Origin of the sequence: Microcystis sp. 0824 (assembly GCF_003112475.1) — a bacterium.
GTDB classification, from domain to species: Bacteria; Cyanobacteriota; Cyanobacteriia; order Cyanobacteriales; family Microcystaceae; genus Microcystis; species Microcystis aeruginosa_C.
This window is the reverse complement of record NZ_BDSM01000053.1, coordinates 130268-187938: the sequence shown is the minus strand read 5'-3', so window position 1 is coordinate 187938 and position 57671 is coordinate 130268. Positions and strand designations below refer to the sequence as shown.

Annotated in this window: 61 protein-coding genes and 2 pseudogenes (1 of these 63 cut by a window edge); 21 read left to right on the top strand and 42 right to left on the bottom strand. The window is 42.2% G+C overall.

Translation table 11 applies throughout. The features are described from left to right. From N0824_RS18315 to N0824_RS18305, 3 genes are all read right to left on the bottom strand, one after another. Positions 1–559 carry the 5' end (the start) of a hypothetical protein gene (locus N0824_RS18315; RefSeq protein WP_108937787.1) on the bottom strand. The gene continues 1358 nt to the left of window position 1, outside the view, so 559 of the gene's 1917 nt are visible here — the first part of the coding sequence; its start codon is at positions 557–559; its stop codon lies off the left edge, out of view. Next, positions 528–881 (bottom strand): hypothetical protein, encoded by a 354-nt coding sequence (locus N0824_RS18310; RefSeq protein ID WP_108937786.1) that lies wholly within the window; start codon positions 879–881, stop codon positions 528–530. Before N0824_RS18310 ends, N0824_RS18315 begins: the two co-directional genes overlap by 32 nt. Before the next feature lie 111 nt (positions 882–992). Beyond that, positions 993–1544, bottom strand: a complete 552-nt coding sequence (locus N0824_RS18305) for a thioredoxin family protein (protein WP_108937785.1) — start codon at positions 1542–1544, stop codon at positions 993–995. A gap of 41 nt (positions 1545–1585) precedes the next feature. On the opposite strand from N0824_RS18305, the gene N0824_RS18300 reads away from it, so the two are divergent. Beyond that, positions 1586–1990: an NIL domain-containing protein gene (locus N0824_RS18300; RefSeq protein ID WP_108937784.1), complete on the top strand. Its 405-nt coding sequence runs from the start codon at positions 1586–1588 to the stop codon at positions 1988–1990. 235 nt (positions 1991–2225) lie between these two features. Continuing rightward, positions 2226–3635: an isochorismate synthase MenF gene (locus N0824_RS18295; RefSeq protein ID WP_108937783.1), complete on the top strand. Its 1410-nt coding sequence runs from the start codon at positions 2226–2228 to the stop codon at positions 3633–3635. An 11-nt stretch (positions 3636–3646) separates the two neighbouring features. Here N0824_RS18295 and N0824_RS18290 read toward each other — a convergent pair whose 3' ends face one another. The 15 genes from N0824_RS18290 to N0824_RS21645 form a co-directional block, all read right to left on the bottom strand. Continuing rightward, the gene (locus tag N0824_RS18290) at positions 3647–5023 is read right to left on the bottom strand and encodes an aldehyde dehydrogenase (RefSeq protein ID WP_108937782.1); all 1377 of its coding nucleotides are present in this window, start codon (positions 5021–5023) and stop codon (positions 3647–3649) included. Between the two features lie 30 nt (positions 5024–5053). Next, positions 5054–6532, bottom strand: a complete 1479-nt coding sequence (locus N0824_RS18285) for a hypothetical protein (protein WP_108937781.1) — start codon at positions 6530–6532, stop codon at positions 5054–5056. Between the two features lie 70 nt (positions 6533–6602). After that, positions 6603–7394, bottom strand: coding sequence for a TIGR03943 family protein (locus N0824_RS18280; protein WP_108937780.1), 792 nt, complete (start codon positions 7392–7394; stop codon positions 6603–6605). 24 nt (positions 7395–7418) lie between these two features. Further along, positions 7419–8429 (bottom strand): permease, encoded by a 1011-nt coding sequence (locus N0824_RS18275; RefSeq protein WP_002793150.1) that lies wholly within the window; start codon positions 8427–8429, stop codon positions 7419–7421. A gap of 285 nt (positions 8430–8714) precedes the next feature. Next, on the bottom strand, positions 8715–9524 hold the full coding sequence (gene larE, locus N0824_RS18270) for an ATP-dependent sacrificial sulfur transferase LarE (RefSeq protein WP_108937779.1): 810 nt from the start codon (positions 9522–9524) through the stop codon (positions 8715–8717). A 215-nt stretch (positions 9525–9739) separates the two neighbouring features. Beyond that, positions 9740–10000 (bottom strand): type II toxin-antitoxin system RelE/ParE family toxin, encoded by a 261-nt coding sequence (locus N0824_RS18265; RefSeq protein ID WP_108937778.1) that lies wholly within the window; start codon positions 9998–10000, stop codon positions 9740–9742. Further along, on the bottom strand, positions 10001–10216 hold the full coding sequence (locus N0824_RS18260; protein ID WP_045359291.1) for a hypothetical protein: 216 nt from the start codon (positions 10214–10216) through the stop codon (positions 10001–10003). It abuts the gene before it with no gap. A gap of 96 nt (positions 10217–10312) precedes the next feature. Continuing rightward, positions 10313–11008, bottom strand: a complete 696-nt coding sequence (locus N0824_RS18255; protein WP_108937777.1) for a PEP-CTERM sorting domain-containing protein — start codon at positions 11006–11008, stop codon at positions 10313–10315. A gap of 310 nt (positions 11009–11318) precedes the next feature. Then, on the bottom strand, positions 11319–11747 hold the full coding sequence (locus tag N0824_RS18250) for an HNH endonuclease (RefSeq protein WP_108937776.1): 429 nt from the start codon (positions 11745–11747) through the stop codon (positions 11319–11321). Continuing rightward, positions 11744–12130: a hypothetical protein gene (locus tag N0824_RS18245; protein ID WP_108937775.1), complete on the bottom strand. Its 387-nt coding sequence runs from the start codon at positions 12128–12130 to the stop codon at positions 11744–11746. Before N0824_RS18245 ends, N0824_RS18250 begins: the two co-directional genes overlap by 4 nt. A gap of 148 nt (positions 12131–12278) precedes the next feature. Then, positions 12279–12620: a XisI protein gene (locus N0824_RS18240; protein ID WP_108937774.1), complete on the bottom strand. Its 342-nt coding sequence runs from the start codon at positions 12618–12620 to the stop codon at positions 12279–12281. Further along, positions 12608–13024, bottom strand: a complete 417-nt coding sequence (locus N0824_RS18235) for a XisH family protein (RefSeq protein WP_108937773.1) — start codon at positions 13022–13024, stop codon at positions 12608–12610. Before N0824_RS18235 ends, N0824_RS18240 begins: the two co-directional genes overlap by 13 nt. Before the next feature lie 229 nt (positions 13025–13253). Next, complete coding sequence (locus tag N0824_RS18225) at positions 13254–14459, bottom strand: argininosuccinate synthase (RefSeq protein WP_108937772.1); 1206 nt, start codon at positions 14457–14459, stop codon at positions 13254–13256. Between the two features lie 270 nt (positions 14460–14729). Beyond that, positions 14730–16721 carry a DICT sensory domain-containing protein gene (locus tag N0824_RS18220; RefSeq protein ID WP_108937771.1) on the bottom strand — a complete coding sequence of 664 codons (1992 nt, stop codon included), beginning with the start codon at positions 16719–16721 and terminating at the stop codon, positions 14730–14732. A gap of 165 nt (positions 16722–16886) precedes the next feature. Continuing rightward, a complete protein-coding gene (locus tag N0824_RS21645; protein WP_002736350.1) occupies positions 16887–17021 on the bottom strand; it encodes a hypothetical protein in 135 nt (44 codons plus the stop codon). Between the two features lie 82 nt (positions 17022–17103). On the opposite strand from N0824_RS21645, the gene N0824_RS18215 reads away from it, so the two are divergent. Then, positions 17104–18042: an SGNH/GDSL hydrolase family protein gene (locus N0824_RS18215; protein ID WP_108937770.1), complete on the top strand. Its 939-nt coding sequence runs from the start codon at positions 17104–17106 to the stop codon at positions 18040–18042. A 114-nt stretch (positions 18043–18156) separates the two neighbouring features. On the opposite strand, the gene N0824_RS18210 is transcribed toward N0824_RS18215, so the two are convergent. Further along, positions 18157–19284, bottom strand: a complete 1128-nt coding sequence (locus N0824_RS18210) for a 5-(carboxyamino)imidazole ribonucleotide synthase (RefSeq protein WP_108937769.1) — start codon at positions 19282–19284, stop codon at positions 18157–18159. Further along, positions 19281–19790 carry a pentapeptide repeat-containing protein gene (locus N0824_RS18205; protein WP_108937768.1) on the bottom strand — a complete coding sequence of 170 codons (510 nt, stop codon included), beginning with the start codon at positions 19788–19790 and terminating at the stop codon, positions 19281–19283. Before N0824_RS18205 ends, N0824_RS18210 begins: the two co-directional genes overlap by 4 nt. A 270-nt stretch (positions 19791–20060) precedes the next feature. Here N0824_RS18205 and N0824_RS18200 point away from each other — a divergent pair, with 270 nt between their 5' ends. After that, positions 20061–20924, top strand: coding sequence for a branched-chain amino acid ABC transporter permease (locus tag N0824_RS18200; protein ID WP_108937767.1), 864 nt, complete (start codon positions 20061–20063; stop codon positions 20922–20924). 173 nt (positions 20925–21097) lie between these two features. On the opposite strand, the gene N0824_RS18195 is transcribed toward N0824_RS18200, so the two are convergent. The 4 genes from N0824_RS18195 to N0824_RS18180 form a co-directional block, all read right to left on the bottom strand. Beyond that, on the bottom strand, positions 21098–21481 hold the full coding sequence (locus N0824_RS18195; RefSeq protein WP_002735883.1) for a DUF4346 domain-containing protein: 384 nt from the start codon (positions 21479–21481) through the stop codon (positions 21098–21100). Positions 21482–21893: 412 nt separating this feature from the next. Further along, on the bottom strand, positions 21894–23288 hold the full coding sequence (locus N0824_RS18190; protein WP_108937766.1) for a DUF2252 domain-containing protein: 1395 nt from the start codon (positions 23286–23288) through the stop codon (positions 21894–21896). A gap of 544 nt (positions 23289–23832) precedes the next feature. Further along, a complete protein-coding gene (locus N0824_RS18185; protein ID WP_233256479.1) occupies positions 23833–24021 on the bottom strand; it encodes a sulfate transporter in 189 nt (62 codons plus the stop codon). A 259-nt stretch (positions 24022–24280) separates the two neighbouring features. Continuing rightward, a complete protein-coding gene (locus N0824_RS18180; RefSeq protein WP_108937765.1) occupies positions 24281–26245 on the bottom strand; it encodes a flavin-dependent dehydrogenase in 1965 nt (654 codons plus the stop codon). Positions 26246–26366: 121 nt separating this feature from the next. Here N0824_RS18180 and N0824_RS18175 point away from each other — a divergent pair, with 121 nt between their 5' ends. The 3 genes from N0824_RS18175 (at position 26367) to N0824_RS18165 (ending at position 28307) form a co-directional block, all read left to right on the top strand. Further along, positions 26367–26609: a hypothetical protein gene (locus N0824_RS18175; protein WP_002763591.1), complete on the top strand. Its 243-nt coding sequence runs from the start codon at positions 26367–26369 to the stop codon at positions 26607–26609. A gap of 7 nt (positions 26610–26616) precedes the next feature. After that, positions 26617–27432, top strand: a complete 816-nt coding sequence (locus tag N0824_RS18170) for a DUF2993 domain-containing protein (protein WP_108937764.1) — start codon at positions 26617–26619, stop codon at positions 27430–27432. Positions 27433–27626: 194 nt separating this feature from the next. Continuing rightward, a complete protein-coding gene (locus N0824_RS18165) occupies positions 27627–28307 on the top strand; it encodes a GerMN domain-containing protein (RefSeq protein ID WP_108937763.1) in 681 nt (226 codons plus the stop codon). Between the two features lie 44 nt (positions 28308–28351). Here N0824_RS18165 and N0824_RS18160 read toward each other — a convergent pair whose 3' ends face one another. After that, complete coding sequence (locus tag N0824_RS18160) at positions 28352–29413, bottom strand: mechanosensitive ion channel family protein (RefSeq protein WP_108937762.1); 1062 nt, start codon at positions 29411–29413, stop codon at positions 28352–28354. 184 nt (positions 29414–29597) lie between these two features. Here N0824_RS18160 and N0824_RS18155 point away from each other — a divergent pair, with 184 nt between their 5' ends. From N0824_RS18155 to N0824_RS18125, 5 genes are all read left to right on the top strand, one after another. Continuing rightward, positions 29598–29933, top strand: a complete 336-nt coding sequence (locus N0824_RS18155; protein WP_233256478.1) for a cytochrome c — start codon at positions 29598–29600, stop codon at positions 29931–29933. A gap of 335 nt (positions 29934–30268) precedes the next feature. Beyond that, positions 30269–32419, top strand: a complete 2151-nt coding sequence (locus tag N0824_RS18145) for an O-linked N-acetylglucosamine transferase, SPINDLY family protein (RefSeq protein ID WP_108937759.1) — start codon at positions 30269–30271, stop codon at positions 32417–32419. Between the two features lie 17 nt (positions 32420–32436). Beyond that, positions 32437–34611: an O-linked N-acetylglucosamine transferase, SPINDLY family protein gene (locus tag N0824_RS18140; protein WP_108937758.1), complete on the top strand. Its 2175-nt coding sequence runs from the start codon at positions 32437–32439 to the stop codon at positions 34609–34611. A gap of 625 nt (positions 34612–35236) precedes the next feature. Then, positions 35237–36628 (top strand): NAD-dependent malic enzyme, encoded by a 1392-nt coding sequence (locus tag N0824_RS18130; RefSeq protein ID WP_108937757.1) that lies wholly within the window; start codon positions 35237–35239, stop codon positions 36626–36628. A 31-nt stretch (positions 36629–36659) separates the two neighbouring features. Next, entirely contained in the window at positions 36660–37394 is a 735-nt protein-coding gene (locus tag N0824_RS18125; RefSeq protein WP_108937756.1) for a D-alanyl-D-alanine carboxypeptidase family protein, read from the top strand. Positions 37395–37824: 430 nt separating this feature from the next. On the opposite strand, the gene N0824_RS18120 is transcribed toward N0824_RS18125, so the two are convergent. The 4 genes from N0824_RS18120 to N0824_RS18105 form a co-directional block, all read right to left on the bottom strand. Then, a complete protein-coding gene (locus N0824_RS18120; protein WP_108937755.1) occupies positions 37825–38253 on the bottom strand; it encodes a putative toxin-antitoxin system toxin component, PIN family in 429 nt (142 codons plus the stop codon). Further along, on the bottom strand, positions 38253–38492 hold the full coding sequence (locus N0824_RS18115; RefSeq protein WP_002750644.1) for a hypothetical protein: 240 nt from the start codon (positions 38490–38492) through the stop codon (positions 38253–38255). The genes N0824_RS18120 and N0824_RS18115 overlap by 1 nt, the downstream gene beginning before the upstream one ends. A 78-nt stretch (positions 38493–38570) precedes the next feature. Continuing rightward, complete coding sequence (locus N0824_RS18110; protein ID WP_108937754.1) at positions 38571–38993, bottom strand: putative toxin-antitoxin system toxin component, PIN family; 423 nt, start codon at positions 38991–38993, stop codon at positions 38571–38573. Then, positions 38983–39207: a hypothetical protein gene (locus N0824_RS18105; RefSeq protein ID WP_108937753.1), complete on the bottom strand. Its 225-nt coding sequence runs from the start codon at positions 39205–39207 to the stop codon at positions 38983–38985. Before N0824_RS18105 ends, N0824_RS18110 begins: the two co-directional genes overlap by 11 nt. 330 nt (positions 39208–39537) lie before the next feature. Here N0824_RS18105 and N0824_RS21090 point away from each other — a divergent pair, with 330 nt between their 5' ends. After that, on the top strand, positions 39538–39657 hold the full coding sequence (locus N0824_RS21090) for a type II toxin-antitoxin system Phd/YefM family antitoxin (RefSeq protein ID WP_002777099.1): 120 nt from the start codon (positions 39538–39540) through the stop codon (positions 39655–39657). Between the two features lie 625 nt (positions 39658–40282). Here the strand turns inward: N0824_RS21090 and N0824_RS21640 are convergent. From N0824_RS21640 to N0824_RS21085, 3 genes and pseudogenes are all read right to left on the bottom strand, one after another. Then, positions 40283–41122 (bottom strand): annotated as a pseudogene (locus N0824_RS21640) (hypothetical protein); the annotation flags it as partial. A 94-nt stretch (positions 41123–41216) separates the two neighbouring features. Next, entirely contained in the window at positions 41217–45791 is a 4575-nt protein-coding gene (gene gltB / locus N0824_RS18090) for a glutamate synthase large subunit (RefSeq protein ID WP_108937751.1), read from the bottom strand. A 222-nt stretch (positions 45792–46013) separates the two neighbouring features. Then, on the bottom strand, positions 46014–46178 hold the full coding sequence (locus tag N0824_RS21085) for a hypothetical protein (protein WP_002738137.1): 165 nt from the start codon (positions 46176–46178) through the stop codon (positions 46014–46016). A gap of 114 nt (positions 46179–46292) precedes the next feature. Between N0824_RS21085 and N0824_RS18085 the strand changes: the two genes are divergently transcribed. The 6 genes and pseudogenes from N0824_RS18085 (at position 46293) to N0824_RS18065 (ending at position 49039) form a co-directional block, all read left to right on the top strand. Beyond that, a complete protein-coding gene (locus N0824_RS18085) occupies positions 46293–46514 on the top strand; it encodes a hypothetical protein (protein ID WP_066030088.1) in 222 nt (73 codons plus the stop codon). 4 nt (positions 46515–46518) lie between these two features. Next, a pseudogene (locus tag N0824_RS21080) lies at positions 46519–46641 on the top strand (DNA-binding protein); the annotation flags it as partial. 203 nt (positions 46642–46844) lie between these two features. Continuing rightward, positions 46845–47144, top strand: a complete 300-nt coding sequence (locus N0824_RS18080; protein ID WP_108937750.1) for a type II toxin-antitoxin system HigB family toxin — start codon at positions 46845–46847, stop codon at positions 47142–47144. Continuing rightward, positions 47128–47547, top strand: coding sequence for a type II toxin-antitoxin system HigA family antitoxin (locus N0824_RS18075; protein ID WP_004163265.1), 420 nt, complete (start codon positions 47128–47130; stop codon positions 47545–47547). The genes N0824_RS18080 and N0824_RS18075 overlap by 17 nt, the downstream gene beginning before the upstream one ends. Before the next feature lie 161 nt (positions 47548–47708). Next, positions 47709–48599 (top strand): beta-carotene hydroxylase, encoded by an 891-nt coding sequence (gene crtR, locus N0824_RS18070; protein WP_108937749.1) that lies wholly within the window; start codon positions 47709–47711, stop codon positions 48597–48599. Positions 48600–48721: 122 nt separating this feature from the next. Then, a complete protein-coding gene (locus N0824_RS18065; protein WP_002782546.1) occupies positions 48722–49039 on the top strand; it encodes a hypothetical protein in 318 nt (105 codons plus the stop codon). On the opposite strand, the gene N0824_RS18060 is transcribed toward N0824_RS18065, so the two are convergent. From N0824_RS18060 to murQ, 9 genes are all read right to left on the bottom strand, one after another. Continuing rightward, the gene (locus N0824_RS18060) at positions 49040–49594 is read right to left on the bottom strand and encodes a hypothetical protein (RefSeq protein WP_108937748.1); all 555 of its coding nucleotides are present in this window, start codon (positions 49592–49594) and stop codon (positions 49040–49042) included. It lies immediately after the preceding gene. Positions 49595–49732: 138 nt separating this feature from the next. Further along, on the bottom strand, positions 49733–50533 hold the full coding sequence (gene xth, locus N0824_RS18055) for an exodeoxyribonuclease III (RefSeq protein WP_108937747.1): 801 nt from the start codon (positions 50531–50533) through the stop codon (positions 49733–49735). 22 nt (positions 50534–50555) lie between these two features. Then, positions 50556–51140, bottom strand: coding sequence for a chromophore lyase CpcT/CpeT (locus N0824_RS18050; RefSeq protein WP_108937746.1), 585 nt, complete (start codon positions 51138–51140; stop codon positions 50556–50558). A gap of 99 nt (positions 51141–51239) precedes the next feature. Then, positions 51240–51698 carry a 50S ribosomal protein L9 gene (gene rplI, locus N0824_RS18045; RefSeq protein WP_012264300.1) on the bottom strand — a complete coding sequence of 153 codons (459 nt, stop codon included), beginning with the start codon at positions 51696–51698 and terminating at the stop codon, positions 51240–51242. Between the two features lie 69 nt (positions 51699–51767). Next, a complete protein-coding gene (locus N0824_RS18040) occupies positions 51768–52127 on the bottom strand; it encodes a hypothetical protein (RefSeq protein ID WP_108937745.1) in 360 nt (119 codons plus the stop codon). A 94-nt stretch (positions 52128–52221) separates the two neighbouring features. After that, complete coding sequence (locus N0824_RS18035) at positions 52222–52800, bottom strand: triacylglycerol lipase (RefSeq protein WP_108937744.1); 579 nt, start codon at positions 52798–52800, stop codon at positions 52222–52224. A 109-nt stretch (positions 52801–52909) separates the two neighbouring features. Next, positions 52910–53275, bottom strand: a complete 366-nt coding sequence (locus N0824_RS18030) for a DUF4164 domain-containing protein (protein ID WP_108937743.1) — start codon at positions 53273–53275, stop codon at positions 52910–52912. Between the two features lie 180 nt (positions 53276–53455). After that, on the bottom strand, positions 53456–54946 hold the full coding sequence (locus N0824_RS18025; RefSeq protein ID WP_108937742.1) for a site-2 protease family protein: 1491 nt from the start codon (positions 54944–54946) through the stop codon (positions 53456–53458). 27 nt (positions 54947–54973) lie between these two features. Next, positions 54974–55894 (bottom strand): N-acetylmuramic acid 6-phosphate etherase, encoded by a 921-nt coding sequence (gene murQ / locus N0824_RS18020; protein WP_108937741.1) that lies wholly within the window; start codon positions 55892–55894, stop codon positions 54974–54976. Between the two features lie 194 nt (positions 55895–56088). On the opposite strand from murQ, the gene rplU reads away from it, so the two are divergent. After that, positions 56089–56478 carry a 50S ribosomal protein L21 gene (gene rplU / locus N0824_RS18015; RefSeq protein ID WP_046662996.1) on the top strand — a complete coding sequence of 130 codons (390 nt, stop codon included), beginning with the start codon at positions 56089–56091 and terminating at the stop codon, positions 56476–56478. A 34-nt stretch (positions 56479–56512) separates the two neighbouring features. Then, a complete protein-coding gene (gene rpmA / locus N0824_RS18010) occupies positions 56513–56782 on the top strand; it encodes a 50S ribosomal protein L27 (RefSeq protein ID WP_046662995.1) in 270 nt (89 codons plus the stop codon). Positions 56783–56879: 97 nt separating this feature from the next. Here rpmA and N0824_RS18005 read toward each other — a convergent pair. Beyond that, on the bottom strand, positions 56880–57671 hold a 792-nt coding region (locus N0824_RS18005; protein WP_146184300.1), incomplete at its 5' end, for an RNA-guided endonuclease TnpB family protein.

The window sequence follows — 57671 nt, the reverse complement described above, 5'->3', positions numbered from 1 at the left end:
AATCATTACCGGTTCCTTGGCCATTACCATGGATAGGATGGGGGCGTTGTAAAGGGTCGGTTTCTGTCCAAATTTTCGCCGCATTATACATTCTCTGACGATAAACAGGATCGAGATATTTTCCGAGCAGAAAATATTTTCTAATTTGTCCTTTCAGGGTAAAAGAAAAATAATAATCTATATAATCAGTGTGGGCCTGTTCTTGTGTTTGTGGATCATCCTGCTGCAGGAAATCTAGGGCTTTTTGCCGGTTTCCTGCCAAGAAATCAAACATGGCCATAGGATAGGCTCTTTTCTCGTTTTCTCCCCACAAATTGCCATAACTTTCTGCCTTAGCAAAATGGTTAATAACCTGCTTTGCCCTTTGTTGAAATTCTGCCTCTAATTCCAGTGTCCAATCGTTAAGATATTGGGGTTGAACTTCGGCAACAGGGAAGGAAGCGATCGAGTTTTGAGAAACCGAATAGAGGGAGTTAAAGCCAATAGTAAATAGGGCAATTATTCCCGCTAAAACTAGATATTTAATTCTAGATCCAATCGTCATCTTCTGCAAATTCATCGATGTTTCCTTGATTTTCTGGGGACTGAGGTTGATTCTCTTTATCTAATTGTAAAGGAACTGGTTCAGGAGGGATAATTTCTGGTAATAATTCTTCGGGTTTTTGACCATCTACCTCCACCACAATTATTTCTGTGACGGGAAACCAAAGTATCCGCCCTTGATCATCACAAACCATCACCGATCGTGATTTATCTGGAGTCTCAGTTGCGAAGAAATCTCCTAACATTTTGGTGGGTAAAATATTCTTACTTTCACCCCCACTAACTCCTAGGAATATATATTCGTTACCCGTGGTCAAATGTTGGACAATAATCGCCATAGTTAAAAGGTTTTAGTCAATGAAATGTACTGATGGATAGTTGACTCTTGAATGATAGCTTTCCGCCCTAAGCTTTCCACTGATAACTGATAACTGATTACTGATAACTGATTACTGCTTAACTTGACTGCCGTGACTGCGGGGATCGGTTTGACTAGCACCCACAAGGATATTAAAATCAGAAGTCTCTCCCGTAGTGGTGGCATAGGGTAGGGTGGAATTAGTTAAAAGTGCTTCTAAATTAGCAGTTAAAATTGATTTTGGTTGTTCTCCGATCGCTTGGGCAACCGGTTGTCCTTGGTTATTTAAAAAGACAAAATGGGGAATACCATCCACACGATAACGGAGAATTTCTGGCAACCATTTATTATTATCAACGTTGAGCATGACAAAATTAATGGCATTACCGTATTGTTTTTTAATTTCGGCAATTTCAGGGGCCATCGCCTGACAACTGGTACACCAATTAGCATAAAATTCTGTCAGGGTGGGTTTACCATTGCCGAGGGCAAGATCGAAAGGTGTCGCTTTTTCCGCTTGCGCTTCCAAAGATACAGAACTAGCGGTGGTTTGAAACCCCAAGAAAATCGCTACACTAAGGATAACTGCCGTTACTGCCAGCAGCAGATTTCTGATTTTATTGGTGGGTGTGGTGGCTGTCATGGATAGTCTCTCAAAAATTATTCCTATCCTATCCTATCCTCATGAAAAAACGCGTTACTCTCACTTTTCCCAAAAAAGCCGTCCATATGCCCGTTACCTATCGACTGGCGAAGGATTTTAACGTCGCCGCTAATATTATCCGCGCCCAAGTTGCCCCCAATCAAGTGGGAACATTAGTATTAGAATTATCGGGAGATATCGATGAGTTAGAAGCGGCGATCGAATGGTTACAATTACAAAATATTGGCGTTTCCCAAGTTAGTCGCGAAATCGTCATTGATGAAGAAAAATGCGTCGATTGTGGCTTATGTACGGGAGTTTGTCCCACGGAAGCTTTAACCCTTGATCTGGAAAGTTTTCGTCTTAAGTTTTTGCGTTCCCGTTGTGTGGTTTGTGAACAATGTATCCCCACTTGTCCCGTGGTGGCAATTTCCACAAACTTGTAAAGTAGCAGTTATTAAATTAATTTTTTTGCCCATTTAAATAATAGCCATCTCTGGAGATTTTAAGCCTTCCTTGATCTCCAACCCAGTTAATCGTCACAAATATCTCGCTCCTTTTCTGCCTAAAGACCCTTTCTCCGATATCATAGTTAAAAAGAGAGCCTTGACTCTGGCCACATCTGTGGGGATTACATACCATTAATCATGGTTTTTTTGCAAAAAATACAAAAAACTTGACATGACTTCTGCCGTTCCTCGCCTTTCCTATCCTGATAGTCCAATTGCTGATCTTCGCAGCCTCTATAACTTTATCCTCAACCCGCAACTGTTAGCCGCAGAAAAGGGAAATCCGTCGATCATCAGTTTTTGTCAAAAAATTTCCCCCTTTGATCCCCTAGAAATTCTCTCTCGGATTGCTTCTAGCTATCCCACCCATTGTTATTGGGAAAATCCCGAACGAGAAACGGCTTTTCTCGGCTACGATATCGCCTTTGCTGCCACTTTCCACGGCAAACAACGTTTTTTAAAAGCTCAAAAATTTATTGAAAACTGTCAACAAAGAATTATCAAAATTGATAACTATAGCGAGATTACTCCCCGCATCTTTTGTAGTTTCACTTTTTTCGACTCGGCAACAGCTACCCCCTTTCCCTCAGCTAACCTAACCCTGCCTAAGTTTCAAATTATCAAAAAACAGTCGGAATATTTTTTCCTTACCAATCTCTTAATCACCGGCGAAGAAGAAATAGAAAATTCCCTCGAAGAAACTATTAATAACCTCAAAATCATTCAAAATAACTCCAGCAATTGCCGACAAAATCACCATCAGGATCCCTGTAGTTATTATATTCATCCTACCTATAATTTTCAAGCGGCTGTTGCCGATGCACTCCAATCTATCCAGGCTCAAAATTTTAGCAAAATTGTCCTCGCTCACGCTCTTGACGTGATTTCTCCCCGTCCTTTTCATCTGGTAAACTGTCTCGATAATTTGCGTCAGCGTCATCCCGATTGCTACACTTTTTCCCTCGGCAATGGACGGGGAGATCATTTTATCGGCGCTAGTCCCGAACGCTTGTTAACTGTCCATCAGGGGCAATTAATCACCGATGCTTTAGCGGGATCCGCCCCCCGGGGAGAAAATGCGCTCGAAGATGCTCTTTTAGCCAATAAACTCCTCGCTAGTGAAAAAGAACAACGGGAACATCGGGCTGTTAGTGACTTTATTAACCAAAAATTGCGACAAATTGGCTTAAATCCGCAAAATTCCCCCTCTAGATTGTTAAAACTCTCCAATATTCAACATCTCTGGACTCCTATCCATGCCAAACTCAAACCCTCCATCCATCCCCTCGAAATTGTTGCCCAACTACACCCCACTCCTGCTGTTGCTGGGGTTCCCACCGAGATCGCTTTAGCACAAATTCGTCATTATGAAACCTTTGATCGCTCTCTTTATGCCGCTCCTTTGGGTTGGATTGATTGTCAAAATAATAGTGAGTTTATTGTTGGTATTCGTTCGGCATTAATTAAAGGCGATCGAGCGCGATTATACGCCGGTGCGGGTATTGTTGCTGGTTCCGATCCAGAAAAAGAACTAGCAGAAATTCAGCTGAAATTTCAAGCTCTCTTAAAAGCTTTAACTTAAACTGTAGCTTTTTACCGAACCAATAACTTAAATAAGCCTAATTTACCCTTAAAAGGCGGATATTTTAAAGCGGGATTGAACCAAAGAGGTGTTTTCATAATCGCTTTTTGGTGACTAAAATTCTCAAAGGAAAAACGACCATGATAGCTACCAATACCGCTATTTCCCCGACCACCAAAGGGTAAACTAGGATTAGTAAAATGAAAACTATTGTTGTTAATACAACCTCCCCCAAACTGGACTGATTCTACCCATTTCTTTTCGGTTTTTGCCTTGGTAGTAAACAGATAAAAAGCTAGAGGGTTAGGGTTTTTAGCAATAATTGCTAAAGCTTCCTCAAAAGTGCTAAAGGCAATGATCGGTAAAATTGGTCCGAATATTTCCCCTTGCATAATAGGAGCATCGAGGGAAACATTAGTTAATAAAGTTGGTTGAATATATAAATTTTCTCGATCGGTTTTGCCTCCAAAAACAATCTCACCATCTTGGAGAAAGTCAATCAGGCGGTCAAATTGTTTCTGATTAATTATTTTACCATAATCAGCACTTAATCTGGCATCTTCACCGAAAAAATTAACAATAGTATTAGCTAATTCTCTAATCAAATTCTCCTGCTGGGATTGATGTACCAAAACATAATCAGCCGCGATACACATTTGACCACAATTAGAGAATTTTGTCACGGCAATGCGACGGGTTGCCACGGAAATATTAGCATCAGCTTCGATAACACAGGGACTTTTTCCCCCCAATTCTAGAGTAACGGGAATTAACTTTGCTGCCGCGAGTTGATAAATAATTTTTCCTACCCTGGTACTGCCAGTAAAAAATATATGATCAAAGGTAAAACTGTCTAACATATTCGGAATTACTTCCGCACCATCTCCGGGTACAATTAACACATATTCTTCTGGGAATATTTCTTCAATTATTTTAATTACTAATTTTTCCGTCGCTGAGGCAAATTCACTCGGTTTTAATACCGCACAGTTACCAGCAGCAATGGCCCCGACTAAAGGCGCTAATAACAATTGGAGGGGATAATTCCAAGCAGCAATAATTAAAACCACTCCTAAAGGTTCCCGAATAATTTGACTGGAGGAAGGGAAATTTAAAAGATTAGTTTTAACAGGTTTGGGTTGCATCCATGAGCGCAAATTTTTTAAAGCGGTATTAATTTCCACCAAAAGGAAACCATTTTCAGTAATCCAACAATCTTCGGGACTTTTCTTTAAATCGCTATATAAAGCTTCATAGATCTCCGCTTCATATTTAATGATTGCCTGTTTTAACTTCTCTAACTGCTGACGACGGAATTGATAGGAACGAGTGGCACCACTAACAAAATACTGACGCAATTTGGCTAATTTTTCTGAGTTTGACAGCATCGAAATAATTCCTAACTTAATGATGAAATTCTATGGCATCCACTGGGGACGAATTCCAGCTAGAGGTAATTCAATTAAATCAGATTTACTTGCTTTCACTCCATCTTGTAGGGGAGGAATTAACATCCACAAACGACCACCGATAATTGTTTCTCCTGAATCGGTAGTTAGGGGATTAGTCGGATTAGTATCATAACTGGTGCGAAGTTGATCAAAAATAATTGCTAAACTATCGGGAGATAAACTAATGTGAATATCACGATAATCGGCTAATTCCAGTAGGGGAGTCACTTGACCTGTCTTCACATCTATTTTAGCAAAATAGGGTTTTTCTTTGTACTCTTGACTGTTAGTAACTAACTCGGTTAACAAACAATACAAATCACTACCAGTGGCATTAAATTGACAATCTATAATCGAACCTTGTAGATTGAGTAAGCGTTTTTGTAATCCTTGATTATTGACATAAAAAAGCGATCGAATATAACGCATTTTAGCATTATCAGTATTAAAATTCACCATTGCCGCAGCCGTACCATCAGCAGAAAAATTTAAAATTCGCCCAAATTTTGGTAAAAAATCTAGGGGTTTTGTTTCGGTTTTTAAAGGCAAAAGGGCGATTCCTTCCCCCTGGGTGACAGCCAAAGTTTTACTATCAGGTGCGATCAAAAATTCGCCACCTTGAATGTTTAATTGTTGGGGTTTTTCCCCCGATTTAACTGCCCATAAATCGAAGTTAATCGGATTGCGGCGCTCAATTCTCTGCACGACAATAGTTTCCCCATCTTTAGCTAAATCAAAATGATTATTTTGATAATCTTTATTGTCTAGCACTAACTCAATTTTTGCAGGGGATTGACTGCTATCAACTTGATAAAGCTGCAACTCGCGAATTCCCTGTATACCCTGATTTTTCGCCACGGCCGAAAAGAGGATTTTTTTACCATCAGGGTAAAATTCAAAAGCCATAACGGTCAAATTTGCGGGGGTTAAGAGGGTTTTCTTCTCCTCGGTCAAGTTATAAAAAATTAATCTTCCCTGTTCTTCCCCATTAGTGCCAATATAGGCAAAAGCACGATCGCGACTTTTAAATTCTCTTTCAAAGATTCCTAGGGTTTGTCCTAATCGATTACCGCTGGGAAATTGTTCCCGCGCACCTTCAATTTGCAGATGATATTTTTCTCCGTAGGGAATGGGAGAAGTGAGGGTATAAGCTAATCGTCTTCCGGCCCAACTAAACTTCCCCGGGAGCGGAGGATCGATAACTAGATTTTTTTCTACACTAGCATGATCCATGGGGCGATCAAAAGTGATAATAAATGCTTGATCTTCCGCTCCAATTTCTCGATTTTCCCAGCTAAATTCCTTGACCCTTGGACCAGTTTGTAAAAGACATTGATTACCACAGCTATTACCTAACCAAATTAAGCCACCAATTACTAAGGTTAGCGATACAATTAATGTTATCGCTAATTTATCAATCGGTTGTAGTTGTAAGGTCTTGATCATTATAGTAGATGGTTAATAACAACGACTGCTCACTGATAACTGATAACTGATAACTGATAACTGATAACTGTTAATATCCGTAGGGATCCCCAGGAGTGGGTATAGATTTCACGGATTTGGCCTTAATTACTAATTGTCTTCTGGTGGTTGATTTTCCCACCTCTACGGGTAAAGATTCCGTGGCCATTTCTCCAGTGATTTCTAACCAAGTATCATTGGGATATTGACCGCGACTTCCTGATAGTTTCACTGGCAAACCCACGGGATAAGCATCTACGGCACAACAGGTAAGAATAAAGCGACTAATTAATAGATAATTATCGGGTAATTGGGGCAATTGTACCACAAAACCTGTGACTTTTACCGGTTGTCCTGTGTAAGCATCAGGTTCGGGGTAAGCATTCAAAGTTCTTACCCATTCAATTAAACTTTTTTCCTCCGGTTTAACGGTAGTGCCAAAGGATTGAGTTTGCACGCGAGTTAGGGGTAAAGATTCACTAATTCCCCTCTGTAATGCGATTTGACTACTGAGGGGCTGCGGGGCGATAAATAGGCCTAAAAGGGCAGTTATTACTAATAAACCTGAGCCAAAATGTTGGGGAAGAATGGTAATATGCGATCGATTATCATTACTATCTAAATTAATCTTTTTTTGCCACTCTTTTAATAATGTCCAAAGCTTGACTAATCCTAGGGCAAATAAAGCAATACTGGTGATGAGAACCAGAATAAAATAATTAGGATGGATCAGTAAATTTAACTGTCCAGTTATCCAGTATTTAAATAGTAACGAACCCCAACCGATGAGGGCAATAATATCGATAAATTGGGGAGCGATTATTTTTAGACGTGATGAATTCATGGGAAAAACTATCTAGGGACTGACCTAAAATAAATAACTGTGAGCCAAGGTGAGTAAAAAAGTCATTTGCGCTGCCAAAGCAAAGAGATAAATTAACATTCTCGGTTTAAAAATAGACAACATTAAACCAATCCCTTTCAGGTCAATCATTGGACCGAACACTAGAAACGCCAGCAGGGAACTACTGGTAAAACTAGAGGCAAAGGAGAGAGCAAAAAAAGAATCAACCGTGGAACAAATCGAAACAATTACCGCTAACAGCATCATGGCCAAGATCGAAGTAATCGGATCCTGACCCAAATTAAGAACAAATTCCCGGGGAACAAATACCTGTAAACCAGCCGCTATAGCACTTCCTAAGATTAACACTCCTCCTAATTCGCGTAATTCCATCACCACGTTTTCCAGAAAAGTTAACCAGCGCCTTTTCATCGGGATTGCTTGCACTGCCGGTAGGACAGCAGTAGCGGCAAAACTTTCATCTAAGCGCAAAGTTTGCCCAGAATTACCGATCAGAAAAGAACCGGATTGTAGTAGTAGTGGGATAGATTCTTTTTCCGGTGTTTGCGGTTGCCAATTGAGACTTTTTGCCAAAGAGGTTTGTAGGAGCGGTCGGGGATCTTTTTGGATACTAAAGATAATCCCGATAACCGTAGCGATGAACAAAGAAAAGATAACTCGATAGAAAACAATTTCCGGTTGATCGCGAAAAGCTACCCAAGTGGACCAGATAACAATCGGGTTAATTGTCGGCGCTGCTAAGAGAAAACTAACCGCTACTGCATTCGGCATTCCTTGCACAAGTAAACGTCGCGCCACCGGCACATTGCCACACTCGCAGACGGGGAACAAAAACCCAATACATCCCCCCACAAATGCTCCTAAAACAGCATTGCGAGGCATCAAGGCAACTAGGCGACGTTCATCGACAAATATTAAAAGAATACTAGAGAGAATCACCCCTAGCAGTAAGAAAGGCATCGCTTCCACCAACAGGCTCAGGAATAGGGTAAAGGCATTTTGTAGTTGACTCATCTATCCTCGCCTTGGCAATTAGAGGTTTAGGGGTAAAGACTTAGGAACCCTGGAAAAAGGTTCATCAGTCCGCTCCCCGGCTTTTTAACATTTTTTTAATATATACGATCGAGTGACTTCTGGGACAGGTTTTAGGTTTTGGGGTTTTGGGGTGTTAGGGTTTTAGTTGAAATTCCCCCACTTCCCCACTTCATAATTCATAATTGATAATTCCCACACCCCACTTCCCCACTTCATAATTCATAATTCATAATTCATAATTCCCACTCTACCATCACCTCACTCCTAGAGGACTCGATTAAGCTTGCCGCTTTGATAACCTTCTAGATCGAGGGTGACATAGATAAAGCCTAGTTTTTGCAGATCAGCGACTAATTCGCTTAAATTTGTCCGATTAATAAAGTCGGGGATTTCTGCTGCTGGTAATTCAATCCGTGCCGTATCGCCGCTCGATCGCACCCGTAATTGACGATAACCTAATTTTCGCAGATAAATCTCCGCCCGTCCGACTCTTTGCAATTTCTCCAGGCTAATTTCCTCCCCGTAGGGAAAACGGGAACTTAAACAGGGTTGCGCCGGTTTATCCCACCAAGGTAAATTTAAGTAACGAGATAGTTGACGAACTTCGCTTTTTGTGATAACAATTTCCGCCAAAGGTGAACGAGCGCCGCGCTCCCTAGCGGCTTGGATCCCGGGACGATAATCCCTTAAATCATCAGCATTAACGCCATCGATGACGTAGGAATAACCACGAGCGAGAGCGAGGGGTTTAAGGGTGTCGTGTAGCTCACTTTTGCAGAAATAACAGCGATTAACGGGATTACTGGTGTAATTGGGGTTATTCATTTCCTCGGTTTCCACCAATTCGTGCCGAATACCGATATAATCGGCCTGAGCGATCGCTTCTTGCAATTCTTCCGGCAGTAGGGAAGGGGAAACCGCCGTAATTGCCAATGCTTGACCCCCTAGCAGATCATAGGCCACTTTGGCCACTAGGGTGCTATCCACGCCCCCAGAATAGGCAATCAGAGCTTTTTCGCTGGTTTTTAAGAGGTTTTGTAATTGTCCGAGTTTATCGAGTAATTGACTGTCCATGGCGGCGATTTTGGCAACTGGTTTAGGGAGACCGTTTTTTATTATATGCCGTGCCGTAATTAATCAGGGCTACCGCTCGATTTATACTGCCATAATTTTGTCAATAATTGGGCTGTCTTTGGCAATTTTTACTAGAAAATAATCTCGCTATCCTAAGGATAGGCGGTTAAAATGCGTCTTAGCTTATTGCTGATCCCAATTATTTTAGTAAGTATTTAGTCATAAACTTCACTTCTATGACCTACTCTAACAATAATAATTATCCTACTCTCTCGATCAAATTCATAAATAACCCGATAATCTCCTACTCTTAATTTGTAAAACCCTGACCATTCTCTCGTAAGAGGTAGGGGAGTTATCTGTTCAAAGTTGATAGCTAACCATTTAATTTTATTAAGAATCCTCAGTCTGATAAAATCTGTGATCAAATCTAAATCACTTATCGACTCTGGTTCAAAAGTAACAGAATAGCTCATTTAAGGTTCTATCCCATATCTTTTATCCACCTCAGCTGCGGGAATAGTCGCTCTTCCTTGTAGTCTTTTTTGTCGGATTTCTAATAACTTTTCTTTAAAAGATTCCTTAACTTGTTTTCCCTCATCTGGATCACCAAAGTATTCATCTAGAGTATCATCTACTGTATTACGGATTAAACTTTGTAACTCTTGGGGAGTCATGTCTTTTATCTGCATATTTGCCCCTATTCAGAAAAGATAATTGACCTATCACTCCCGATTATATCAAGATATCGGGGCCCCCCCTCTGTAGTTGCCCCTGCCAAGGATAATTTATCCCCGACGACGAAGAGAAGCAGCACCCAAGGCACCAACAGCGATTAAACTCACTATACCACTAGGTTCCGGGGTTGATACACCACCGCCACCAGCAGGAGTGATATCCCCATTAAGAGCCACAAACCCACCCCCGGCAACATTAGTGGAGTTTTCACCAAAGAAGAAGACATTTGGGGTGTTAGCATTCAGTCCATAGAGACGGAACTGCACCGGTCCGGTTTGGGGTGCTAAACTGCTTAGGTCAAAGCTGTAGGTAATAAAGCCACCTGTTAAGCTAACTTGTGTCCCTAAATTACTGGTGAACCCATCAACACTAGAGCGCAAGACCAAATCTAGCCGCGTTTCATCTTGCGCCGCATTGAGTTGTAAGTTAGTAAAATCGACTTGAAAACCTGCACTAGGTTGTACGGCAAATTCCACATATTGGCTGGTATTAACAGTGCTACCTGTATTCCAACCGTTAGTAGTAGAACCACCCAACAGGAAGATAGGATCATTCTCCCGATTTATCCCGGCGGTGTTTAACCCAGTGCTGGTTATATTCGCACCTACAGTATTCGCCGCTTTGGGATAGGTTGCGGTACTGGCATTAAATGAATTCCAACCAGCTACTATTGCCGCTTGAGCAGGAGTAACCCCAGCTAACCCCATCAGAGTCAAGGGGGTTAAAATTGTCAGTAATTTTTTCATAGATTCGATGACAGTAATAGGAGAAAATTATGGTCATATTTAACGCTAGTTTTGCGCCAATATTCTGCAACAGAAAGTATCACAAGGGGGGGGAGTCAAGGGGTATTTAATCATAATTTTTTATTGATTTTTATATTTAACATAGTTGTGGGTTATATAAATATTTTTGACTGGTTGCAAGGTTATAAGTAGTCGTGCAAAATTAATTTCCTAGTGAAGATAGGCAAGAGGCAAGAGGCAAAAGCTTTGTCGAAATGTGTAATTAATTTTGCTCAGGTACTTATCAAAATGAACTGCTTTGGTTTTGAAGTTAAATTTTAGGGGGATGCCATCCTGCTAAGATCCATTGTTGTCTAACTGTGGTGGCAATCAAATTATTGAGTTTTAATGCCATAACCGTTGCACGTCCACAAGGGGTTTTTCCTAAAATTTGTGTTCCCTCTTGACTCCATTGAAAATGTTCTGACCATATTTGTTTTCTTGGATTAAAAAGGGGAACAATTTGCTCAGTTTCTGGGTCTTTTGCTTCGGTTTGTCTGCCTTTATAGCTATTGCATAAACGACAAGCTAACCAGAGATTATGTTCATCATCGCTTCCCCCTTTAGCTTTAGGAATGATATGTTCAATCTCCAGCAATCCTAACACATATTTTTGTAAACTTAAACAATACCCACAGCGATTGTTAGCCTGTTGGCGAATTTTATCTTTAATATAGTCGGGAATAGGGCTAGGATTCATGCTTCTAAGGGTGAAATTAATCCTCTTTTAACCGCTTCATTTAATCCTTGTGCCTTCTTTAACAAGTTTATTTGATAAATTTGCATCAATGACCAAAGTTCCCTATTTTCAAAGGTTGATAAATCCCTCTCTTGTTGTTGATTGAGCAACTCGCTTAATCTTTGATCCTGTTCTGATGCCATTTGTAATTGAGTTAATTTGATAATTTCTTCATCTGATAATGAATTTAGGGATGAGATTTTTTCGCCTTGATAATTGGGACTAATAGAAAAAGTGATCGCTTCTACTAATATATCATTAAGATCACGGTTAATTGAATGGGCTAAGGATTGAGCTAGATTAAAAATCTCATCAGGTAGGGTTAAAGTAATTGAAATGGCCATAAGCCTTTTTTATGTGGGGTTATAGAGATATTATGATTATAGCTCAAATTCTTGTTACCCATAGGATAAACTGGTTCAAAAGTAACAAAATAGCTCCTTTAAGCTTCTTTTATAAACCTCAGATTTCGAGGCAAGATTTACCGATAACTTAACTCACAGCAAACCCAGTTAACTTACGAGTTTCCAGATCATAAAAGGCTAAAACTATATCTTCTTTAGAAATACCCTCCCTTAATAATTCCGTAGCCATACCTTCCTCAGTCCAATCCTCCTCAATATAAATCTTCTCATTTTTAATCCTAATATGGACTTGAATATTCCTGATTTTTTTCTTGCCTTCCCAACCCATAAAAAGCCAAAAATACTGATCATGTATCTCGTCAAAAACCAGACAACTTTCTTGATCTAAATTAGCAGAACCAGAAACCCATTCGTGATATTCTGTTAATACTTTTTTAATGGCATTGCGATATTTTTCTAGTCTATCCATTGTAAAATTTTCTCCTTTTCCATCTCAACAACCAGCAAAAGTAATTGATTTATTTTCAGAATATCCTGAATTGATTCTCGTTGGAAAAAATTTTCATAAATGCTGTCTTTAATGGCTAGATAAATTTGATATTCTGGTTCGGTAAGACTGATTAAATTTCGATATAAAATATATTGTCCTAAAGCTATTTCAAAATCTCTCATAGGTGAGGGACTTAAAAAGCTTTTGATTTCCACAACAATTTTACGTCCATTTCTTTCAGCAGCCAAAGGTTTTTCTGCTGCTAAATCAGCAAATAATTCAACATCTTTATATTTAATTTTATAAGGATCAGCTAAAATACTCCAACCGTCTTTAATTAAGGCATTTTTCACGGCTTCATGGTAAATATCTTTTGCTGGCATGGTTCTAAAAAAGTCATTTCATTAGTTATATTTAATTTTATTAACAATCCTAAGTCTGATAAAATCGGTGATCAAATTTAAATCAGTTATCGAGTCTGGTTCAAATTTAATTTTTGTTGATGATAAAATTTAGTTTAATTTAAACGATCCCCCCTTCTCCCCTTAATAAGGGTGCTGATAGTCGGGAGGATCTGAATTAAAACCCACTTACTTAGGGGAGAATTGTTGATTACTTCCCTCTAGTTTTTTCAGCCCAAACTTTGCTGGGTAATCCCCAAACATAGATGAAACCTTCGGCAGCTTTATGATCAAATTGATCCTCGGCCCCGTAGGTAGCTAAATCGGGAGAATAGATGGAATTGACTGACTGACGACCGACCACTTTAGCGTTACCTTTAAACAGTTTGACTCGCACCGATCCCGTTACCTGTTCTTGGGTTTTGAGGATAAAAGCATCGATCGCTTCCTTTAAGGGACTGTACCACAATCCTTTATAAATTAACTGTCCGTAGGTCTCTTCAATTCCCCGTTTATATTGGGTAACATCTCCAGTTAAAGTCAAACTTTCTAAGTCCCGGTGAGCATCAATTAAAACTAATAAAGCCGGGGCCTCATAAATTTCTCGCGATTTAATTCCCACTACCCGGTTTTCGATCATATCTAACCGACCAACACCGTGTTTACCCACTAGGTCATTTAATTGACTAATGAGCGTGACGGGATCGAGATTTTCTCCGTTTAAACTGACGGGAATTCCCTGATTAAAACCAATATCGACGTATTCCGGCTCGTTGGGAGTATCGGCGATCGCTTTGGTCATTAAATAGATTTCTTCCGGGGGTTCCGTCATCGGATCTTCCAAAGGACCTGCTTCAATACTGCGCCCCAACAGGTTACGATCGATACTAAAAGGCGAGGATTTTTTCACGGGAGACTCGATCCCGCATTTTTCCCCGTAGGCGATGGTTTCTTCCCGACTCATGCCCCATTCCCTGGCGGGAGCGAGAACTTTTAAACTAGGATTAAGGGCCATAATGCCCACATCAAAACGCACTTGATCGTTACCTTTGCCGGTGCAACCGTGAGCGACGGCATCGGCCCCGTATTTCTCGGCGGCCTCTACTAATAATTTAGCGATTAAAGGACGAGCCAGGGCGGTAGAAAGGGGATAACGATTTTCGTAGAGAGCATTAGCTTGAATTGAGGGAAAAGCGTATTCTTTGACGAATTCTTCTTGAGCATTGACCACTAAGGATTCGATCGCTCCGCAGCGCAGAGCCTTTTCTTGAATCGGTCCTAACTCGTCTCCCTGTCCTAAATCGGCGGCTAGGGTAATCACTTCTTCTACTCCCCATTCCTGTTTGAGATAGGGAATACAAACGGAAGTATCGACTCCTCCGGAATAAGCTAAAACCACTCTCTTGGCGCGTCCCATAATTTTTTCACCTAAAAACGACTAATTGATTACTCTTTTAAGTTTATTATATATCTTGGGTATTTGATGCTTCTTTTTTAATGCTTTTTTGTTTAGTTTTTGATGAAGAAAAGGCATAGGAAGTCATACTAAATCCGTTAAGTATATGCTACATATCAGGACAGGCAAAAGGCAAGAGGCAAGAGGCAAAAGGGGGAATACATAATCAGTTTTTAATAACTGGATTTAGTATCACGAGTAAAGAGCCAAAACTAAACGGGCAACTGGCCGCTATTTACGTTTACTAGCAGGACGACGGGAGGATTTTTTCGGAGCGGTATTTGGGGGATTATCGTTAGTTTTATCTTTAAATATTGGAATAGTAAAATGAAACTGACTGCCGTTATTTTTGCCCCTCGATTCTGCCCAAATTTCGCCGCCCCAACCATTAACGATCTGACGACAGATAGCCAGTCCTAAACCGGTTCCCCCGGCACTGCGTCGCAGGGCCCCCTCCTCTTGGTAAAAGCGATCAAAAACCTGTTCTAAAAGATTGGGTTCGATCCCGCGTCCAGTGTCAGAAATGGTTACTTCTAGAGTTTTTGGTTTTCCCGAAGCGACTTCGATCGAGACATTTCCCTCGCGACCGGTAAACTTACAGGCATTATCGAGAAGTTTGGAGAGTAATTCCACTAACCACTCGCCATCGGCTAAAACAAAGGGCAGATTAGGGGGGACAAGATTGATAATTTTTGGGTTTTCGTTGTCGAGATTGCGGGAGTGAACGTGACTGATGGCTAATTCCACACATTCCGATAGGGATAAAGCTTCAGGATTCCAATTAACCCGGCCACTTTCTAACCTGGACAGAGTTAAAAAATCTTGGATTAATTTACGCATTCGTTCCGCATCTTTCAGGGCAGTATCAAGCATAATTTGGCGCATTTCCGCCGGCATATCCGGTTCCGAGGCCAAACTTTCTAGACAGACTTGAATGGTGGAGAGGGGGGTGCGTAATTCGTGGCCGGTAATGGCGACTAAATTAGAACGAGTGCGATCGAGGGCGGCTAATTGTTCGTTTAAATCCTGTAAATTAGCGTAGGCTTCTGCTTGAATGAGGGCGACTCCGATTTGAGTGGCCACCGCATCCACAAGGGCGACATCCTCGCTTTTCCAAGTGGTGGTATCCGGTCCACAGTGATGCAGTTCCAACATTCCCAAGAGACGACTTTGGTAAAAAATCGGCACTAATAACCAGGAATAGATGGAACATTCCCGCACCAGATTTTGAATGGAATCGCCGGGGAGACGGGGATCGTGAATAGCGTCTTCAATTTTCAGGGATTCTCTCAATTCCAGCACTTCCTGAAACAGAGGATTATTTTTCAGGGGCCATTTTTGTCCTTTGATGGAACTAATGCCAGAGTTTAAAAATTCGTGTTCGATGGTGGCGTTAATGTCGGCCTCATGACAACGATAGACCACGCAGCGACAGACTCCTAATCCCTCGCCCAATTTCCGCACTGCCACCTGGAGGATATCTTCCGGATCGAGGGAACGACGGATCGCCGCTGTCACCGAGTTGATCAGTCTTTCCTTGTGTTCTTTCGATGCCAAGGAACGATTGGCTTTCAGCAGTTTATACTGTCCCGCTTGCAAATAAGTGACCAATCGCTGGACAAAGGGATCCGGTTCCTCTTGATGATCCCTGTCCGTCAGTTCACAGATCAGGTATTCTTCTTGGGCGCACCTAATTTTGTCCGCCAGTTCGGGACGATAATCGAGAATATGATTTAAAAGAATTTGGGCGGCCTGTTGACTCACATGGCGATCACTCGTCCAAATCCCCTCAAAACGGCGATTATTATCCATAGCTGCCCTATTTTCCCCTTCGGCTACCAGATGGGTTCGTTCCCGACAGATCAAACAACTAGCATAATGGCGACCGATAACCACTAGATGCCATTCTTGGGCTAAACTGTCATCCGGTTGAAAAGCGATCGTCTCGTAAACGTCGGAACTATGCTTAAAATCGGTTTCTGGGGCGGACAAAACATAAACTTGCCCGCTTTTGTGGGCAATGCGTCGATAGCGATGGGCCTCTTGACGATAAAAGCGCTCACGCTGAAAACTGGCAATCACTAATGGTTGATCGTCTTCCGCTAAAACCTGATCCTCCATGGCGTGGGATAGCGCGGTCAGGGATGCTTTGAAGTACATCTGCGATCGCCACTGGGGGAGTAACTGCAACAGTTCTGTTAAAACAGAAGTTGATCTGCTCATCGATGATCTGTTTCGAGTCGAGTGTGACTAGCAAGCGCAATAGAGGGAACTAGCAATTTCTCCCTTGACCCTATCCTACAGGCTCAAGGGGACAAGAGGTGAGATCGTGATGGCCAGAAATTTAAACCGAGTGATGCCAAAAGTGAGCGAAATTAATCTAGTTAACTAGATGTAGGCGACTTTCATTGCCCAAAGAATCAGAGCAATAATACTACCGATAACGATAATCGACGATATCGCCACTACTGCCGGTTTATCGGCTCCCTCGAATTTCATGATGCCACGATTTAAGTCTGACATTGCTCTTAACTCCTTTTCATGAGATGGATGTAGAAAGTATGAGACACTTTAGGATCATAAATTAGCGAACTCCCATCTATCCGTGTTATTAGAAATTGGTATCATTCGGCTGTCTTTAATCATTCTAGGCGTTCTTTTCATTCTTGGCCTTCTCCTTGAGGCTATTTTAAGAATTGTCTTCGGGTTCGGTAATCCGCTTATTTACAAAGCTGATGCCGAAATTGGCTATCTTTTGGCTCCTAATCAACAAACGCGCCGATTTTCCAATTTTATCGCCGTTAATCAGTATTCGATGCGCAGCGATCCGATTACACCCCAACGGCCCCCGGAGACGACGAGAATCATGTTAATCGGTGATTCGATCGCTAATGGCTCCTGGTGGACAGATCAAAAAGAGACCATTGCTGCTTTAATCACCAAAAATTTAGGCCAAAATCTGACGGGTTCAGTGCAAGTTCTCAATGCTTCCGCTAATTCCTGGGGACCGCGCAATCAATTGGCCTATCTGCGACGTTTCGGCACCTTTGAATCTCAGGTGATTGTGTTATTAATGAACACCGATGATCTGTTCGCTTTAGCTCCTAGTTCGGCAGTGGTGGGACGAGAAATTAATTATCCCACTCGCCGGCCAGCTTTAGCTTTAATCGAATTATACGATCGATATTTTAAGCGTTATCCTCCCCTACCACCGGTGCAAGAAGGAGGCGATCGAGTGGGCAATAATTTAACCGCTCTTGCCCAAATTCAAGCCCTTGCTCAGGCTAATCAAGCCCGTTTAATTATCGCTATTACTCCCCTCATTCGCGAAGCTCAAAAACAGGGGCGAGATTATGAATTAAAAGCCCGTCAAAGACTAGCAGATTTCACCAGCAACCAGCAGATTTTTTATCTAGATTTTCTGCCCATTTTTCAGGCCCATCCTAATCCTGATTCCCTCTATCGCGATAATATTCATCTCAGTCGAGACGGTAACGAGTTAATTAGTCAAAAACTGACCGAGGCAATCAAAAATGTCTTTTAATTAGGATTTACTGAATCAGTTATCAGTTATCAGTTATCAGTTCACTGTTTACTGTTTACTGAAAATACTCCCCACTCCCCAATTCATAATTCATAATTCATAATTCATAATTCCCTAACAACCATACCAAAGCTTTTCTATCTGTTTTGCCAGGGCCAATAACTCAGAGCGATCGCTTGTATCCCTTAACAGGGTGACATGGCCTAATTTTCGACCGGGACGGGATTTTTTACCGTACCAAAAAACGTGAGCGCCCGGGATTGCCGCTAAAATTGCTCTTTTTTCGCCATAATCGCCGTCACTATCCTCAAAACCCAATAGATTAACCATAACTGCCCCAGCAGATTTTAAGTCCGTGGCTCCGAGGGGCAAATTAGCCACTGCTTGCAGTTGTAGGGCAAATTGGGAGGTAAGACAGGCACAAAGGCTGTAATGACCAGAATTATGGGTACGGGGAGCGATTTCATTAATCAATACCTCTCCCTGGGGAGTGACAAATAACTCTATCCCGAAAACACCCACCGCCGACAAACTACTTAACAGATGATGGGCGATAGGTTCGGTTTGAGCGTGTAAAGATTGGTTAAGAGCGGCGGGAGCGATTACCCAGTGACAGACTTGCTCCTCTTGATGGGTTTCCACCACGGGATAGGTGACGATTTTCCCGGTTAATCCCCTAGCGGCAACGATGGCTAATTCTCGCTCGTAGGGAATATAAGCTTCTAACATCAAGTCAAGACGCTCTAATTGCGGCTTTTTGGCGTTTAATTCTTCAGGAGTGCGGATAATAAAGGTTCCTTGACCATCATAACCGTGTCGTCGCGCTTTCAGCACTAGCGGAAAAGGATAATTTTCTAGTTGGGATAAATTATCTATCGCCCAAAAATCAGGCACAGGCAACCCTAGGGAGCGTAAATAACATCTTTGCTCGTATTTATCCAATAGGGGGCGCAGATTTGCCAAACTAGGATAGAATTTAACTCCTGTGGCCGCTAATTCTTCTAGGGCATCTAAATTAACAAACTCATTTTCAAAAGTGATCAGATCACAATGTTGAGCTAGTTTTTTTGTGCCTTCCACGTCAGCTATTTCTGCGAAGACAACCCCGTCAGCTAAAGCAACGGCGGGATCGTCGGGGTGTGGTGTTTGTACAATTAGAGAAATGCCTAATTTCTTGGCTTCCTGTGCCATCATCCAAGCTAATTGTCCACCACCAATAACACCAACCCTTCTTTGCATCATTGATCACATCCTAAAGATTCCAGGGTAGAGATGCCGGTTTTTGAGTTGACACCCTCGGCTCTTTCACAGAGATTTTTGATTTGTTGAGCGTCAAGCACGGCAAAACTAAAATCAGCACCGTTGATATTGACTCCCTCGAAAATGGTGCGCAGCATAATTGCTTCGGCAAAAATGGCATCGCTTAAATCGGAATTTTTAAAGGTACTCAGATAGGCTAACCCATTGGTTAAGTCCGCTCCATGAAAGTTGCCTTCGATGATAGAGGCTCCGTTAAACACTGCCCCGCGCAAATCGGCAGAGCTAAAGTTAGAATCTTGCAGATTAACGTTAGTAAATTGGGCAGATTGCAAATTTTGCCCCGAAAAATCCTTTCCTGTCAGATTCTGGTTTTCATAACTAGCATTGGCTCCTGTGACAGCAGCAGAACTGGCAGCTAAGGCATTGACAGGATATAGGATAAATAGTAGGGCAAAAAAAGCGATCGCTAATCGAAAGATAGTCTTCATTGGCGGCAAATTCCATCAGTGGGCATTCTTGATTTTATAGCAGTAAGTCATCGGCCGTCAGCTTTTCCCTGGCCGCGAGAAATTGCTGGCACACAAACCTTTATAATAGCTGTCTGAGCTTATACTGCCGTGTAATTTGGTCTAAACAAAAATATTTAAGCCACAGGCCCTCAGCTTTCAGTTAAATAAGGTAAAAGACAAAAGTTAATTAATTTTCTCTCTCCTGACTTCTATTTCTAAGGACAATTTTTGATTTATACAAGAGGTTTGATGGATACACCGCAACTTTTATTCAATGGTTTAGCCGTCGGCAGTATTATTGCTCTGGCTGCTGTCGGCTTAACCCTTACCTGTGGCATTTTGCGTCTGTCTAATTTTGCCCACGGCGATTTTATGACTTTGGGTGCTTACATAACTTGGGTGGTAAATGCTCAAGGGATTAATCTCTGGTTAGCGATGCCGGTGGGGGCAGCGGTGACAGCTATTGCCATGCTCATTGCCGAGAGATTATTATGGAAACCTATGCGCGATCGACGGGCTGATTCTACCACTTTAATTATTATTTCGATCGGTTTGGCTTTATTTCTTCGCAATGGTATTTTAATGATCTGGGGCGGCAGTAATCAACGCTACAATCTCCCTGTGATGACCGCTACAGAAATTTTGGGGATTAAAGTAGCTTTTGATCGCTTGTTAGTTATTGGTTTGGCAATTATAGTTATTATTGCCCTCCATTTGTTATTGCAAAAAACTAAGATCGGTAAGGCGATGCGCGCCGTAGCTGACAGCAACGATTTAGCTAGAGTAACCGGAATTAACGTCGAATGGGTTGTCTTCTGGACATGGATAATCACGGGAGTTTTAACTGCTTTAGCCGGAGCGATGTTCGGGTTAATTACTGGGGGAGTGCGTCCCAATATGGGCTGGTTTTTAATCTTACCAATGTTTGCCGCCGTGATTTTAGGTGGTATTGGTAATCCCTACGGAGCGATTGCCGGTGCTTTAATTATTGGTGTTGCCCAAGAAATTAGTGTTCCCTTAATTGGTTCTGATTATAAATTAGCCGTGGCTTTATTAATTATGATCTTGCTGTTATTATTCCGTCCCCAAGGTTTATTTAAAGGCACGGTTTAACAGTTATCAGGAGACAGGAGACAGGAGACAGGAGACAGGAGACAGGAGACAGGAGATAAGAGACTATTTTTATTTATTCTCCCCACTTCCCCCAGCAACGCTCAGGAAGTGGTCTCCCCACTCCCCAATTCATAATTCAGAATTGATAATTCATAATTCCTCAACCCCAATCTTTAATCCTGAATATATTCTTCCCCGGTGATTAAAGCGTATTCAGCGCGGGTAAATTCTCGACCTAAATAAGCAGCATGATCGAACATAGTAATCGGACAAGGTTGGGTTTCTTCGATCACTTTGACGGCTAATTCTTTGGCAGTCCTAGCGGTGTAAATAGACTCAGGATTGCGATCAAGTTTTTGCCTAACACCGATAACTTTTCCCGTTTCTGGATCGACGGCTAAACCTTTTTCGTTGATGATATTGCTGTAATGTTTGGCACAGATTAACCCGGCTTCTCGGTCTAGATAAATAATAAAATATCCTGCGGGATCGAGAGCGATCGGGCGTTTAGAAAGTTGATGATCAATAGCTGTGATTTGGGATTTTAATTCGCTCATTTTCTTGACAAAATCACTTAAATATGTAGTCGAAAGCAAGAGCAAATTATATCACATACTATCATCCTTGTTCCAGAGCATTTTGTAGAGATAAGCCCTATTTTCTGTGAGCAAATCGGCTCTGTTATTCTTGGTGTGATGAGTTTAACTTATATAGTAGTGATCAATCTTTGTGTCCTTTGCGTCTGGAGTGGTTCTTTCCACGCACTCGCCCTCAAGACTGTATCTTAGAATACATTTTACCCACCAAACCTAAGAGAGCCGCAAATCTGACCTAACGATCCTTAACTTGAGAGTTAATCAGACTATTAAAAACGGATTTAGTATCACAGCAAGTGCAATGTGGGGGCGCAAAGCTCGCACCCCTAATCTAAGGTCGAAAAATAACAGACTGATAGCTGAGAGCTTAACCCTATAAATTTTCTTCTACCAAAGCCTCGACCCGTCCTGTTTTGACCGCTTCCACCAAAGCGGCGTGATCCCGTTCTGTCTGATCGGCATAAGCGATCGCAAATTCGCCCAGGGCTAGATCGAACTGATCTCCTTTTCCTAAATAACCGCTAATAGTGGCCGCGTCTCCAGATTTAGCGTGGGCGCGGGCCAGAGTCCAGCCGCAGAACTCGGCGTAGCGTTGCAGTTGGACGGCCGATACTCCCTCAATGGGTAGGGAAAACTTCATATCCCGCAGTTGCCGTAAATAGAAGTTGTTGCCCCCTCTTCCCCGGGTCCAGCCTAAAAATATGTCGCTAGAGGATTGCATCAATCTCTGGCCTGTAACTACCCGTTGTCCCTGATTTTCGTACTGGCTCTTGGTGGTATAGGGTTCAAGAACCGAAGGGCAAGCTTCCTTAACTTGTAGGATGAGGGGATGGTTATCTTCCGAGAACAATAGGGCGATATAACATCTGGTGCCGACACTGCCAATGCCCACCACTTTCAGGGCAAAGTCCTCTAACTGGTAGCGATCAAAGAGGACCCGGCGTTCCTCCGGCAGGGATTGGCGATAATCTTCCAGACCCTCGCGCACGAGAGTCTCCCAATCCGGTTCGTTGACATGGTAGAGAATGGGCGGCTGATCGACAAAGCGATTGCGTCCGCCGGTTTGGGTGACGATCTTGGGGTAGAGATGTTCGATGATGCGCTCGCGGGCTTTTGCCATCATCTGTTCCCGCAACTTCCGCGTCTTTTCGTCGGGAGCCATCTCGATCGCCTGTTCTGCTCCTATGCGCGTGTACCATACCTCTAAGGGACTGAGGCGAGAATATTCCCGCAGGTGTTCTCGATAGGAACGAGCGCAATCGATCGCCGCTGCCTTCGATTCTCGCTCGGATAGATCGCTATCCCTGCCGGCGATGACAAAACTGACCACGAGACGCTTGAGATCCCATTCCCAAGGCGCGGGCAGGGTTTCGTCGAAATCGTTAATATCGAAGACTAAATTGCGTTCGGGGGTGGCAAAAAATCCGAAGTTCAAGAGGTGGCAATCTCCGCAGGCCTGCACGATAATGTCAGTTTTGGGAGTGGTGGCCAGATCGTAGGCCATCAAAGCAGCGGAACCGCGCAGAAAGGTAAAGGGACTCCGCAACATTCGTCCGTAGCGGATGGGAATCAATTCCTGTAATCGCCCTCGATTTGATGCTTCAATGATCTCGATCGGCTCTCGACCAGCTGCGGGGGGTTGCCAGATAGCGTGGCTAGAACGCGGCAATCGCTCCCGCAGGGATTTACCCATCTGGATGCGTTCTTCCCGTGAACGGAATCGAGCTTGAGAGGTTGACCGGATAGGGGTTTCTATTTGGTGGTTCATAGCGACTTTTTCCCCTGAATGAGATTACATTCCTTGCTGTTAGATGACTAAATGAATACAAGCAATAGGAAATAGATAAGTCAATAGTGATGGTTCCCCTTCTGGGATAACTTTCTAACATTTCCCCCTTTAGAGATAGCTTCTGATGCTCGGTTCAACAATTAATCTTCACTCGTTTCTTATCTGGGGAAGATCAACCTCATCGATGATAGATTTTTTCGTCAAATGGCTATCTCTTCAATTTGCTTAACTTTTAGCCCAATGGCAGCCTTGCTATCCCGATTGTATCTTGCTCAAAAATTGCTGGTGGAATAATCGTAACAAAATTTTATCTAGTGTTCAGCCTTCGGCCAGGAGCTAAAATCTCGCTCTTTTGTCGGGAAAAGAGCGGCCTATTTCAGGTTAAAGGTAAAAATTTTCCCCTTGCCCCAGTTCTGTAGGAAGTTTTCTGTTTATTTTTTTGGGTAATGATTTGGTAGTATTAGTTTAAGTCCGTCAACCGAGAATTTACCCCTAGATTGTCTAGGAATGAACGGTGAAAGTGTCAATATTGAGGCTCGGATGATGGGGGTGAGTTACGATGATGAAACGTCTCGATCGCTTTCTCTAGGGTTGGATAAATACGTTCGATCGAGATCGTCTCGGATAGGTCTCCTTTTTTTAATTGCTGATCTAAATCTTGCTTCACCCGCGCCATGGCGAAAGTAACCATCGTCATATCTTCTCCTGTCATCGAAAATGTCCCGAAAATCTCGCCACTGGATCAACTGGCGGTAGGAATAATTTTTCGCTGGTTTAACCCGGTTTTTTCTAGAACCGAGAAATTTATTCGCCAAGGTCTTAGTCATAGCAAATTAAATTGTATTCAGTAAGGATTAGGGGAAATCCTGTCAGAGAAGCAAACCTCTGGGGGTGTTAACTTCTTAAACAATTCATCTACTTTGACTTCTAACGCGCCTAGGGTGATGGGAGCGTCAATTGATAAATATTCTCTAATTTCTTAAGCCATAATTAAAACTCAATAACTTTAACCAGAGGCGAGGATTGTCTTTTTCTAGCCAGCTTTGGGAGTTTTTTAACCATTGGGGAAACCAGGAACCAAAAAGCAGATTTTTGACTCCATCAAGGCTAAAATCGAGATAGGAACCCAACCAACGTATTAAATCCTTACTGCCGGCCATTTCTGCTATCCATAACAGTAAAGTGGGGTTTTTTCTGGCCGCTTTAATTGCTAAACGGCTAAAGGTCAACCAATCGGTTTTATCCTTAATAAAGGTTTCAGAAACCTCTGGCGGTTCGTCGGCCAATAAACCGAAAAATGTGTTTAACATGGCGTTAATTCTTTGGGGGGGTAAGGTTTTTCCCGTGGGAACCATCATTCCTTTAGAAAATAACCAAGTTACCGCCACATTACTTTGATAGGCCCGCACATTTTCTAGATCTTTAGCTGTTAGTAAATCGTGTTTTAATGCCGTATCCAAAAGATCGGTTAAGCGCTCTAAATTACGCACTAAAGAACCGAAACCAGTAAAGATTAAGGGTGATTGTAGGGAGGCGGCATCACCGATGGCTAAAATGCGATCAAAGGAGACAATTCGATCTTTTTTTCCTGTGCTAAAATGCCCCGGTATATAACCAAATGTGGGTTTTTTCCAAGTTAATTTTTCTGGGTCACACTGTCGATATTCGGGCAAAATAGTAAAGAAATCTTCGTACATTTCTAACAGAGAACCGGGGTTATCGGGATGGACTTGATGATAGTGGAATAGATAAAAGGTTAATTCTTTTCCTTCCCCCGGAAATAATTCCCAAATTAGTTGTCTGCCTTTAGAAATATCGCCATGGGAATTTAAGACATCGCCATAGTGAGAATCCCACACCACCGGATCGAATCCTTCTACTACTGCCCCCACTGTCGGACAGACACTATCAAAGGCACGCACTCCGTTTAATTGCCAAGCGATGGCAGAGGCGGAACCCATAGCATCAATCAATAAACGGCCTTTGATCTGTTGAATTTCTCCACCATGATTAAGGGTGACAGTAACACTATTAGCGGTAATATCAGCCTTGATAAATTCTGTTTGATCGAGAATTTTACCGCCATGATTCTGTATTTTTTTACCGCAGGATTGCAGCAATTGATCGGAATTAATGGCGATATTTAAAACCGTGGGAGTATGGAGAATTTTTGCTTTCAGATGGGGGGGATTATTGCCATCAAAAAACTTATTAAAGCCATCGAGGTATTCTTGGAAGATTAATTCCTCGAATTCTTCGGCAGTAAATAGCCCTAAATTAATTAAACTTTGAAACTCCGATCGAGAGATATTCCATTCCCGATTCATCCGTCCGAAAGGTAGTCTTTCTACTAAGAGGACTCGATAACCTAATTTGGCCATCTGTGCCGCATGAATTGCCCCCAAGGCACCACCAATATAAATTAAGTCGTAGGTGATGGGATGATCATTTTCCTCACTGTTAGAGAAAATTACGGGCTGCGGTTGTTGGGGATTTTTGGCACTGTCGCGCCAACGTTTTTCCCACCAGTACAAACGTTCTAAATCCGCCTCTCCTTGGGGCATTTTGCGGAAGTAGTGAACCGTTAGGGGATAGTCCGCTTCTAAATCTGTGAAAATTGACTGATTTTTTTGATCGATATTTGGTATCGTGTTATACTGCGGCGGGAAACGCTTTTGTAAAGCTCGATCGAGCTGCCGAGTCAGAGATGTTTCTTGATCGTGCGATCGCTCACCCCAGCGGAAAACTTTTAAATAAGTAGTCCGTTGCAGCGTCCAGACAAAAATCGATAATTCGATCGCCTCTGATAAGCGCAATCTGACTCCGTTAGGTGTATTTGTCTTGACACCGCTTCCGGGTTGCCAATCGGATTGTAACCACTGACAAACGGCGATCGAGTCAGGAGTCGGAATTTCTCTGTAAAGTATTTCTCTCATCTTGATTTAGTTGTTAAACCCAAAAATCGTCTGATTACGCTAGACTACACAAAAAGTTTTCTGAAAAAAGTTTAAAAAACTTTACATACCCAGATTAATACAAAGCCTACCCCATCTGATTATGAATTATCCCATCCCGACCACCCCCGAAGAAATTGCCGCCCTCCGACAGCGTCCCGTCGATGAGGAGATGATCGCTGCCGTGATTGCGGGAATTATTAGAATGGCCCGCGCTCAGGGTCAATCTCTCGATGATCTGACTGAAGAAATTCTCGCAGAAGACCCGATTTTAGATCAAGTGCAACGACGTTGGTTAAGTCAGCTTTTGACTAATGCTTGGCAAAATTTAGCTGGATGGGTGTAATTGAGCGATGGAATGGCTAACAATCACTCTCGCTAGTGTTTTGACCCTGTTAACTCCCGCAGGGGCAATTATTGATACGGTTTTAGCCCATACCCTTCGCTCTCAAGTCCAAAAAGTGGAACAATTGGCCGTCAGGGTCGATAATACTCCCAATTATCAGGCTCTGCAAGGCAAAATCGATCGAGTTCGCATTTCTGCACGGGGAATTTATCCCCTTGCGGATGTTCGCATTGAGAAGATCGAGCTAGAAACCGAGCCAATTAGCCTCGATCTGCGGCGATTACAGCAAAAAAACAGCAGTTTAGCCGCCTCTCTGCGCCGACCGGCTGCGGGGGCGTTGCATCTTGTCCTCACGGAAACTAATGTTAATCAAGCTTTACAATCGGCAGCGGTCAAAGAACAAATTCAGACCCTGATTAATAATCTGATTCCCTCTAGAGAAGAATTAGATAGCACAAAATATCAATTTATTCAAGCAAATTTTAATTTTCTTAATAATAATCGAGTCACCCTCAGCCTGCAGCTGGAGACCCAAAGGCCAGACGAACCAGCAGCCAACCTCAATCTGAGCTTAGAAGTGGGATTTAAGCTAGTGCAGGGGCGAAAAATCGAGCTTATTGACCCCACAGCCACTCTTAATGGTCGTCGCATCTCCTCGCGCCTTCTCAAGGGGTTTGCCGAGGGTATATCCACCCAGTTAGATTTAAAAAACTTCGAGAAACAAGGAATTATCGCCCGCCTTCTACAATTGCAGATCGACGATGATAAGCTGAGTATAGCCGCCTTTGGCAGCATTGAACCTCGATCGGGGAACCCCAATTAAATTTAACGGTCAGAAAACAGGAGATCGGAAGTGGGAATTATGAATTATGAATTATGAATTATGAAGTGGGGTGGTGGGGAAGTGGGGAGACCACTTCGTGCGCGTTGCGGGGGGAGAATAAAAGCGTTCGACTGATAACTAATAACTGATAACTAATAACTGATAACTAATAACTAATAACTAATAACTGAATTATGCCTAGTTCTCGCTCTAGTGATAAAATCTCTTTACCTTGGATAATTGGTATTGGCCTCGCTTTATTTACTGCTGGTGGGGCCACTGCTTGGTTTGCCGTCCATCACCTATCTTCCCCCCAGAAAACTAGCGAAAACCCGATTGAATCTCCTACTCCGGCGCCGATAAGTCAATCACCAATTGTGGAACCGGTTTCTCCGAATCCAGTGAAGACAAGTCCGACAGCAACTCCTGCAGCTATTCCTGTTAGGGAAACTCGACAGGTTTATTGGTTAAAAGTGACCGATACGGGTAATCAATTAGTCACCCAAGAAATTACCGTTCAAAAAGCGAATAGCGACGACCGAGAGTTAACAGCAGTATTGAAGATTCTATTAGCTGGTCCAAGTAATCCTCAGGATATGACCACTATTCCCCCCGGGACTAAATTACTTGATTTAAAAGTAGATAAAACGGGAATTAAGATTAATCTCTCGCGGGAGTTTGGCAATGATGATGGTCCTGATATGTTAATCGGTCGTTTGGCACAAATCATCTATACTACTACTACCGAGGATCCCAATGCCAAAGTCTGGATTCAAGTGGAAGGAAAACCCCTAGAATTATTAGGAGAAGGCCACGGTCTTGAAGTTGTCCAACCGATGACTCGTAAGTTTTTTGAGGAGAATTATCAGTTGTAAGTTGTCCGCGCATTTCAATTGTTGGTTGCCATAGGGAATTGAGGTTAACTAGGGGGATTAGTGGGGGGATAGGGAAAAAAAATCGGATAGGGAATTTTAATTCCTTCTTGCTGATAGCGTCGGTGTAGGAGTTTAATAAATTCGTGTTTAATGGTGAGATGTTGAAAAAATTCCTCTTCTACCACCTTGAGATAAACTGTTAGCACAATGCTATAGTAATCGAATTTGCGGTAAAGGATCAAGGGTTTATAGTTACCGAGGTGAGGTTGCAATAACTGGGTGATTTCTTGTATAACTTCTAGGGTAACTTTTTCGACTTTTTCTAAGTCACTATCGTAACTAATGCCCACTTCCACGGGAACCAGTAGGGAGTGATCTGGTAAACTATAGTTACGGAAACTAGAAGAAATGATCTGAGCATTGGGAATAACCAAAAGATTATTGGTAATTTCTTCGACTACTGTGCATCTTAAATCCACATCTCGCACATAACCAGCTTCTCCCGTTCTCAGTTCAATATAATCTCCCGGTCTAACTTTTTTAGAAGTGATAATATTAATACCTGACATTAAATTAGCTAGGGTATTTTGGAGAGCTAAACCGAGGGAAACACCCCCAATACCAAAGGCAGTAAGCATCGGAGTTATCGAAATGCCAACCGAGCTTAAAATAAGCAAAAAACCGCAGCTAAAAATCAGAACTTTGGCGAGAAATTCAAAGAGGGAAGTTAGGGAAGAAATACCATCATCTCCCGTGGTATAAACTCGTAATATTTCCACGGATAATTGAGCAATAGCCCAAGTAGCCGAAGCTAAAAAAGCCACTAGCAGAAATTTTTGGCTCAGGAGAATCAGGGAGGGAAAGAGGGGAAGATTGGGAAGGGAGAGGGCAATATTTAAACCCAAAAGTCCGAACCAAAGTATGCTTAATCCACGAAGGGAACGTAAAACCCCTTCCGAGAAACGCAGGTTTTTTTCTCTGGCAATCGATAAAAGTTGACTGACAACGCGCTTTTCTACGAGCCATCCCAACAGCAGGAAACTGAGGATGATGGTGATAGGTAGGATAATATAGGGCCAATCTTCCAGTCTGGTTAATAGGTTCATTGCTAGAGAGTTAGAAAAAGTTGTACTTTTGCCTTATATTATTCCCCATTTCTCTATCTCTAGCAGCGGCGGTGGAATTTTCGGGCAAAAAGTTGCAAAATGTAAAGAGAAACTCATCTTTCCTTCGGCAGCTTGCGTGAATAGTCAGTTAGTTAAACCAAAATTCGGGCTTTATCGATTCTTAATGGTTATAATCGTGGTTTTGTTCCTGATTAGCACCTATTTAATCACCTTTCATCTGGCTAAGATGTCGGATCCCTACATTAAAGAGGTGTTATCCCGACAAGGTAATGTCAGTCGCGGTTACGAAATCTTTCAGATTAACTGCGCTGCTTGTCACGGTCAGTTTGCTGATGGCATCGTCGGACCGAGTTTAGAGGAGGTTTCCCATCGCAAATCGAGAATTAGTCTGATTGAACAGGTAATTAGTGGTAAAACACCGCCAATGCCCAAATTTCAGCCCGATCCTCAAGCTATGGCCGATTTATTGGTTTATTTAGAAAATCTTTCAAAAAAATGACTTGAAAGAGGGTGTAGGGTGTAGGGTGTAGGGTGTGGGGTATAGGGAAGGAAACCTCTTTCGTCTCTGGTGGTGAAAACTTTTTCATCGGGACTGACTCTTGGCTGAGATTGATGGTAAGCTGGGACGCGTTGAAACTGGGTGCAGAGTGGGAAGTGGGGGAATGGGAAGTGGGGTAGTGGGGGAATTTCAACTAAAACCCTAACACCCCCCGCAAAGCGCACGCAGTGACCACCCCAAAACCCAACCCCTGAGCGACTGATAAATTTTACTTATATAGAAAAATTTTGCTTCTATTTGGGTACGCTAGTAGAGACACTTAACGATAAATACTTATGTCTTGGCATTCCCAAGTTGAACCGGCAATTATCCAAGGGGATTTTTGGCAAGTTAGCCAGTTTTACGAAGAATTGATAGAAAGAGAACCCTTAGAAATTAGTCATTATTGGTATTTAGGATTAGCCTATCTTTTGGAAGCTAGGGAAGAAGAAGCACAAACTACATGGTTATTCGTCCTCAGTCAAGGGGATGAACAGGAGGTGATGCTGTGGACAGTAGATTTAGTCAATATTTTGGATGGGGAAGCGCGAAGACAGTTAGAGTTAGGCAATTTAGAAACCAGTTGGTTAATTCGAGGACATATTCGTGAGATTAGTCCCGATAATATTGATAATTTGCTGCGGTTTATTTTATTGGCAATTAATTTGAATTATTTCGAGAAAGAGCAGTTAAAAGCTTGGTTATTTGTTGATGTGTTAAAAACAAATAATTTCCAGAGTCTAGAGTCAAGTTTATTAGCAGAAGTTCTCGAAAAATTTCTCGATTCTCAGATACCAGAAACTGTCCCTTACTTGGAAGCAATATTTAAATCTAACTGTCAGCGACAGACTTTCATCAAAGTAGTAGAAGCTAAAGTCCCTTCTCTAGCCAGAAACAATAAACCATTGGCTATTGATATTATTAATACTTGTTTAGCAGTAGAACCAGAGCAAATTTATCTGTTAGCTGAACTTTATCAATGTTATTTTGATAATCGAGATTTTGCCGCTGCTATCCAAGTAGCTAATCAATTAAAAACAAGTTGTCAAGGGTTGCCTTCTCAAGCTGTCGCTGATTTTATTGCTCTTTATGTCAAATTATTTAGTGGTGATTGGGTCGATATTAAGGCAGATATTGAAGAATATGCAGAATCCTTGCAAAAAAGTATCGCTAATCAAGAATGTCCAAGATTATTGGATAAACCATACATAACAATTTTATCCCCTCTAACTTACCTAGAAGATAACCCAAGAAAAAACCGTTATATTAATAATTGTGTTGGTCAACTTTTTCAGGAATACGTTCGCAATAATTATAAGGGTAATTCTCTTCAAAAATCGACCATTAAAGATACCAATAAAGTTCTTAAAGTTGGCTATATTGCCCATACTTTATATAATCATTCTATTGGATTAATTTCTAGGTGGTTAATGAAATATCATGACTATAATGAATTTCATGTCTCCTTATACCTAGTATCTCAACAAGAAGATTTTATCACTGAAAATTGTTTTAAAAATCAGGTAAATGCTTGCTATAACTTACCGATTGATCCTCAAGTAATTGCTGAAAAAATTAGTCAAGATAATATTGATATTTTGGTAGATTTAGACAGCATCACTAATAAAGCAACTTGTCAAGTCATGGCACTAAAACCCGCACCAATACAAGTGACTTGGTTAGGTTTTGATGCGTCAGGAATTCCCGCAATTGATTACTATCTTGCTGATAATTATGTTTTACCAGCAGATGCACAGGAATACTACCGAGAAAAAATTTGGCGCTTACCTAATTCCTATATTTGTGTGGATGGTGTCGAGGTTGCTTCCCCCTCTCTCCGCAGGGATGATTTAGGGATTCCAGAGGATGCAATTAATTACTTAACCGTACAAACGGGGATTAAACGTAACCCTGAAACTATTCGACTTCAGCTACAAGTTTTAAAGGCAGTTCCTAATAGTTATTTGAGTATTCAAGGGTTAAGTGATGCTAAATCAGTGGAAAAATTATTTTTCAAAATTGCCGAGGAAGAAGGAATTAATTATGAGAGATTAAAAATCTTACCCCTCTATCCCACAGGAATTTATCGAGCAAATTTAAGAATAGCTGATGTGGTTTTAGATACCTATCCTTTTACGGGAGGAATGACAACTTTAGATGTGCTGTGGATGGGGATTCCTTTAGTTACAAAAGTTGGTCAACAATGGTCATCGAGAAATAGTTATACTTTAATGGTTAATGCGGGAATTAGTGAGGGTATTGCTTGGAGTGATGAGGAGTATATCGACTGGGGGATTAAGTTAGGTAAGGATGAACAATTGAGACGCAAAGTTATCGCTAAATTAGATGAATCTAGACAAACTTCACCGATTTGGAATGCACGTCAGTTTACTAAAGATGTAGAAAGCGCCTATCGTCAAATGTGGCAAATCTATTGTGAAAGTTAATCAGGGAGAATTAAATCATGTCTTGGCAAAATGAAGTTAAAACCGCTTTAGAAAACAATCAATACGATATTGTTAGTCAGTTTTACGAAGAACTGATAGAAAAAGAACCCCTAGAAATTAGTAATTATTGGTATTTAGGATTATCCTATCTTTTGCAGGCAAAAGAAGAAGAAGCACAAGCTACTTGGTTATTTGTTTTCACTCAAGGAGATGAACAGGAAACCGAGTCATGGATGCTAGAATTAAGCAATATTTTAACTACCGAAGCTAACCGACAATTAGAGTTAGAAAATCTAGAAATCAGTTGGTTAATTCGTAAACATCTACAGGAAATTAATCCCAGTTATCTCGATAATTTACTGCATTTAACCCTCGTTGAAATTAAATTAAATAGATTTCATCCTCAACAACTGCAAGAATGGCAAATACTAGAATTAATTACCCAGGGTTCAGTTAACTCTCAATTATTGGAACGGGTAGTAATTGCCGTCATACCTTACCCTCACAAATATACCATAGAATTAGTTCGGTTAAGTTTACCCTATCTTGGCAATTCTCCAGAATTACTTAATTACGTCATCACTGTTACCCGACAGTTTGCTTTTGAGAAATATCAACCTATTTATTCCGTTGACTTAGCGGAAGCTTTTCTTCCCCTTTATCCCGAAAGTTTGCACTTAGTAGCTAATTTATTTTGGTTTTATGTCTCTGTCCCTAACCACCAAAAAGCGATAAACTTTATCAAAGAATTCAAAGATAAAAGCCAAACAATTGATTTAAAAATGTTTAGTCAATCTCTTCTCTTTAATGGTTCTTTACGAGCCTCAAAATGGAATGATATTCCTAGTATTTGTCAAGAGTATAAATACTTAATTCAAGAATTTATGAAAGAAAAGCCTCAAGATATACATCCCTTAGTTAGAGAAGCTTTGCTAACAGTTATGAATCCGATTTATTACTATGAAGATAACCCGATAGAGAATCGACAAGTGTTAAATCAGATTGGCAGTTTTTTTCAAAAAAACTACAAAGAAATGCTGGGTTTTCAAGAGGAAGGTTTTGACAAACCCAAAAAAGATAATCCCGATAAAAAACTTAAAATTGGTTACATTGCCCAAAACTTAAAACGTCATCCCGTGGGTTTATTGAGTCGTTGGACTATTAATTATCACAATCGTGAGCAGTTTGATATTCACCTTTATATGGTGAGTCAACCTGTGGATGAAATAACTAAACAATGGTTTTCTAATCCCGCAGATAAAATCTATCATGCTAATGCTGATTCCCTAGCAACCTACCGCAAAATTAAAGAAGATAACATCGATATTCTTGTAGATTTAGATAGTGGTACTGGACTAATGGTTGTCCAAGTTATTGCCTTAAAACCTGCTTCTATTCAAGTTAACTGGTTAGGTTTTGATGGTTCTGGTTTACCCGCAGTAGATTATCTTTTAGCGGATCCTTATGTATTGCCAGAAAATGCCCAAGAATATTATCAAGAAAAAATCTGGCGTTTACCTAATGCTTTTGTCGCTGTGGATGGTTTTGAAATAGCCGTTCCTACCCTACGAAGAGAAGATTTAGATATTAATAATGATGCGGTTATTTACCTAAGTTCTCAAACAGCAATTAAGCGTAATCCGGCGATGATTCGCTTACAAATGCAAATCCTCAAATCTGTACCTAATAGTTATTTCCTGATTCAAGGAGTTGCTGATGATAATTCTCTCTGGGATTTATTCTGTCAAATTGCCGCAGAAGTTGGGGTAGAAACTAATCGAATTAAGATGCTTCCTCTCTATCAGACGGAAACCTACAGGGCAAATTTAGCCATCGCTGATGTGGTTTTGGATACCTATCCCTTTAACGGTGGTACAACCACCTTAGAAACCCTCTGGATGGGAATTCCTCTGGTGGTTAAAGTGGGGCAACAATGGTCATCACGCAACGGTTATACTTTAATGATGAATGCGGGAATAACTGAGGGTATAGCTTGGAGTGATGAAGAATATGTGCAGTGGGGAATTAAGTTAGGATTAGATAAAAATTTAAGGGAAGAAGTCCGTTGGAAACTCCGACAGTCTCGTCATACATCTCCCCTCTGGAATGCCAAACAATTTACCAGAGATTTAGAAAATGCTTATCGGCAAATGTGGAATATTTACAGCCTTTCTCATCAAGATGAAGTCTAACCTAATTTGCCATCGCCGACCGACGGCTGCATCTCATTTTTGTAAATCTACCAATTGGGATTTTTACGGGGAAACTCTCGGCTAAGATCGGGCATTACTTCTGATTTTATCACTTAATCCAAGCTTTTGGGGGGTAGAACCCCCCAAACCCCTAGGGTTGATTCATAGTAGGGTTGATTCATAGTAGGGTTGATTCATGAATCAACCCTACCCAAACCTCCCGTTGGGGGCGTGGCGCCGCCCCCAAACCCCGGAGCGCATTAGCTTTTCGGTGAGCTGCTTACAGGCAGTTGCTGATACTTTTGTACGCATTTAAGAGTGACTGATAATTGCTGATTGTCGGTATTTTTGCAAATGTTGAGATGCAGCCTTCCTACCTTTTCCCCACACCCCACACCCCACCTCATAATTCATAATTCATAATTCATAATTCCCCCTCTTCCTGCTCCCCACACCCCACACCCCACACCCCACACCTTTTAAAAAGGATCTAGTTTGACTCACTCGGTCCCACCAGTATTATGACCACAGAGATCATAATAGCTACAGAAACTGCGCGATTAGATACCAAAGTCCCTCACAGATAGAAGATAATCAATATTTATCAGTATTGGAAGCCTTCAGCATGGTTCATTTAACGCCCAATCCTAGCTATAGTTTAAGTCTCAAGATAGAAATCCCCAATCAAGCGGGAACCTTCGCTTCTGTCCTCAATGCGATCGCCGATGTGGGGGGGAATTTAGGGCAAATTTCTCTGATCGAACGCAATTTAAAGATTAGCACCCGCGAGATTATGGTTGATGCCGCTAGTACCGACCAAGCGGAACAGATTATCGCCGCGGTTAAAGCTCTACCGGATGTTAAACTCCTGAAAGTTTCCGATCGCACCTTTGATCTCCATCGCCGGGGTAAAATCTCCATTGAGAGTCGTATTCCCCTCACCTCCCAAGATGACCTGGCCATGGCCTACACCCCCGGAGTTGGTCGCATCTGCACCGCTATCGCTCACCAACCCGAACTGGTGTACTCATTGACCATCAAGGGCAACACCGTCGCTGTAGTGACCGATGGTAGCGCGGTATTAGGATTAGGAAATCTCGGGCCGGAGGCTGCTTTGCCAGTAATGGAAGGGAAAGCGATGTTATTCAAGGAATTCGCCGGAATTGATGCTTTTCCCATCTGTTTAGCCACCCAAGACCCCGAAGAAATCATCGCAACCGTCAAAAGAATCGCTCCGGTTTTTGGGGGTATTAACCTAGAGGATATCGGCGCTCCCCGCTGTTTTGAAATCGAGAAACGTCTGCGAGCAGAATTAAATATTCCCGTTTTCCACGATGATCAACACGGTACAGCGATCGTTTCCCTGGCTGCCCTGATTAATGCCCTCAAATTTGTCAAAAAATCGCTTGATACAGTCAAAATCGTCATTAATGGTGCGGGTGCTGCGGGAATCGCCATCGCTAATCTCTTTAAAACCGCAGGAGCCACAGATATCATCCTCTGTGATTCCCATGGCATCCTCTCCCAAAACCGGGACGATTTAACCCCAGAAAAACAAGCTTGGGCCGTGGCTGCCAGTGGTAAGCTAGGGGATGCCCTCAAAGGTGCTGATGTCTTCTTGGGGGTGAGCGCACCGGGGGTATTGACTCCCGAAATGGTTAAGGGAATGGCCAAAAATGCGATCGTGTTTGCCATGGCTAATCCCATTCCCGAAATTCAACCGGAATTAATCAATGATTTGGTGGCCGTGGTGGCTACCGGACGTAGCGATTATCCCAATCAGATTAACAATGTTCTCGCTTTCCCCGGATTATTTCGCGGGGCCCTGGACTGTCGCGCTAGGGCAATCACCGATAATATGTATCTGGAAGCGGCCAAAGCGATCGCTTCTTTGATCACTCCTGCTAATCTCGATCGAGAGAATATTATTCCCTCGGTTTTTGATGGTCGTGTAGTTACGGCTGTGGCCGCCGCCGTTCAACAGGCTGCTCGTCAAGATGGAGTGGCCGGGGAATAATGTAATTATCGTGCAGGAGGGTAAGTGAACCGTGAAACCGATCGATGATATTCCCGAAGCTTTGCGGGACAGCCAGTACAGAAAAACTACTAATCCTAATGGTCTTATAACGATCGCAAGCGGTTTACTTGCTCTGGTGGGAACTGGCATAATTGCCATAGCAGTCTTGAATCGTCCCCCTGCTTCCGTAAAAAAACCGGTTATTAACCCCTCCCCCCTGATTAAAGCCACTCCTAGCACCATTGAGAACATTCTAGGTCATTTACCCTATCAAGAAGCCCCAGAGACGGAATTAGCCCCTATTACTGGGGATGGTGCTATGCGTTTAAGGAAACCAGCAGCCAAGGCTTTTATCCAGATGCAGAGTGACGCGAGAAGGTCGGGGGTGATTTTAATGCCGATTTCCGCATTTCGATCGAAAGCAACCCAAGAAAAGCTCTTTTTTGAAGTTAAAAAACAACGCAATCAGCCAACCCGCAAACGAGCAGAAGTGAGCGCACCTCCAGGTTACAGCGAACATCATACCGGTTATGCGATCGATATTGGCGATGGTCACGCTCCCGCCACAAATTTAAGTACCAGTTTTGCTAATACTGCCGCTTTTCGTTGGTTGCAAAATAACGCTGCTCAGTATAGTTTCGAGTTATCTTTCCCTGAAAATAATCCCCAGGGTATTAATTATGAACCCTGGCACTGGCGTTTTGTCGGGGATAGTCACAGTTTAGAAACTTTTTATAAGGCCCAACAATTAGGAAAACAAAAATAGGATAACCTTATCGGCAATTGCGTCCTGTAGGGGCGAAGCATTCGGACAATAACCTATCGCTGAAACCAGAGATTTTCTATCCGAATGCTTCGCCCGTACTTTTTCAACTTTTTAGAAAATCTAACAATTAGGAAAACAAAAATAAGATAACCTTATCGGCGATCAATGGCATTTTCTGGAATTAATTACTAAAATAGGATTATATTGTATTGTGAGTGTTTCTAATAATAAATCTGGTTATTAAAAACGGCTCTACCGAACCTGTCATGTAAAACTATCAAAAACTCATGCTTGTAAAGCTTGTATAATAAGGCTTTGAGTTTTTGTCAGATTGATATTTATCAACTTTAGAGCATTGCTGGGCAGAGCGGGAACTTGAGGAATTTTCTACAGTGTAAGTTCGTAAGAACCAAATTACATTGAGTAAAGTTCATAATTGATGGTTATTATTTCGAGTTAAGAAATCTAGAAAATCTTTTGCTTTTACGATCTGAATATTTTGATATTCAACCAGTGAAAGAAGATGTTTGTCCCCCGTAATAATATGGGTAGCCTTGCCAGCGATTGCACATTCTATGATCATATCGTCATCGGGATCATTGGGAACGGCTCTAAGTGTTCCACCTATAGAAACAATGCTAGAAGCATCACAAATTTCCTCAATGTATTTTCTAACTCGTTCTTCAGGAAATTTGATTTTTAGTAGAAGTTTTTCGGATAATTCGCCTAAAATCTCTGGACAAGTGACCGATCGAATCAGTTTGCTTTGGGCTAGGGAAAAACAACTATTCGGGCTACCGCCTTTAGAAAGCGCAGCAGATAGGAGAATATTTGTGTCGAAGACAACAGTATAAATCACTACTTCTCGTGAACGATTTCATCGATAAATTCTTCTCTTTCGTCTTCCGTCATGGTATCCCAATCGTAGCCGCGTTCTGCTGCGACGATTTTTGCCTGTTGGCTTCCGTAATCGGTTATAGCTTCCATATTTCCCCACTGACGCTGGATGAGGAATCTAAATAGTTCCTGTTGCTGTGCTTCGGGGAGTTGTTTGACTAATTCGATTACTTGTTCGTTGCTTAAGGTTAAGTTTGGCATAGGTCGCTTCTAGACACCAGCATGATTAACGATTTTAACATGAGTCTTTAGCTGGCTCGTGGGTGGGGAGACTGATCGCTAACGGGAAAAGTCATGATCTAGAAATTCTTGAATCGTTAAAATTGGGATTTCTTGAAATGGATTTAAAACTAATAGATCAGAATCGCCGCTTACAATACAGTTAGCTTGACCATCGATCGCTAGTTCTAAATACTGATTATCTTTCTCATCTCTGCAAACCTTGATTTTCTCTCGAATCACGACAATTTCCGCGGTTCTTTCTATCGCCGTTATAAATAGCCGCCTTTTTGCTGAGGAGGCATATCTATCGAATTTGGGACGATTGAAAACAGTGATCAATTCTAACAAAGTAGATTCGGACATTAAAAGCTTGCCGATATTTTGGGCTTTGTCTAATGCCTGACGAGCTTTACCGTTTTTAGAGAGAAGCGCACTTACTAAAACATTTGTATCGAAAACGAAATAGTATTCAAGGCTCATTTAATAAAGATTCTAGGATTTCGGGTGTTAATCCTCTAGCTTCCGCCTCATCACTAATTTCGTCCATTAGTTTTCTCAAGAAATCGATATCGCTGTTAACTGGCTTTCTAATTAGCAAATCGACAAGAACCCGGACGCGTTCTTGTTCCTCTGGGGATGCGGATTGATAGACTTCTGCCGCTTCGGGACTGACTTCGATCGAAATTTTTCTCATATTATTAAGGCTCATCCTTGCTGTGCTTTGGGGAGTTGTTTGACTAATTCGATTACTTGTTCGTTGCTTAAGGTTAAGTTCGGCATAGGTCGCTTCTAGACAATAGCATGATTAATCAGTTTAACACGGGTCCTTAATGGATAGGGTTTTCGGTTCGCCTATCCCTTCTCTGCGTCGATCAGTTAGAATCGAGAAATTATAACAAATCTGGTTATTTTTGCATGAGTAGAAAACGGGTTTCTCCGAGAAACCCGTTTTCTGTGCGTTACTCAACGGATTTAGTATTATCGGCCTAGAAAGTCCTTTCATCTTCCCGCTTGCCGTAAAATTATGATTGTCTCTCTTCAAGAAGCTCAAGCCAAACTGCCCGAACTGATATACAATCTCAAACTAGGGGAAGAATTGTTAATTACCGATAATAATTTCCCACTGGCAAAATTAAGCCGATGATAAAGAACACTTACAAGACTTCTCGGAGTATCTGCTTTGAAATGTCTAATCGATAGCCATACTCTGCTCTGTTACACACTCAAGGAATCCCGACTCAGTAGCAGCACCCATCAACTTCCTAAAGGGTGGCATAAATCGACTAAATCCTTATCTGGCAAGAGTTCTATTGATTAGTTCGTTCTAGATCGAAAACAATTGACAAAATCGCATCAATGTCCTTCTCTATAAGGGTTTCATCCCTTATAACTCCGTCCATTGCATAGCACAAACCGAAGAACCCGTCAGATGGTGACTTTCTTAATAGATCCATCAATTTTTCGGATGGTAACTTTCTTAATGCATCCATCAATTTTTCGGTTTTCATTCGTCTTAAGTTTAAGCCAGAAGGAGTGATAAGAGAATGGCATGATGGTAACTTTCCTACTAGATCCATCTTTTTGGATGGTGACTTTCTTAATGGATCCATCAATTTTTCGGATGGTAACTTTCCTACTATATCCATCAATTTTTCGATGGGATATTGTCTATCTTCTATAGAATTTGCTTCTTCTTGTATTAATCCTACTTCTTCAGGAGTTAATATCAGTCCTTCAAGTTTCTGCTCTGCGTTCTCGATTGTTTCAATTAAGTGTTTGTATATGTTTTTGGCCACACTTAAGTCCTCATTGGTAAAAAGATTACTATGAGCTACTTTGTTTCTGATTTTATGCAGTTTCTCCCAATTAGATTGAAAATTTCTGTATTTAAATGATTCCTTAAAAAACTTATCATAGTTGCTTTTAATTTCTTCTTTTAATTTACGAATTGCCTCGGGAGTTTCTTCAAGCATATCAATTTTTTTAATTAAATCCTCTTTGGTTATACAACCAGATGAAAGCTTGTATATAATCGAACCTAAATCATCAAAATCTATCAGATAGAGTTGATTGTCAATATGGATTGCAAATTCTTTTTCATTATTTTTTCTGTGATCAACTTTCTTTCTAAAATCTTGGGTGGATCCCGTTGTCCACCAATTCACTCCTATCTTGGTTGTCATGAATTTCGTTATGTAGGCTCTTAAATCGCGTTCCACACGATTAATATAAGGATAAATTTGATCAGCAATCTGTTTAGAAATTTCGTCTTTTACTATATCCAGTTTTTCTAATTTTTGGTCTTTTAAAAATTTTAAAATTGGAATACGTTGAGGTTCTAAACAACCATATTCTCCCTTTACAACAATTGAAAAACCTGTAATACATTTATCTTTGCTGTCTTGATCAGATTTAATTGGATTTACTGTAATTTCTATAAAATTATCCTTGATTTGGCGATTGTTACAATCTATTTGTTGTGTTCCCTTCCAAAATGAATTATTCGAGGCGAGAAGATGGACTAAATTATCAGGAGTTTTGATATGAGATTGATTAGAAGTGTCAAATGCGAAGATTTCAAAGGTTAGAAAATTGTTTTGTGTGTCCATTGGAATGACAGGAGTTAGGTCTATAAACAACATCTACCCTCTATTTTAACTTGTCTATTGAAAAAAAGGGGGCCTATTCAGCCCCCCTTAACCTCTAACTACCGCCAATCCTTGCCACATCGCGGGCGTTGGCTTCAAAAGCGGCATCGAGAGCAGAATCGCCGGTTAAACCAGAATCTAACGCCTCTTTAATACACTGCAACATCCGCTTATAATCCTTGGGCATTACTTTAACAAACTTGGGCAACATTTCCGACCAATTTGCTAAAACTAGGGACGCTTTTTGACTATGGGTGTAATCAGCATGGCGTTGAATTAACTCGCGTAAATCGTCGATTTCTTCCCCTTCTAGTGCCTCTAAAGCTACCATTTGGGTATTGCAACGAGTGGCGAAATCCCCCGACTCATCGAGGACGTAGGCGACACCACCACTCATTCCGGCGGCGAAATTGCGACCGGTAGGCCCTAAAACAACGACTTTACCCCCCGTCATATACTCACAGGCATGGTCGCCAACGGACTCAACCACCGTAGTCACCCCAGAGTTACGCACCCCAAAACGTTCCCCAGCAACCCCAGAAATATACACCTCACCACTGGTTGCACCGTATAAAGCCACATTACCGATGATAATATTATCCTCGGCCGCAAAAGTGGAACCTTTGGGCGGATAAACGATGATTTTGCCACCGCTTAAACCCTTACCCACATAATCATTGGCATCCCCTTCTAACTCCAGTGTCACCCCTTTGGGAACAAAAGCACCGAAACTCTGCCCCGCGCTGCCCTGAAAATGGAGATGTACGGTATCTTCCGGTAAACCCTCCCAGTGACGTTTAGTGATTTCGTTGCCTAAAATCGTCCCCACCACGCGGTTAATATTTTTAATCGGTAGTGTCGCCTTGACTTTTTCGCCTTTTTCAATGGCATCTTTGCATAAATCCAGTAAAACGGTTATATCCAAGCACTTATCTAAACCGTGGTCCTGGGGAATCTGACAATAACGCCCTACCTCTGCATCTACCTCCGGTTGATAGAGAATTGGAGTTAGGTCAATTCCTTTCGCTTTCCAATGTTCTACAGCCTGTTTCGGCTCTAATACATCAGTTCGCCCCACCATTTCATTTAAGGTGCGGAATCCCAATTCGGCCATAATTTCCCGCACTTCCTGGGCGATAAATTTCATGAAATTCACCGTATATTCGGGATCTCCGATGAAATTCTTCCGTAATAACGGATCCTGGGTCGCTACCCCCGCCGGACAGGTATTAAGATGACAAACCCGCATCATAATACAGCCTAACGTCACCAGTGGCGCGGTCGAAAAACCGAATTCTTCGGCCCCCAATAGGGTTGCCACCACCACATCGCGGCCGGTTTTCATCTGGCCATCGGTTTCCACCGCAATGCGACTGCGAAGATTATTTAACACCAATGTTTGATGGGTTTCTGCTAGTCCCAACTCCCAGGGTAAACCCGCGTGTTTAATCGAGGTTTGGGGTGAGGCACCGGTCCCACCATCGAAACCAGAGATTAAAACCACGTCAGCGTGAGCTTTAGCGACTCCGGCGGCGATTGTGCCAACTCCCACCTCAGAAACCAGTTTTACGCTCACTCTCGCCGCGCGATTGGCATTTTTTAGGTCATGAATCAACTCCGCTAGGTCTTCAATCGAGTAGATATCGTGGTGGGGTGGGGGAGAAATTAAACCAACTCCGGGGGTGGAGTGACGGACTTTGGCAATCCAAGGATAGACTTTTTTACCAGGTAATTGACCGCCTTCGCCAGGTTTTGCCCCCTGGGCCATTTTTATCTGCAATTCTCGCGCTTGGGAGAGGTAAAGACTGGTGACACCAAAACGGCCGGAAGCCACCTGTTTAATGGCACTATTTTTCGAGTCTCCCCGTTCATTTGTCCAAGTGTAGCGCTCGGAATCTTCGCCGCCTTCTCCGGTGTTCGACTTACCACCGATACGATTCATGGCAATAGCGAGGGATTCGTGGGCCTCTTTGGAAATGGAACCGTAACTCATGGCCCCGGTTTTAAAGCGTTTCATAATCGCTTCAATCGGTTCCACTTCTTCGATGGGGATACTTTCCCGGTTTTTAAAGGTTAATAGTCCCCGCAGGGTGAAGAATTTTTGATTCTGTTGGTTGACCAGTTGGGAATACTGCTTAAAGAGGTCGTATTTGCCCAATTTTACCGCTTGTTGCAGGGTATGAATGGTTTCTGGGCTAAAAAGATGGGCTTCCCCGTCCTTACGCCATTGATATTCACCGCCAATATCGAGGGTATGCACATTAACATCCCGGTCGGGGAAAGCGTGGCCGTGTCTGAGTAGGGATTCTTTGGCAATAATTGCTAAATCGGCCCCTTCAATGCGGGAAGCTGTCCAAGTAAAATAGCGATCGACTACCGATCGATTTAAGCCGATAGCCTCGAATATTTGCGCCCCACGGTAGCTTTGCAGGGTAGAAATGCCAATTTTAGAGGCCACTTTAATTACGCCCTTGGTGGCGGCTTTTATGTAGTTTTTACAGGCACTCTGGTGGTCAACTCCTACCAATAAACCTTCCTCGATCATACTGCCGAGGGTGGCAAAGGCTAGATAGGGATTAATCGCACCGCAACCATAACCGAGTAAAAGGGCGTAGTGATGCACTTCCCGGGGTTCGCCCGATTCCAGGACAAGGCCGACTCTGGTGCGGGTTCCCTGCCGGATGAGATGATGGTGTAACCCGGCAACCGCCAGCAGTGAGGGAATCGGGGCGTGATTTTTATCGATACCTCGATCGCTTAAAATAATAATGCTTGCGCCCGCTAAAATTGCCTCGTCCACCTCTTGACAAATTGCCTCAATTGTGCTACGCATCCCCTCGACTCCCGAAGTGGGATCGAAGAGAATGGGAATAGTCACGGTTTTAAATTCGCTATTGCCCTGTAAACGCGCTAATTGGGCGTTAGTGAGGATGGGAGAGTTAAGTTTAATCAGGTGACAGCTTTCGGGCTGCGGATCCAAGAGATTTCTCTCCGCACCGATAGTGGTGATGGGAGAGGTGATAATTTCTTCGCGAATTGAGTCAATCGGGGGGTTAGTGACTTGGGCGAATAACTGCTGAAAGTAATCATAAAGCAGTTTTGGGCGATCGGACAAGACGGCTAGGGGTGTATCGGAACCCATGGAACCCACTGCTTCCACTCCATCCCGGCCCATGGGGGCTAATAAAAGACGTAATTCCTCAAAAGTGTAACCGAAAGCGGTTTGCTGTTGAATTAGGGAAACAGCAGTTTCCGGTGGCGCAGTTTCCACCGCCGGTAAATCGTCTAAATTGACTAAATTTTCGTTTAACCACTGACGATAGGGATGAGCTTTGGCAATAGCTTCTTTTATCTCCTCATCGGCCACGATACGACCTTCTTTCATGTCCACAAGGAACATCCGGCCGGGTTGCAGACGACCTTTAAAAGCGACGCGTTCTGGTTCAATGGGTAAAACTCCCGCTTCCGATGCCATAATTACTAGGTCATCTTTGGTGACATAGTAACGGGAAGGACGTAAACCATTGCGGTCTAACACTGCTCCCATCATCGTACCATCGGTAAAAGCGATCGAGGCCGGACCATCCCAGGGTTCCATCAAACAGGAATGGTATTCATAAAAGGCTTTTTTCTCATCACTCATCGATTCGTGGGCTGCCCAGGGTTCAGGAATCATCATCATGACAGCGTGAGGAAGAGAACGCCCCGATAAAACCATTAATTCTAGGGCATTATCAAAAATTAAGGAGTCACTACCCTCGATATTAATAACCGGCTGGATTTTTTTGATGTCTTCCCCGAATAAGGGTGAGGCAAACATCGACTGACGGGCGTGCATCCAGTTAATATTACCTCGCAGGGTATTAATTTCGCCATTGTGGGCAATATAACGGTAAGGGTGGGCGCGTTCCCAACTGGGGAAGGTATTGGTACTAAAACGAGAATGGACTAATCCTAAAGCACTTTGAAAGTCGGGGTCGTGTAAATCGGGGAAATAGTCACCCACCTGTACCGGCATTAATTGCCCTTTATAGACAATGGTACGACTAGAAATACTGCAAGGATACCAGTAACGATTAAAGGATTGACGATTAAGGTGGGAACGCTTGCGAATAACGTATAATTTGCGTTCAAAGGCCAGATCATCGCTTAAATTGGCATCGCGTTCGATAAAAACCTGTTCGATAAAGGGTTCGGTAGATTTGGCCGAATTGCCCAAACTAGAGTTATCCGTGGGAACATCACGCCAACCGAGAACTTTTAACCCCTCTTCGGCGGCGATTTTCTCGAATTCCTGGCGACTTTTCCCGCGAATTTCGGCATCAGGGGCCGTGTAGAGCATTCCTACCCCGTATTGTCCCGCTGCCGGCAAGGTAAAACCTAGATTACTGGTCACTTTCCGGAAAAATAGGTCAGGGATTTGGCATAAAATACCCGCCCCATCTCCCGTATTTTTTTCCGCACCGCACGCGCCACGGTGATCGAGGTTTAGTAGAATTGTTAAGGCCTGTTCAACAATATCGTGGGACTTTTTCCCCGTTTTATGAACGATAAAACCGACACCACAAGCATCATGTTCAAATTGGGGATCGTATAGTCCTTGTTTCCGTGGAGTTTGATTGTTATTCATCTTGTCTAATAGCCTAGCAGTCTGGAAGGGAATGGCCTAGAGGGTGAGCCAGAGTAGCGATTCTAGGTATATCAATTTTGTATCCAGACTGGACCTTCGGTCTTATATCTTAAGGAAATGTTTCGATGTGACAAGGGTTCCTCTCGCTGCTTTCCCCCTCGATCGAGATCGCTTTTCTGGCCCAGGTTCGATCGCTCCTATAATCGAAGAAATACTCGATCGCTATCTCGATCCCGTTCGATTGATTCTTTCTGCTCTTTCTCGCCATTTTTTTGAATTTTCTGTAATTACCTCGCACATTGATCGGGCTTTTTCCGCCGCATCCCGTGCCATTTCCAGAATTTCCTCTAGTTCCCGTTCATTTAGTCCTGTTTCTTTTTCGTCCATCACCGTAAGCCCTCCAAGCGATTTTTAACCTTATTCTAGTTTCTAAAATACGTCCGAGCTATGATAGCTTGACTCTAGAGCTAAAGTAGAGATAGGGTTTAATTGGAGCCATGTATGGAAGCGATCGAATTTAGGACGGTTATTCATAAGGGTCGGGTGAGCGTTCCCCCCCGATATTCTTCTCGATGGGAAGGTAAGATGATGCGGGTGATTGTTTTGGATGACTCGGAAATCGTCCCCGATCCGAGCCAGAAAACTGAAAAAACGATGTTCGAGGCGATTTCTTTAAATACACGGGGATTTAGATTCGATCGGGACGAGGCTAATGCCCGATAAAGTTTTTTTTGATAGTTTAATACTGGCCAGCGCTCTGGAAGCGGGCTGTCAAATTCTCTACAGTGAAGATTTACAAGATGGTCAGCGAATCGAGAATCAATTGATGATTATTAATCCCTTTAGTTAAGTAGGTAGGCGTTAAAAATTGTCAGACACCCCCCTTGATAAGTAGGGTTGATTCATGAATCAACCCTACTATGAATCAACCCTACTATGAGTCAACCCCACCTTGATAAGGGGGGCAGGGGGGATCGAACCTAAAATCCATTTTTAATTTAATTATAACCAGCTACTTATCTAAGTTAAAAACAACAATAAAACTAGCGATCGATGGGCGTGATCAGTAAAGTCAAATTACGAGAGTTTTGGGAACGCCACTCGGACGCGGAAGACGCTCTTAGGGATTGGTATAACTTCGCTAATAAGGCTAACTGGAAAAATTTAGTAGAGGTTCAAGGTCGCTACCCGAAGGCGGAGGCGGTGGGAAATTTTACAGTTTTTAATATCAAGGGAAACAAATACCGTTTAATCGCTGACATCAATTATTCTCGTCAAACCATTTTCGTTAAATATATTCTAAGTCACGCTGAATACAATAAGGAGAACTGGAAAAATGATCCCTACTTCTAATCCATTAACCTATGGTGATTTACTCTTGCAGTATCAACCGAAACCGATTAATAACTCCCAAGAATACGAGCGATTTTTAAGCATAATTGAAGGGATGATGTCACGGGAGTTAAGCAATGACGAAGGACTATTATTCGATTTATTGGTGTTATTAGTGGAAGAATACGAGCGGAAACATTATCCGATCGCCCGAACAAATCCTACCGCTACGTTAGAATCGTTACTGGATGAATTCGATATCGATAGGGAGTGTCTTGTGGATATTTTCGGCGATCGGGATAGAGTAGAATCGGTGATAGGGGGGAAACAGGCGATCGCTCCTTCTCAAGCCGAGTCTCTAGCCGAATTTTTTAATCGTTTAAGTGCGAAACTGGCGTTAAGCGCCCGTGATTTTCTCTTGTAGCCTCGCTTTCCCTCGGGGACTGAGGGGGGGGACCATATAACAAATCCTTACTTTCTTCATAACTTTAGATTAATTAAGATAATGTTACAAAACTTTATGAAAAAGCCGTAGTATGATAATTTACGCCAGTAAAGCGAACACAATAAGGAGCAACACCCATAATGCAGTCGGCCGAGATGTTGCTGACAGTCCCCAAAGAGTATTTAAAAGCACCGGGGGGCTTCAACCCAAACGTTACCATGTTTTTCAGTGCCTTGAGCCTAATAACCCTATCTACCTGCGGCTATTGGCTATGGTCCTGGCCGGACTGGATTTGTTTTAGTGCTAATGTCCTCGCTTTACATTTATCGGGGACAGTTATCCACGATGCCTCTCATAATTCTGCCCATAGCAATCGGCTATTTAATGCTATTTTAGGTCATGGCAGTGCTTTAATGCTCGGTTTTGCCTTTCCGGTCTTCACTAGAGTCCATTTACAGCACCACGCTCACGTTAACGATCCCGAAAATGATCCGGATCATTTTGTCTCCACTGGTGGACCTTTGTGGATGATTGCGGCCAGATTTTTTTATCACGAGATTTTCTTTTTTAAGCGGCAACTCTGGCGGAAATACGAACTGCTGGAATGGTTCCTCAGTCGTCTTTTTGTGGCTACCATAGTCATCGTCGCCTGTCAATTCGGTTTTATTGGCTATGTGATGAATTTTTGGTTTGTTCCTGCTTTAGTGGTGGGAATTGCCCTCGGTTTATTTTTCGATTATCTTCCCCATCGTCCTTTCCAAGAGCGCAATCGTTGGAAAAATGCCCGCGTTTACCCCAGTCCCCTCTTAAACCTGCTGATTTTAGGACAGAATTATCATCTCGTGCATCATCTTTGGCCGTCGATTCCCTGGTACAAATACCAACCGGCATACTATGCCACTAAACCGCTTTTAGACGCAAAAGAGTGTGAACAGTCTTTAGGTTTACTGCAAGGTAAGAATTTCTGGAGTTTCCTCTACGATGTCTTCTTGGGGATTCGCTTTCACTCCCATTCTTCTAAAACTTCTTGATCTCACTTATCGTAATGGTGAGGTACAAAGTTTTCATTTTGGCAAGTCGCTGGTCGATTTTATGAGAAACTCTGTATCTGTACTGGTTTTGTCGCCAACTTGATTTTTTTAAGGAGGATTTTATGGGTCAGCATTGGGGAAAAGCCTTAATTTTAACAACAACTTTCTTGACAATTAACATCGATTATGCTAGGTCTTTAACCTTTGGTGAGGCCGTTGGTATTGGAGCGGGGGCCTTGTTAATCAACCGGGCGGTACAGGATAATAGACAACGTTATCGATTTGTGCCACCAGAGCAAGAATTTCAGCGCGGACTAGAGGACGGTTTTAACTTTGCCCGCTATGATAATCCGCGCAATTCTAGAGACTACGATGACGGTTTTATCGAGGGAAGAAGACGGCGGGAGTCGGGTTGGTCTAGTCCCAACCGGAGAGGTTGATTATTTTTTTGGTCTGCGTCCCACTTCGGCGGTTTCTTGAATGGAAAAGATCCTCAATTTGCCGTCGATGGGAGCGACTTTAGCCACCGCTGCCGATGCCACTATATAGTTATCACCCTCGGTGTTGGTAATATTGACTACCCGCTCGCGAGTGATCATCGCCATCTCCTCATTAGCAAGAATATCCACGTCCCAATTCTCAGAAAGAACCTCTATACTTTTAATATTTTTGTAGGATTCCTCTAAAAATCTTTTATGTTCCGTGATGCCATCTAACTCAAAAATTTCGGTACTAGCATCGGTTTTAATGGTCAATTGCGAGGAAATAAAGGGGGCATAGTGTTTGAGGATTAGGGGGATATTTTTATCTTTAATAGCGGTTTCAATGTCTTGAATCATTGCTTTAATTTCCGCTTCCTTGATTTTTTGTCCCCCATCGCGATTACTCGATTGTTTCACCGGCACTATCGAGGGATTAGCATGGACAAAAGGGGGGGAGATGCCGGGGAGAAGGGATAAACCGAGCAATAGAACAATTAATTGGGGAGAACGCATAGTTTTATAAACTTGGTAAATTCAACCCGAATCATAGCATTTTCTCGTTACCTAATAAATCCTCAAGCTGAAAGTCCCTAGTTAGGGAAGCTAACAGAGCAAAATTCTGGCTGTGCAAAGTCTAGGTTGATCCTTTAGCTATTTTTGGCTTGATATTTCCAGAATAACAGGGGTATGATCGCTAGGTTTTTCTTGTTTTCTGGGTTCTCGATCGATCAGACAATTGACAGCTTTTTCGTATAGCTGAGGAGTTAAATAAAGATGATCGATTCGCCAACCTCGGTTACGAGCAAAACCGCCGCTGCGATAATCCCACCAACTATAATGTCCTGGGTCCGATGTGAATTTTCTAAAGGCATCTTGTAAGCCAATTTCTAAGACCTTTTCTAAAGCTTCTCTTTCTTTAGCTGAAGACATGATATGATTTTCTTTGCCCTTGGCATCATAAATATCTTTATCTTCTAAGGCAATATTAAAATCTCCGCAGATACATAATTCTTCAGGTTGAGAATTAATAATTTTATCTAGATATTTCCTCAGAGTTTCTAACCATTTAAGCTTATAAATATACTTGTCACTATCTAGGGAAGAACCATTAGGAACGTAGAGATTAATAATCCGAATATCGCCGATTACTCCAGTAATTAGCCGTTTTTGTTCGTCCAGTTCTCCTGTTAAATTTTCGCCGATAATTGGACTAAATCCCACAGTGATATCGTCCATGGGTTTCTGGCTAAAAATCGCCACACCATTATAGGATTTTTGTCCAGAAATATAGAGATGATAACCCAAAGATTCAAAAGCTTCTCTGGGAAAATCTCGATCGATTACCTTGGTTTCTTGCAAGCATAAAACCTCAACGGGATTGAGTTGTAACCAGTTAATTACCTGCTCTTGTCGGCTGCGAATCGAGTTGACATTCCATGTGGCGATTTTCATAGCTAAAAACCGAGAATTTTTCTCACACTTCCTCAGCAAAACTACTGCGACGCACAAACTCAAAGGGACCGGCGATCGAACCCCAGACTAATTGATCGGTTTCGGGATCTAAACCGCGATCAACGCTAATTAATCCCTGTTCACTAATTTCAAAACTATTATCCAAATAAGTCATTCTATCTTTGCGAAAGACTAAACATTGTTTACCCGGTTTCACCACCCCTTTAAAACTGTTACCTGTCCAAGTGACATTCATATCACAACCCAGCATCGGTTCTAATAGATCTAAGCTGAGATTTTTGAGACGCTGGGGTTCTCTAGAAGCACCAAAAAAGTTAGCTTCCTCTTTAACTTTAAAGTTTTCTAGTTCAATATGATCATCAACTACCGATAATTTAAATACTCGCAAACGATAGGGAGTATTGAGCATAAAATCGTAGGCCTGCTCTAAAAACAAACTGGTTCCCTTGAGTAATTCATCGGGTAAAGGACGCATACACACGCGAATATGGGCAAAAAAAGGCGGATTAGCAAAAGCTTGTTCTTGATTACTAAAATCCGCCGCCATCCAGCGTGCTAGGGTTTTTATATCCGTGGGATGAGTCATAATTTTTGAGATGTGAATGGCTATTAGCTATCAGCCATCAGCTAGTTAATTGCTCTGATAAGTTTTCACTGATTACTGATAACTATGGCCCGATAATTGTTATTGTGCAATTACTTTAATTTCGATATCGGCACTAACTTCGGGATGGAGTTTGACTTGTACTTTATAGACTCCTAATTGACCGATATCGGGGACGGTAATACCACGGCGATCGATTTCTAATTTAGCATTTTCTAGAATGACCGTGGCCACATCTTGACTGGTGACAGTACCGAAAATTGCCTCATTTTCACCCACCTGTTTAGGGATGCTGTAGGGACTGAGTTTTTCGATCGCAGTTTTTCTGGTTTCCGCTTCTTGTTTTTCAGCGAGGAGACGTTGACGCTCTTTTTCTTTCCTAAATTCTGCCTGTTTAATCGCACCCTTGGTGGCTAAAACGGCCACTCCTTGGGGGATAAGGTAATTGCGCGCATAACCGGGGGCCACTTCCACCACATCGCCATTTTCACCTAATTTGCTGACTTTTTGATTGAGGATAACCTGCATTCGTTTCGCCATGATCTTGACCTAAAACAATAGTTCCAAAACCCCTATCATACCATGCAATCGTCAAGTCTCGATCACAAGTTAGTTATTGCCGGCGGCGATGATCTGGGTTAATAGGGGACCGATTGCCTGAAAGGCCGAGGGTAAAACCGCTACGGTGGCGGCTGCGATAATAATGGTCGTGGCTAATCTCAGCACTTTCTCGGAGGCTTTTTCGTAGGTGTCAAATTTATAGTCGAGTTTGTCTAATCTTTGGTCTATTTCCTGAAAGCGTTGCCCCATAGCATCAAAACGTTGGTCTATTTCCTGAAAACGTTGGTCTATCGCCTCAAAACGTTGATTTACTGCTGTTTGGAAGCTTTTCAATTCGTTGAGAACATCGGTTAGGGTGGGTTCTTGAGTGGACATGGTGACACCTAGGGGAATTTGATCGCCTAGCACAATTATAACCTTAAGTCAAGCTTTTTTGATGATAATTAACGTTTTTGTCGGTAATATTTTGACCTTGTTTCAGTGTTGGCGACAACCAGTATTTCTATTCTAATAAGGTCTCTTTAATTGTTGTTAAAACTTTGCTATCTTTGACCATCCAAGCATGAAGCAATACGGGAATGGAAATTTCTTTGCCCACCGATAAACGGGAACTATGGGCAGGAAATATCATTAAATCGTAGGGAGTCCAGATAATTGTGGTTTTAATTTTATTTAAAATTTCTTGACAATCTTGATTTAAATCCTCTAGAAATTGACTCCCCGGCTGCATTTGTCTAATCCCATCTAAGGGTAAACTATACGCGGTTAAAGTGCCTCGATTCGGAGCAGAAATATTTAGGTAACGTTGCACTCTTGCCACTCCTCCCAATCTTTGCAGGTAGTAGCGGGTAATTAGTCCTCCCATACTAAACCCAATCAGATCTACTTTCTGCTCTTTAGCAAAGTTTTTCTCGATATAATTCTCCACCTGACTGGCTAAAACTTCTAACTTTTCGTAACCATGATTGGGAATTAGGTTAAAACTATGCACCTGCCAACCATGATAATTTAAATACTCGCTCATCGGTTTAAAAACAGCCGTAGTGTCCAGAAAACCATGCACCAAAACAACGGGATTCATAGATGAGATTTTATCCTTGAATTCTGAATCTATTCTAACGGATGATCGGGGTAATGAGGGAAAAATTTTTGGGAAGAGCCTATCTACTAGGTGCGGCTACCGGCAACTTCTAAGGATTAGGGAAAAAACCAAAAAGTTTAGCGGCACCTCCTAAAATAGCGACTACCAATGCTATCAGAATCCCTCGATTGGTGAATTCCTGATAGGCAACCCTTGCAGTTAATCCATTGATTTTTTCGTCTAAAGCTTTAATATCTCCCTTGAGTTCGGCCTGTCCTATTTCTACTTTAGTTAACCGGTCTTCTACCTTGTCAAATCTCTCATCAATACGGTTTTCCAGAGAGTCGATTTTCTCATCAATACGGTTTTCCAGAGAGTCGATTTTCTCATCAATACGGTTTTCCAGAGAGTCGATTTTCCCCTCAATCCTTGTCAGGACAGCTTCTAGGGAATAAGTGACAGTTTCGTTAGACATTTTGAGCAACTCCAAAAGTCAAATCTCCAGGGCTAAATGCTGGGGGCTATATCTTACCGAAAAATCAGGGGTCTATAGGCGGACACGGATTCTCATTATAATAAAATTATAAGTCAAGACTTGAGTTTTTGTCAAGCTTTTTTTTGACGGCAATCAATGGCAAGAATTTCGGGGAAGTATTTAGCCACCGATGCCTAAACGTCCCGCTAAACTAGGGCTTAAAGGAATCAGAGTCGCCAACATTAAAAAGAGTAGTAATAAACCCCAACCAGCGCGGGTGTCATCGGGTTCGGTTAACTCGTTTAAACTAGGTCTTTCCAACTCTCTTTGTAAAAAAGCGACTAAAATTGTCCAATAGAGAGGAATGGGATTGCTAGAATTAACTAAGGAAATAATGCCCAAAACAACCAAAGTGGCCACAGTGGTACGGCGGGCAATTTTGCGACCATAAATAGCCTGAACAATTCTGCCACCATCTAACTGTCCTGCGGGCAGTAAATTAAGGGCAGTAATCACCAATCCTAACCAACCAATAACAGTTAAAGGATGCACGGAGATAACGGCATTTTGTAACTCGTCACCTAAAACTATCCGCGCTAAAAAACTCACTAAAATTGAACTTTGGAAAAAGGTACTAGGGATTTGAAAAAGGCTGGCAGAATTAGATAAAGTCAGTCCAACAATTAATAAGATTAAAGAAACCAAACCTCCCAAAGCAGGACCAGCGAAAGCTATATCAAATAGGACACTGCGGTTAGGTAATAAAGATTCAAAACGAGTAATCGCCCCAAAAGAACCAATCTGCCAAGTGGGAAGAAAATAGGGTAAACTGAGACGAACATTATGGCGTTTAGCGATAATTAGATGACCAATTTCGTGGGCAATTAATACCGACCATAAACCCAAACTGAGGGGAATTGCTTCTCGATATCTCTGCCAATTACTAAACAAATCAAAACCCAATAAAATTCCCGCCGCTTCTAAGCTGGTGACAATGGTAGCGACTAACAAAACTAAAGAGAGATTTTTTTGAGCAAGAGTGGCAGGACTAGGATCATTAGTTTTGGGAAGGATAATTACCACCGGTTTTTCCTCGGTTCCTTCCACCAGAAATAAACGATATTTATCACCAAAATGATTACTTAATTTCTGGGTTAAGCGCGAGTGAACTAGATCCGGTTCTCCCCGTAAATTGCCTTTAAAAATTGCCCCTTCCTGAAAAGAGATAGTTTCGGTGGCAAAAAAAGTATCTATCCCAAAAATACTCTGAATAACTTTTAGATCCTGTTCGGAAATTGGCATCACATCTGGTACAATTGCTGTCACCGCTGCCGGGGTTTCTAGGGGAGTAACGGACTGGCTAACTGCCTGGTTAAATTTCGGTTCAATTATCTGATTGGTTTTCAGTAAGCGTAAACGGTTGCCCAAATAAATATAGATAATGGTGGAAGCAACCAGTAAAAAGAGAATTACCGCTAGATTGAGATAAATTCCCGCCGCAAATAGCCCGAAAAAAATTAACCAAGGAGCGATTAGTACCAAGGATTGTAACCAAGGTAAAATTCCCAGTTGGCCGTAGGGTTTAGCTCGATAAAAACTCCAAGTCAAGATAGCACCAGCGACGAGGAAAATAACAGCGACCGCAGCAATTTCCGAAGAAATATTAACCATAGGAAAGTCAAAATCAATAGGTTTTTATCAATCAATTTGATTATAAGCTTGCAGGGCAGCCCGTAATTGCCCTCGATGCTTTTGTAACAATTCTTGTCCTGCCGCCGCCGAAAGTCCCGTTTTCTGCATTAACAAAGCCAGTTTAACCAGGCGGCCACTTTTTTCCAGTAAAATTGCCGCTTCCTGGCGACTAATATCGCTAAGGTTACAGATAATCCGTAGGGCGCGGTCATGGAGTTTATGATTAGTAACAGCCACATCGACCATCTGGTTGCCGTAAACCTTGCCTAACATTACCATTGTCCCTGTGGAAAGGATATTTAAAGCCATTTTCGTCACCGTTCCCGCTTTCAGGCGGGTGGAGCCAGCCAAAAGTTCTGGTCCGGTCAATAAGCGGATATCCACATCCACAGGAATCTCCACTTGTTCGGCGGGGACACAACTAATGGCAATCGTCGTCGCACCTCGCTGTTTTGCCGCCTGTAAAGCCCCGTGAACGTAGGGGGTAGTACCGCCGGCGGTAATCCCCACTACCACGTCTAATTCGTGAATTTCTCGCTGGGCAATCACGGCCGCCCCATCTTCCGCTTTATCCTCCAAATCTTCGGAACTACGCACCAGCGCCGCCGCTCCACCGGCGATAATTCCCTGTACCAATTCCGGGGGGGTGCAGAAGGTGGGAGGACATTCGGCCGCGTCCAAAACCCCCAGCCGGCCACTGGTTCCCGCCCCAATGTAAAAGAGTCTGCCACCTTTAGCCAGAGCTTGACTGGTCAGGGAGATCGCTAGGGCCAATTCTTGCCGGGCCATGGCGATCGCTTTTAGGGTTTGGGCATCTTCGCGATTGAAGAGATCCACCAATTCGAGCGGGTTTAATTGGTCTAAATTGAGGCTGTTTGGGTTAATTTGTTCGGTTAACAGGTGTCCTCTGCTTTCCCACTGTTCCATAACGGTTTAATTGAGCTTTTTGTAAGATTATTTTTAGTATATAGCGAATCGGTGGGCTAAAAGCTTGACAATTGCCCCCCGAATATTAGATGATAGGAAATTGTGTCAATTCCTGCTCGGACCAGGTGAAGACATTAGCACAAAAGCTGGAATTTTTTCGGCTACCTGTACGGCAAAACGAGCGCAGAAAATTTATGAGTTACGCGATTATTGAGACCGGTGGCAAACAGATTCGGGTGGAACCCGGTCGCTATTACGATATCGAACTTCTTCCCGTCGATGAACAAAGTACCCATACCATCGACAAAGTGCTATTAATCCACGATGAGGATGATATTAGCATCGGTCAGCCCTTTATCGAAGGGGCCACCGTGGAAGGCACTGTCATGCAACATCGTCGGGGCAAAAAAGTTATTGTCTATAAAATGCGCCCGAAAAAGAAAACTCGTAAAAAACGGGGTCATCGTCAAGAAATTACCCGTTTTATGATTGATTCAATCAATTATAACGGTAAAACCCTAGTCGCCACTGCTGCTACCTCCGGCGCTGAAGTTGTGGAAGATAGTAGCGATAAAGAAGAATAACTTTTAGAATCAAAAAAGCATTTGGAGAGAAATTATGGCTCATAAGAAAGGTACGGGTAGTACCCGCAACGGACGCGATTCTCGTTCCCAACGCCTAGGCGTTAAGCGCTACGGTGGTCAAGTGGTAAAAGCGGGAAATATTCTCATCCGTCAACGGGGTACTAAAGTTCACCCGGGTAAAAATGTCGGTCGTGGTGGCGATGATACTTTATTCGCTTTAATTGATGGTGTGGTCAAATTTGAATACAAGGATAAAAGTCGCCGTCAAGTTAGCATTTATCCCGCTGAAGTTAGCGCCAGTTAATCCCATCAACCCTGATTAATTTTTTCCCTGTAACCTCCTAATTAATAATAGGGGGTTTTTCAAATGATTTATCTAGCAGTTATAGCGGTTATAGTTACTAATTCTGTACGCAAATATTGCATCTAGAATTAGCTTTGTACGCTTTGACCCGTACTGGGTTAACTACGAACCTCTCTATCGGATTCCCGCTAAAGGCGGCCTCTCCGACTACCTTTCTTCCAATATTTAAGGAACCATTAATATCTGCTCCATAGAAATAACCCGACGAGCTTCTGAATAGTCCTCTTTTAATTCTCTTGCCTAAATAGCTTTTTTGCTTTTGAATAGACTCTAAGTCCAAGAAACTACATTTAGAGGTATAGCTTTCATTAGTTGTTTTGACCTCTATTCCTACTAAATTTGCTTTATAGGTAAGTTGTTCGATCAACCTTGAATGAGGAATATTTACGAATGACTGGTTATTTCTATCTCCAATATTAATGTTTTGTTTCCAGCCTTGATTATGACCAATAACTAAAAGGTTAATTTGATGAGCTAGTAATTTATCAATAATATATTTACTAGCGGTGTGGAGGTAATAATCCACCTGGCAATTACGCTTTAAAGTTAAACCTTGTATTCTTTTACTGGTCTTCTGTAGACTGGGTAATTCCGATTTGAGTTTAGCTAGTGTCTTGTTGTACTTTTGATTGCAGGATTTTAAGGCTTTTCCACATACTAAAGTTGGCTGAAATTCGGGAATATTAGAGGTAACAGCAGCTAGGTTATTTAAGCCTAAATCGATAAAAGCATATCTTTCTCCCTCTTGACTTGATGAGGATGGTTGTTCATAGACAATCTCTAAACAATAAGCACCCAATTTAGGAATAATCCTGACCTCTAAGACTTT

Bases quoted from the DNA above. Each gene is read 5' to 3' on its own strand.
- N0824_RS18310 (WP_108937786.1), bottom strand. From the start codon at position 881: ATGGCGATTATTGTCCAACATTTGACCACGGGTAACGAATATATATTC.
- N0824_RS18305 (WP_108937785.1), bottom strand. From the start codon at position 1,544: ATGACAGCCACCACACCCACCAATAAAATCAGAAATCTGCTGCTGGCA.
- N0824_RS18300 (WP_108937784.1), top strand. From the start codon at position 1,586: ATGAAAAAACGCGTTACTCTCACTTTTCCCAAAAAAGCCGTCCATATG.
- N0824_RS18295 (WP_108937783.1), top strand. From the start codon at position 2,226: ATGACTTCTGCCGTTCCTCGCCTTTCCTATCCTGATAGTCCAATTGCT.
- N0824_RS18290 (WP_108937782.1), bottom strand. From the start codon at position 5,023: ATGCTGTCAAACTCAGAAAAATTAGCCAAATTGCGTCAGTATTTTGTT.
- N0824_RS18285 (WP_108937781.1), bottom strand. From the start codon at position 6,532: ATGATCAAGACCTTACAACTACAACCGATTGATAAATTAGCGATAACA.
- N0824_RS18280 (WP_108937780.1), bottom strand. From the start codon at position 7,394: ATGAATTCATCACGTCTAAAAATAATCGCTCCCCAATTTATCGATATT.
- N0824_RS18275 (WP_002793150.1), bottom strand. From the start codon at position 8,429: ATGAGTCAACTACAAAATGCCTTTACCCTATTCCTGAGCCTGTTGGTG.
- larE (WP_108937779.1), bottom strand. From the start codon at position 9,524: ATGGACAGTCAATTACTCGATAAACTCGGACAATTACAAAACCTCTTA.
- N0824_RS18265 (WP_108937778.1), bottom strand. From the start codon at position 10,000: ATGAGCTATTCTGTTACTTTTGAACCAGAGTCGATAAGTGATTTAGAT.
- N0824_RS18260 (WP_045359291.1), bottom strand. From the start codon at position 10,216: ATGCAGATAAAAGACATGACTCCCCAAGAGTTACAAAGTTTAATCCGT.
- N0824_RS18255 (WP_108937777.1), bottom strand. From the start codon at position 11,008: ATGAAAAAATTACTGACAATTTTAACCCCCTTGACTCTGATGGGGTTA.
- N0824_RS18250 (WP_108937776.1), bottom strand. From the start codon at position 11,747: ATGAATCCTAGCCCTATTCCCGACTATATTAAAGATAAAATTCGCCAA.
- N0824_RS18245 (WP_108937775.1), bottom strand. From the start codon at position 12,130: ATGGCCATTTCAATTACTTTAACCCTACCTGATGAGATTTTTAATCTA.
- N0824_RS18240 (WP_108937774.1), bottom strand. From the start codon at position 12,620: ATGGATAGACTAGAAAAATATCGCAATGCCATTAAAAAAGTATTAACA.
- N0824_RS18235 (WP_108937773.1), bottom strand. From the start codon at position 13,024: ATGCCAGCAAAAGATATTTACCATGAAGCCGTGAAAAATGCCTTAATT.
- N0824_RS18225 (WP_108937772.1), bottom strand. From the start codon at position 14,459: ATGGGACGCGCCAAGAGAGTGGTTTTAGCTTATTCCGGAGGAGTCGAT.
- N0824_RS18220 (WP_108937771.1), bottom strand. From the start codon at position 16,721: ATGAGCAGATCAACTTCTGTTTTAACAGAACTGTTGCAGTTACTCCCC.
- N0824_RS21645 (WP_002736350.1), bottom strand. From the start codon at position 17,021: ATGTCAGACTTAAATCGTGGCATCATGAAATTCGAGGGAGCCGATAAA.
- N0824_RS18210 (WP_108937769.1), bottom strand. From the start codon at position 19,284: ATGATGCAAAGAAGGGTTGGTGTTATTGGTGGTGGACAATTAGCTTGG.
- N0824_RS18205 (WP_108937768.1), bottom strand. From the start codon at position 19,790: ATGAAGACTATCTTTCGATTAGCGATCGCTTTTTTTGCCCTACTATTT.
- N0824_RS18200 (WP_108937767.1), top strand. From the start codon at position 20,061: ATGGATACACCGCAACTTTTATTCAATGGTTTAGCCGTCGGCAGTATT.
- N0824_RS18195 (WP_002735883.1), bottom strand. From the start codon at position 21,481: ATGAGCGAATTAAAATCCCAAATCACAGCTATTGATCATCAACTTTCT.
- N0824_RS18190 (WP_108937766.1), bottom strand. From the start codon at position 23,288: ATGAACCACCAAATAGAAACCCCTATCCGGTCAACCTCTCAAGCTCGA.
- N0824_RS18185 (WP_233256479.1), bottom strand. From the start codon at position 24,021: ATGACAGGAGAAGATATGACGATGGTTACTTTCGCCATGGCGCGGGTG.
- N0824_RS18180 (WP_108937765.1), bottom strand. From the start codon at position 26,245: ATGAGAGAAATACTTTACAGAGAAATTCCGACTCCTGACTCGATCGCC.
- N0824_RS18175 (WP_002763591.1), top strand. From the start codon at position 26,367: ATGAATTATCCCATCCCGACCACCCCCGAAGAAATTGCCGCCCTCCGA.
- N0824_RS18170 (WP_108937764.1), top strand. From the start codon at position 26,617: ATGGAATGGCTAACAATCACTCTCGCTAGTGTTTTGACCCTGTTAACT.
- N0824_RS18165 (WP_108937763.1), top strand. From the start codon at position 27,627: ATGCCTAGTTCTCGCTCTAGTGATAAAATCTCTTTACCTTGGATAATT.
- N0824_RS18160 (WP_108937762.1), bottom strand. From the start codon at position 29,413: ATGAACCTATTAACCAGACTGGAAGATTGGCCCTATATTATCCTACCT.
- N0824_RS18155 (WP_233256478.1), top strand. From the start codon at position 29,598: ATGGTTATAATCGTGGTTTTGTTCCTGATTAGCACCTATTTAATCACC.
- N0824_RS18145 (WP_108937759.1), top strand. From the start codon at position 30,269: ATGTCTTGGCATTCCCAAGTTGAACCGGCAATTATCCAAGGGGATTTT.
- N0824_RS18140 (WP_108937758.1), top strand. From the start codon at position 32,437: ATGTCTTGGCAAAATGAAGTTAAAACCGCTTTAGAAAACAATCAATAC.
- N0824_RS18130 (WP_108937757.1), top strand. From the start codon at position 35,237: ATGGTTCATTTAACGCCCAATCCTAGCTATAGTTTAAGTCTCAAGATA.
- N0824_RS18115 (WP_002750644.1), bottom strand. From the start codon at position 38,492: ATGCCAAACTTAACCTTAAGCAACGAACAAGTAATCGAATTAGTCAAA.
- N0824_RS18110 (WP_108937754.1), bottom strand. From the start codon at position 38,993: ATGAGCCTTGAATACTATTTCGTTTTCGATACAAATGTTTTAGTAAGT.
- N0824_RS18105 (WP_108937753.1), bottom strand. From the start codon at position 39,207: ATGAGAAAAATTTCGATCGAAGTCAGTCCCGAAGCGGCAGAAGTCTAT.
- N0824_RS21090 (WP_002777099.1), top strand. From the start codon at position 39,538: ATGATTGTCTCTCTTCAAGAAGCTCAAGCCAAACTGCCCGAACTGATA.
- gltB (WP_108937751.1), bottom strand. From the start codon at position 45,791: ATGAATAACAATCAAACTCCACGGAAACAAGGACTATACGATCCCCAA.
- N0824_RS21085 (WP_002738137.1), bottom strand. From the start codon at position 46,178: ATGGACGAAAAAGAAACAGGACTAAATGAACGGGAACTAGAGGAAATT.
- N0824_RS18085 (WP_066030088.1), top strand. From the start codon at position 46,293: ATGGAAGCGATCGAATTTAGGACGGTTATTCATAAGGGTCGGGTGAGC.
- N0824_RS18080 (WP_108937750.1), top strand. From the start codon at position 46,845: ATGGGCGTGATCAGTAAAGTCAAATTACGAGAGTTTTGGGAACGCCAC.
- N0824_RS18075 (WP_004163265.1), top strand. From the start codon at position 47,128: ATGATCCCTACTTCTAATCCATTAACCTATGGTGATTTACTCTTGCAG.
- crtR (WP_108937749.1), top strand. From the start codon at position 47,709: ATGCAGTCGGCCGAGATGTTGCTGACAGTCCCCAAAGAGTATTTAAAA.
- N0824_RS18065 (WP_002782546.1), top strand. From the start codon at position 48,722: ATGGGTCAGCATTGGGGAAAAGCCTTAATTTTAACAACAACTTTCTTG.
- N0824_RS18060 (WP_108937748.1), bottom strand. From the start codon at position 49,594: ATGCGTTCTCCCCAATTAATTGTTCTATTGCTCGGTTTATCCCTTCTC.
- xth (WP_108937747.1), bottom strand. From the start codon at position 50,533: ATGAAAATCGCCACATGGAATGTCAACTCGATTCGCAGCCGACAAGAG.
- N0824_RS18050 (WP_108937746.1), bottom strand. From the start codon at position 51,140: ATGACTCATCCCACGGATATAAAAACCCTAGCACGCTGGATGGCGGCG.
- rplI (WP_012264300.1), bottom strand. From the start codon at position 51,698: ATGGCGAAACGAATGCAGGTTATCCTCAATCAAAAAGTCAGCAAATTA.
- N0824_RS18035 (WP_108937744.1), bottom strand. From the start codon at position 52,800: ATGAATCCCGTTGTTTTGGTGCATGGTTTTCTGGACACTACGGCTGTT.
- N0824_RS18030 (WP_108937743.1), bottom strand. From the start codon at position 53,275: ATGTCTAACGAAACTGTCACTTATTCCCTAGAAGCTGTCCTGACAAGG.
- N0824_RS18025 (WP_108937742.1), bottom strand. From the start codon at position 54,946: ATGGTTAATATTTCTTCGGAAATTGCTGCGGTCGCTGTTATTTTCCTC.
- murQ (WP_108937741.1), bottom strand. From the start codon at position 55,894: ATGGAACAGTGGGAAAGCAGAGGACACCTGTTAACCGAACAAATTAAC.
- rplU (WP_046662996.1), top strand. From the start codon at position 56,089: ATGAGTTACGCGATTATTGAGACCGGTGGCAAACAGATTCGGGTGGAA.
- rpmA (WP_046662995.1), top strand. From the start codon at position 56,513: ATGGCTCATAAGAAAGGTACGGGTAGTACCCGCAACGGACGCGATTCT.